The following is a 47192-nucleotide window of genomic DNA, read 5'->3' as shown; positions in this document are numbered from 1 at the left end:
CAAGAAGTTTCTCTCAACAGCACCGCCGATGGATACGCATTATAGATCAATAATCTCCTAACGCAATACCTTTCTTTAATTATCTCATTCAGATGCTCGGTTTTTACTCGATTTAACCTCATATGAATAATTATTAGGCACTAATCAAGTAAATTAAACATTTTATAAAGATTTATGATGTTTTTGCCCCATTTATAGATGCATGCTATAAACTAGAATATATTCTCTGTGTTATTTTGGATTCAATGACATGTACAATCGGTCTAATAAACAAATTAAAATATCTGTACTCACATTATCATTATTTCTATCATGTGCTGTCCATGCAGAAACACCTTCAAATACTCCTGATAATAAACAAAACTTAACTATGGATCAGTTAAGTCTTACTGAATCAGCACAAATGCAAATTAAGCACTTTGGAAAAACCTTGGCAGTAGATGCAAGTGCATCTCAACCAGATCCAGTTAAAGATCCATTTCAGTCTGTAAATAGAAAAGTTTATGCTTTTAATAATACTTTAGATGGTTACATATTACGCCCTATTGCTGTTCAATATAAAGAGAAAGTACCTTCTGAAGTGCGTGGCTCTTATCGTTCTTTTCGGAATAACTTAGGTGAGCCTTGGAATGCAACGAATCAATTGGTGCAATGGAAGCCTCTAAAAGCATTAAAAACGCTTGGTCGTTTTACATTAAATACTTTAACCACTTTAGGACTTGCAGATCCTGCACAGCGCTTGAACCTAAACTATGAAGATGAAAGTTTAGGTACAACTTTAGGGTATTATCATGTGCCATCTGGTCCTTACTTAATGCTACCTTTGTTGGGTCCAAGTACTTTACGTGATGGATTAGGCTGGGCTGTGGACCGTCAAGCACGCCCCCAGAAATATATGTCTAAAGATTATGATGGACTTTACTGGACAGATACTGCTTTAGGTGCAATTGATTTAAGAAGCTCTTTCTTAGATGTCGAAAACGCACTTCAAGGTGACAAGTATGCTGCGTTACGTGATGCTTACTTGCAACGTAATAAGTTTGTGATTGCAGAAAAACAAGGGAATCCTAACGAGGGTGTTTCTTTTGTAGACGACACTAGCTCACCTTAATTTATTTAAATATATACGTTTATTTTTGCTTCTTTATTAGGTATTTTTAATATTTATGTATTTTATTCAGCCTTCTCGCACGGTATCCCACCTTGATTTTGTTTTAAAGGCACTACCTGGTATTACAGTTGTTTTGATCGAAGATCTTGATCAATGTGATCCAAATGTTGTAAGAATCTCTGATGTACATGATTTTTTAAAATACCAATGGCAAAGTCCAACTGTTGTGGTTGCATTCGAGCACGAAGGATCTGCTTTGGCCGAGGCCTGGCAACTGGGTGCTCTAGCAGGTTGGATTTGGCACAAAATTCCTAAACAACCGCTAGAGCAACTCAGCCAAATTAACGCTCAATATAAAAGAAACCAAGATAGTCGAGATTTACCAACGGCAGCAATTTTACAAAAAAAACTACTCCCTGACGCTATAGATATTCCAAGTTATGCCATAAATGCTTTTTTTAAACCTTCAGCTTATTTATCTGGAGATTGGTATGACTACTGGAAAATTAGTGACAAAGAAGTCATTTTTTACTTAGCGGATGTATCAGGTCATGGCGTAGCGAGTAGTTTACTTACTTCATGGATGGCTGCTTTTCATGGTAGCTCCAAGCGCCCACGCGAGTTAATTAAAAAATTAAATGGTATGTTAATTCAAGAGGATATAGAAAAACATATTACAATGATTTCAGGTGTTTTAAACTTTGAAACACATACTTTACGCTGGTCAAGTGCTGGACATTACCCTCCTGCTATTTTATTTAATGGTACAAATCAGCCCACCGTTTTAAATACCAGTAGCTTTGCTTTAGGCTTAACAGAAGATTTAGATATTGAAGAATTTGAGTGTGTTTTATCTAAAAATTCACGTTTTATTGTTTGCTCTGATGGCGTACTAGAAGCGTTTGAAGGTGGAGTCAATGAGCAATTCAAACAATTGGTCAAGCAGCTCGAATATGGTGATTTTATTGCGCCAGATCACGTTGTGGATGATATGGCAATACTCAGCATCATTCGTGAAAAATAGTTATATATCAGTATATTAAACAAATTAATGTGACTTTAACATACCGCCCTCTTGAGTATATTTATAGGCTGTGGGATAATTATACACTCCCTTTCAAGAAATGGCATATATATGTCAACAGGTCATGTTGAATATGCAAGCTTAAATGGTACTCACTTTTTCAAAATTATTGGAGAAGTACGTGCGCAGTCTTGTATAAGCCTAGACAAACTATTGGGTAAGATTGAACAACAATCTACAAATATGGTGAGTGCTGTTGTAGATCTCACACAAACTACCTTTATTGACAGTACTGTGCTCGGTATTTTAGCGAAGCTTGGTATTAAGTTAAAACAAAAGCATGCCATTCAAAGCGTAATGCTTTCGACCAATCCAGATATTACTACATTGGCAAATAGCATGGGACTTGGACAGGTATTTGCAATTTTAACATGCAATGAAGAAACCCGTGTATGTACCAAAGTTTTGCCTGATGACGATTTAACGCAAAAGGCAATGCTTACGACTGTTTTAGATGCACATAAAACATTATGTCAACTGAATCGTAGTAATAAAAATGTGTTTGAACCTCTCGTAAAACAATTAGAAAAAGAACAAGATGCTTTAAAATGTAGCCATTAAAATCTTTATAGGATGTTGAGTATGGCGCTCGTTTCTGTTGCACAAATGACATCTCAAAATGTAATTGAAGATAACTTATCTCACGTTAAAAAGTTAGCGATATCTTGTCATTCAAAAGGCTCGCAGTTATTAGTTTTACCTGAAAACTTTGCTTGTTTTGCACCTGGCCAACAAAGAAAAACTGCCGAGCAGTTTGAATACATTCAATCTTATTTAGAGCATATAGCACATACCTATCAACTTTGGATTGTTGCAGGCACAATCCCCTGTCCTTTTCGACCCAACGGTGATGTTGTTCCAGATGACAAAGTACGTACTACAAGCCTATGTATTTCCCCTGAAGGCACTGTCGCTCGCTATGATAAAATTCATTTATTTGATGTAATGGTCAATGATGCGATTGGTGGCTATAAAGAATCCGCACACTTTGAAGCAGGTAGTGATATTGTTGTTGCCAAGACACCTTTTGGCAATTTAGGATTAATGGTCTGTTATGACTTGCGCTTTCCTGAACTTGCCTTAGCTTTACGCCATAAAAATGCAGACTTTCTGACTGCACCTGCTGCTTTTACTTTTGCAACAGGTCGTGCACATTGGCAAATGTTATTACAAGCACGTGCAATTGATACACAATGTGCGGTACTAGGCGCAGCACAACAAGGTTTACATGGCGAGAAACGTGAAACATGGGGACACGCAAGTATAGTAAATGCTTATGGTGAACTTTTATGTCAGGTAACTGATGCAGGAAACCATGTAGTTCATGCAAATATTGATCTAAAAACACAACAATTAATAAGACATAATATGCCACTCATACAACACCATCGCTTATTAAAAGATCAGTTTTAATTTTAAATACTGTATAGTCCATCACTTTTTAAGATATGCTACAGAATAGATAAAATTTAAATGGGGTAGCTGTGAGCGTTGACTCTATAAACAAAAATCAATCGACTGAAGCCTCTTCTTGGTGGGGTGAATATATTTTCGAAATAGATACTCCTAGAACTTGGCAATTTGGCTCACTCATTTTGCGAATCACTCGCCATGCGCAAGAGTGGCGCATGGAATATCATCGACCTGTTTTACAGCATGATGATGAAATGGGTTGGCATGAAATTTTAGATACTGAATTCATGTTACCAGAGCCAGTACATATTGAACGCTATATGTTTAGAAAAACACAGCCTCAATTACAATTGATGCCCAAGCTTGCGGATCATTCTGTTGTTATTCACCCCGTAGAACCAATCTATGTACCTGCTGGTCAAAAAGGGTTGCTCTATGTCACAACACCGCTATGGCTCGTCGGGTTTGCTGAAGGCCAAGAAGAGCCTCTATTTGACATGCCTATTATTCAACCTAAAGAAACATGGTTTGGACCAGATACTCGCAAAGGTGAATTATGTTACGCCACTGAGGTCAATGGTCGTACAGATCTAGATAAATTAAGACATAATTTATTTAGAGCAGTCACACCAGTCATTTTTCAGAACACGAGCCATGAACAACTACGTTTTGATCGAATGAATGTACCAATTGTAGCATTACCTTTATTTTACAGTGAAAGTACCAATCGGTTGTGGACTTCACACATTAAAGTGATGCACGACTCTTCAGATCGGCTACCTCGTATTAAAATAGAAAACCGTACCCCGCCTCGTGCTGGTGAAGTGATGTATATGCATGCGCCTAGATCACCCGGTGGTGTTTTATTTAACATGTTTGACTCTTTTTTCTAGGCAAAATAATGGATAAAACACAAATTCCACAAGACCTTATTTCAAGTATAAAGGCATTATTTACCTCTTTTAGCTTAGATCGTGTCAGTGAGCTCTTTATTGCTGCATTACTATGCATAATCGGATTTATGAGTGCTCGACTGGTCTCGAACATGTTTATTCGCACCATTGGGTTACGTTTTAACGCACATCAACGGATGGTTTGGCGAAGAGGTATTTTTTATACCATTTTTCTATTTTTTATTATTGCCGCACTCAAAGAAGCTGGTTTCAAGGTTAGTATTTTCTTAGGTGCCGCAGGTATTTTAACGGTTGCACTTGGTTTTGCTTCACAAACTTCCGCAACAAACCTGATTAGTGGTTTATTTTTAATTGGTGAAGGTTCTTTTGAAGTCGGCGATATGATTCAAATGTCGCTCATACGCGGACAAGTGATTGAAGGTGAAGTAATCTCTATTGATTTACTGTCTGTAAAATTACTCACACTGGACAATATTTATATTCGCGTACCGAATGAACAGCTCATTCGAACACCTGTTTATAATATGTCTAAATACCCCATTCGGCGAATTCCACTGTCCGTACCTATTTCGTTCCAAGAAGATTTAAGTAAAGTTCGTAAAGTCCTTATTTCTACAGCATTTCATCACCCTTTGATTTTAGATGACCCTAAACCCCACATGGCTGTTACCGAATTCGCTGAGTCGTTTATACAGCTTAATTTTTTTGTTTGGTGTCATCAAAGCCACTACGGTCAAGTAAAGGATGAAATTTTAGAACGTATTCGTGATAGCTTTATTGCACATGATATTGAAATTCCTGTGCCTAAAATTAGTTTTGCACAAGACCCTTTGGCGGATATAGCGCCAAAACAATAATTGAGTATCCGTTTTATTGTACCAATCTATACATTGAATCTGCCTATAGACCATTTTTTAACGTAAAATACACTCAGATTTTATTGAGGAAGTTTTGTTATGCCACCATTTGTTTTAGTTGATGGGTCTTATTTTTTGTTTCGGGCATATCATGCACTTCCTCCACTGACCACATCTACAGGATTACATACCAACGCTATTCGTGGTGCAATCTCTGCTATACAAAAACTCATGCGTCGTACTCAACCTACGCATATGGCAGTGATTTTTGACACACCTGAACCTACTTTTCGTCATGTTTTATCTCCTATTTATAAAGGCAACCGTCCAAGCATGCCAGATGAATTGGCTGAGCAAATCCCTTATCTACACGCCATTATTCGTGCTTTAGGTATTCCGCTATATAGTCTTGCTGGAGCAGAAGCAGACGATATTATTGGAACACTCACTAAACATGCTGAACGTGAAAATCAACAGGTATTGATTTCTACAGGCGACAAAGATATGGCACAGCTCGTCAATGAAAATGTCAAACTTGAAGACAGTTTCAAAGAGCGTGTACTCGATGTTGACGGCGTTTTTGAGAAATTTGGCGTATGGCCTCACCAAATTATCGACTATTTAACGCTCATGGGAGATGCATCTGACGGCATTATGGGGGTACCTGGCGTTGGACAAAAAACAGCAGCCAAACTACTCACAGAATATGGCTCTATTGGTGGAATCTTAGAAAATGTAGCTAACATTAAAGGACGTGTTGGTAAAAACTTAGCTGAATATGCAGATGGTATTGCACTTGACCATCAACTGGCCAGTATTGTTTGTGACTTAGAGTTGTCTATTGAGTGGGATGATTTAAAACTACAGCCTCAAAACAATAATGAACTACGTAAATTATATACTGAACTTGAGTTTCGTAATCAGCTTCAATCCTTAGATCACCCTAATAATCCGAATACAAAGACTTATCAACAACAGCAAAACATTACGGTAAACCAAGAACAAAATACAGATCAAGACCAAGCAACACTAACTAGCACTGATGATTTATTGGGACAAGCCACGTACCATACAGTACTCACTGCAGAAGACTGGGATAAACTGTTTGCACGAATGCAAAGTGCAGACAAATTTGCGATAGATACTGAAACAACCTCTTTAGATTACCGGTTGGCAGAAATGGTTGGCTTTTCAATTGCATTTGATGCAAAAGATGCCTACTACGTACCATTTACCCATGACTATGAAGGTGCACCACAACAACTCGATCGTGACATGGTCTTAAACCAAATTAAACCGATCATTGAAAATCCAGGCATTAAAAAAATTGGTCACCACCTAAAATATGATGCTCACATTTTTGCCAATCATGGTATGACCCTGCAAGGCTGGTACTTCGATACCATGTTGGCCTCTTATGTACTTAACTCAACTGCAACTCGTCATGGCATGGATGATGTTGCACGTTTATACCTCAGCCATTTAAGTACGACATTTGAGCAAATTGCAGGCAAAGGCGTCAAGCAAAAAACATTTAATCAAATTGAATTAGATACTGCTGCCCACTATGCAGCAGAAGATGCACATGTAACTTATCGTTTACATGAAGTACTCAGTCAAAAGTTACAAGTCATACCCGAGCTAGGCCATATTTTACACCATATCGAAATGCCTGTTGCTGCAGTACTTACCCAAATGGAAGAACGTGGTGTACAACTCGACCCGGTGTTCTTAGAAAAATTAAGTGCAGAATTTTCAGAAACCATTCAGTCACTTGAAGAACGTGCCATAGAAATTGCAGGTGAAACGTTTAATGTAGCATCACCAAAACAAGTCGGTGAAGTCCTTTTTGACAAGTTAGGTATAAAAGGTGGTAAAAAAACGGCCTCTGGACAATACAGTACCAGCGAAAGTGTGATTGAAAAAATTGAGCATCCTTTCGCCGAAATTATTTTAGAATATCGTGGTCTAGCCAAACTCAAGAGTACCTATACGGACCGACTAGTAGAACAAGCACACAACGATACGTTACGTGTGCATACCAGCTACCATCAAGCAGTAACAACTACAGGGCGCTTGTCATCGTCTGACCCTAACTTACAAAATATTCCTATTCGCAGTGATATTGGTCGCCAAATCCGTAAAGCATTTGTTGCCCCCGAAGGCAAAACCATTATTGCTGCCGATTATTCGCAAATTGAATTACGTCTGATGGCACATTTTTCACAAGATGAAGCATTGATCGATGCATTTCGTCAAGGACAAGACATTCACAAGCGAACAGCGGCTGAAGTACTCGGTATTGCTTTAAATGATGTAACTTCGAACCAACGTCGTCAAGCTAAGGCAGTTAACTTTGGTTTACTTTATGGCATGTCTGAGTTTGGACTCACACGACAACTCGGTTTTACACGTGAAGAATCGAGAGATTATATTAAACAGTATTTTAATCGCTACCCTGGCATTTACGAGTACATGCAAAAAACGAGACAATTAGCACTTGAACAAGGGTATGTTGAAACAGTACTTGGCCGACGCTTATACACACCTGACATTAATGCCCGTAATGTCATGATACGAAAAGCTGCTGAACGTGCAGCCATTAATGCACCACTCCAAGGCAGCGCAGCCGACTTAATTAAATTGGCAATGATTGAGGTTGAAAAACAGTTACCAAAAAATCAAATCAAACTACTCTTACAAGTACACGATGAATTAATCTTTGAAGCCAATAGCAATGTAATAGATACTCTTATTCCTGAAATAGCTCGTATTATGTCTTCTGTACACCCTTTACTTGTACCGCTTGATGTTGATGTTGGACACGGACAAAACTGGGATGAAGCCCACTAAATGAGAATTTAGTGCAACAAAATATTGCAAATAGATGCATCGCTGATTTGATCTGCTACTATCTTAACTATGCCATGAAATGATCATGGCTTAGTGCAAAATTTAATCTGTGTTTTGTTTGTTGAATCCCTCCAGTCAACAAACTTATAGATTGCCCTTTTAATCTTTTAAAAGGGCATTTTTTTACAACTAATATATATCTATGATATCAATCATTGGGGGTACACGAAAACGAAAAGGTACGCCGACCATACCTGTACCTACAGTCACATATACATTGGCATATTCGTGCTCATATAACCCACGTTTATGTCCTAAACGAGATTTATTCTGCATCATTTTATTGGTAAACCATGGAATTTCAACTTGACCACCATGCGTATGCCCTGAAAGCATCAGTGGCTTATAGGCCAGTTTTGGTACCATATCTACTGTATCTGGATTATGTGAAACAATAATATAGGGTTTATCTTGTGGTAACTGTGCAATAAATTGCATATCTGCTTTACCTGCCCACAAATCCCCTACGCCGACCAATCTTACCTGATTCAATTCAATCATTTTATTTTCAATGTCGATAATACGATGTGATGAAAGCCCTGATTTTAATAGCTCTGAAATTGGAGGTCCCGGATAGGTTTCATCGTGGTTACCATTGACTGAATACACTGGTATATCTAACTGTTGAAATGCTGCCAAATGATCTGCTAAATGATGTGTCGGCTCATATGTCCAATCACCTGCAACCACAACAATATCTGGTTTCTCTTGTTGAATACGTTGAACAATGGTTTGAACTTGTCGTTTTGAACCCGAAAATAAGCCAATATGTAAATCTGCAATCAATGCAATTTTTAAAGGTGATGTATTTTTCTTCTCTGTTAAATCGTAATCTGTATATTTAACCACCAAAGTATGAGGCTCTATAAAACGAGCATAGCCGAGCCACAATGTAATCGTTAAACCAATACATGCACCCCACCATGACAATACGCCATCAATCCATGCATATAGCAACATGAAAAATATAGGAAATAGCAAATAACACAAATACCAGACCAATAAATGAATAAAAGATTTGACCGGTTGTACTGTGAGTGTTCTAGCTTGGCTGTACCAAGACATAGCCACTGCCCAAACAGTTAACACAGCAAAAATAATATACAATACTTGAAAAAACAAACTAGAATCCAACACACTTTACCTCAGATCAGGGTAAATTAAGTTTAAGCTAGACAGACACACGACTCACCATAGGCTCATTTCAAAGATATGATGTATATACCAACTTTATCAACATTTCAAAAAACTGCTGTGCGGGGAATATACACCTTTGGTATTTTAATGAGTCTAAGTGCATGCAGCACACTACCCCCTATTAAAGCAACGAAAGCGCTGTATAGTACAGACTTTGATACTTCTCAGACACAACTTTCGCAACTGGTTACGCCACTCAAACAGAGCCACGCAGGCCTTACAGGATATCACCTTTTATTTGACCCATTAGAAGCAATTGCTGCTCGCTTAAACTTAATTAATAAAGCACAAAAAACGCTCGACTTACAATATTACATTTGGGATAACGACAAAATTGGTGCACTGGCACTGTATGAAATTATTCAAGCCGCTGACCGTGGTGTTAAAGTACGGCTTTTAATTGACGATAACAATGCCAAAGAAATGGAAGGTATTTTTCTTGCATTAAGTCAACATGCCAACATAGAAGTTAAACTATACAACCCTTATAAATTTAGAAACCTACGTGCGCTTGACATTTTACTCGATTTAAAACGTGTAAACCGCCGTATGCACAATAAAAGCTTTGTTGTTGACCAAAGTATTGCTCTCATTGGTGGTCGTAATATGAGTAATCAATATTATTACACGAGTGACAATTATCAATTTTCAGATTTAGACGTGGTATTGGTCGGTGAAGCAGTCAATGATATTAGCCATTCATTTGATGACTATTGGAATGATTCGTACGCATATCCTGTACAACAGATTGTGAATCCTCGTCAGCACTTATTACGATATGATAGCTTAAAAAAACAACTCACCACACATTATGAGAAAGTCAGCGTACAAAATTACTTAGACCTTGCAAACCACTCTCATGCCTTTAACCAATGGCTATACCATGAGCTTGATTTGGACTGGGTGAAAGCAAAAGTAGTCCATGACAACCCAAGTAAAATACACAATCAAGCCAAACCACAAGACTACTTAGAAACCCAGTTGGCCAGTTACTTAGAACAACCCAAAGAAAATTTAGATATTGTATCTGCTTATTTTGTTCCAGAAAAAGCAGGGGTGGAATTACTCAGCAGTATGGTGCAACAGGGCGTAAAGGTCAGAGTCCTCACCAACTCTTTCAAAGCCAATGACGTCTGGCTCGTACATGCTTTTTATCAGAAATATCGAACAGATTTACTCAAAAATGGCGTACAACTGTATGAGTTTTTACCCACGTTAAGTGACAAAGCGCTCAAGGCCTATACTAAAAATGTTTCTCGTGACACTAAAATTAGCTTAAAAACGCTCAGTAGATCGAGCTTACATGCAAAAATGATGGCAGTAGATCAACAGGTTTTTATTGGTTCATTCAATTTAGACCCAAGGTCAGCAAAACTCAATGCTGAAATTGGTGTCTTACTGTATAGCAAACCCTTAGCGCAAGACATTCACCAAGCTCTATCAAAAGATATTAATAGTTACAGCTACAAATTGACTCTAACACCAGACCAAAAGATCACTTGGATCACAGATACACCTGTAGGCCAAATTAATTATACGAAAGAACCAAGTATGCAATGGTGGCAACAAGGTGGCTTGAAAATGATTTCCTTACTTCCGATAGAAGGTTTAATGTAATACTTTTTGGTGCAAGCTATGCAAACCTTCGTTCATTGTTGTTTGCACGATTGCCGTTAAACTGTCTAAATCATGCCCTTCTACAGAAATAATAGGCATAAACATCACATGTGCCGTTACTTTTGGCATTTCTAATACCTTTTGCACATGCTCAGCCATACTCACATCACCATAATAGGGTGCAATCTGATCTAAGTGCCCGTCTTGATTAACGTAGCAAATTAAAGCCAATTGCACAGGCTTTTCAGCAGCTAAAGCTGCACCCAAAATACGACCATGTATACGCTTAATTTTCGTACCATCTGAAGTCGTGGCTTCAGGAAAAAACAACACTGGAATATCTTGTTTTAAAAATGTACTGATTTGCTCTCGGATTTTATTTGAATCGCCCGAACCGCGCTTGATAAACAATGTGCCAGCACTTTTAGCCAACTGCCCCACAATTGGCCATGTGCCAATTTCAGCTTTTGCCAAAAAAAATACCCGTGCACTTGAACCCAGTACTAAAATATCTAACCAAGACACATGGTTACTCGCCCATAAAGCCGTTGTATTACGATTTACTTGGCCATGTACTTGAATGTCTAAATTAAATACATCACACATTTTTCGACAGAACCATTGAATATATTTCGTATTTTCAGGGTTGTTTGGTGACTTATATAGCTGGTTTTTATAAACCACAAAAAAGCCTTCTCCCATAACGGTTACGCCATGGCTCACTTTTTTACTATAGTGAAAAGCACGTGCAACATTACGCTTTCCTAAATCGAACATATTTTGTATTTTATTTATCATCATTAACGTACAACACAGGCAAAAATTTATTTAATTTATTTTTTTGATCTACCATTCAAACAATCGAATAAAACCATTATATTTTTCAATTTCATTTAATTGTTCGATTCTAATAAAATAAGTTTATTAAAGGTAGGAGCAAAAGTTATGAATACTGTAAATCATGCAACAGAAAAAATGAAGCCACAAAATGCAATGTACCAGCTAAAAATTATTGCTGGTTGCTCTATTTTGTACATTGGTTCATTTTTACTGGTCTGCAAAATATTTTCAACAATTTTATAAGTGTATTCTACAACGCCTAATGCTACACTTTTTAAGCAGTCTAAACTAACCTTAGGTGGTAACTCAATCAGTGGAATACTTTGATCGGCATGAAGGCGGTGAACGTGCCATACTCGTTCACGTAAACGTACAAATATTACAAGACCTAGATGCAGAAGAGTTTCAACTTCTCGCCCAATCTGCAGGTGCAGAAATTTTAGAACAGATCACGGCTCAGCGACAAAAGCCAGACCCGAAGCTGTTTATTGGTTCAGGAAAAGCCGAAGAGATTGCACAACTGGTAGAATCTCTTGAAGCAGAATTAGTTATTTTTGACCATGCACTGTCACCTGCACAAGAAAGAAACCTTGAAAAAGTATTCAAATGCCGTGTTATTGACCGTACAGGTCTTATTCTAGACATTTTTGCCCAACGTGCTAGAACCCACGAGGGTAAACTACAGGTTGAACTTGCACAGCTCGAACACCTATCTACCCGTCTAGTTCGAGGTTGGACACACTTAGAACGACAAAAAGGCGGTATTGGTTTACGTGGCCCCGGTGAGTCGCAGCTCGAAACTGACCGTCGTTTACTTCGTGTACGTATGGGACAGCTCAAAGAAAAGCTAGATAAAGTACGTCAAACACGTGTACAAGGTCGTGCTGCCCGCCAAAAAGCAGCTATACCAACTGTATCTATTGTAGGCTATACCAATGCAGGAAAATCGACCCTGTTTAATATTTTAGCGCAAAGTGATGTCTACGCAGCCGATCAGCTTTTTGCAACTCTCGACCCAACTTTGCGGCGCTTATCATGGGATGGTGTTGGTGCTTTAGTCCTTGCAGATACTGTAGGTTTTGTACGTGATTTACCCCATGCCTTGGTCGAATCTTTTAAAGCCACGCTTGAAGAAACGCTTGAAGCAACTTTACTGCTACATGTCATTGACAGTAGTAGCCCTGAAATGATGGAACAAATTGACGCCGTTGAAAAAGTGCTGAAAGAAATTGGGGCAGATATTCAAATGCTTCGTGTCTACAACAAAATTGACCGAAGTGCAGAAGATGCCAAAATTATTTATGCTAAGCCAGATTTACCTGAACGTGTTTACGTATCTGCCCATAGCGGACAAGGGCTAGACCTGCTCAAACAAGCTGTGCAAGAGTGTTTACTCGGTCACAGACAACCGTTTCAACTAAACATTAAACCGCAATACGGTAAGCTCAAAACACAATTATATAACTTAAATGTGATACAAGACGAGCACTATGATGACTTTGGCAATCTGATTTTAGACATTCTGATTGCCCCACAAAAACTTGAAGAAACCATCAAAAAACTACATGTACCGATGGAAGATATTTTAGGTGAGCAAGCAAAGCAATTTCAAAGACCGCTCGAAGCATTTGAAAAAGAAATGTCTTAGCCTTATTTTTCTAGAGCAAATCATCAATGAAAAAACGAAATACCATTGATTGGCCCGCATGGATTGTCAATATACTACTCATTGTACTGTTTCGGGAAGTTGCGGTTTGGATTATGGCGCAACTTCATCACCCTGAATTAGGTAACCTACTCGGTTTAATCAGCTTACTCATCTGTATGGCACTATGGCGAAAATTCAAACATTCGCCACTTCGTGTGGTCGATACCAATAATAAAATTATGAAAGAAAGTGCTTTTGCTTTTTTACCCATTTGTGCAGGTGCTTTAATTACTCTTATGCACATGGGAAAACAAACACCTGTCTTTTTACTCATCTTATTTGTGAGCACACTTGTACCTCTATGGGTTTATGCACACATTTCAAAACGCTTTTTATAAAAGTTTAAAGGAATATTCGTGATTATTTATAGCTTTGCAATCACTCTAATCGCGTACATTGTCGCAAAAGGCATTAACATCTATCTGCCCCGTATTCCTGTAATTGTGACCAGTATGTGTTTAGTCGTGGCATTTTTATATATTTTACGTGTACCTTACGAAATTTATGCCACGAACACACAAAATATTTTTAACCATCTGCTTGGTTATGCCACAGTAGCTCTTGCAATTCCTTTAGCAACGATGCGTTATGATGACTTAGCACTCAAACCACTCATTGGGATTCTAAGCTTTGCCAGCTTAAGTGCTGTGAGCCTACCCATGATTTTAGCCTATTTATTCCACCTATCTGAACCGACAGTTTTAGCTTTTGCTACACGTGCCGTCACCACACCGATTGCACTCAATATTGCTGCGCTGATTGGCTCACCGGTTTCTATGGTCAGTTTGATTGTCATTTTATCGGGTTTAATTGGCGGTGGTTTTGCGTCAGTCGTACTTAAAAATGTACACGATGAACGTGCCGTTGGTTTGGCTTTAGGTCTAGCTGCACATGCCATTGGCACAGTACAAGCATGGCAACGTAGCCCTGTTGCAGGGCGTTATGCTGCTTTTGGCATGGCAGTAAACGGCGTGTTTACAGCAATTTGGTTACCGCTTGCGTTTTCTCTCATTCATGGCTAAATATGAATGGTTGGATTAGGTACTGAAAAAACCTGCCCATCTTCTAAACGCTGCGCAATCAGCGTATGACCCCATACACAACCACCATCGACATTATGCATTAAGGCTTGATGTGTCTGTCCTTCTAATGCAGCCCAATGCCCAAAAAATATCTGCTGTGAGTATTGATCTGCTCGGTTATGCTCAAACCACGGCGTAAACCCATCTGGCATGGCATCAGATAAACTTTCTTTAAAACTAAACTCAAGCGTACCATCGCGAGCGATTAAACGCATACGTGTTAAATAATTTACAATCACCCGAAAGCGATCTTCATTCATTAAATCATCTGACCAAATATTTGGCTTTTTACCATACATTTGAGTTAAAAAAAGATCAACATTTTGCCAATCTTGATCTTGCAAAACGATTTCAACCTCATGGGCATAAGCCTGAGCTTGTGTGATTGACCAAATATGAGGAATACCTGCATGAGTCATCACTGTATTTTCATTTAAACGTAAAAATAACGGTTGCTGACGTAACCAATCAATTAATTCAAAAACATCATTTGCATTTAAAATATCATCGACATGATCTTTTTTATTGATTTTTTTTACCCCCCGAGCATACGCTAAAAGGGTTAAATCATGGTTGCCCAGTACAGTGGCTGCACAGCCTTGTGTGACTAAATTTTTAACCAAACGCAGTGCAGACAAAGAGTCTTCACCACGTGCGACCAAGTCACCTGTAAACCATAAAAAGTCTTGTGATGGGTCAAATGCAATTTTATCAAGCAGCAATAGCAATGCTTGATAACACCCTTGCACATCACCAATCACATAATTCGACTTTTTCATGATGTTAAGCCTCAAGCATGTGATCTGAGAGTGAAACAAACTCTGCCAGAGTCAGCGTTTCAGGTCGTGCCATAGGGTTAATTGCTGTAACTTCAAATGCATCGTCAGACAGCATACCTTTTAAGCTATTACGCAAGGTTTTACGACGCTGCGTAAATACATGTGCCACCAAACGAGCTAAGGCCTTTTCATTTTTCGCAACAATTGGTTTTGTTTCATACGGTACAAGACGAAATACTGCACTCGTGACTTTAGGTGGTGGATTAAACGATCCCGGTGGGACTTCAAACAAAAAACTAGGTTTACTGTAATATTGAATCATCACCGACAAACGACCATATTCCTTGGTATTTGGCACAGCAGTGATACGATCTACCACTTCTTTTTGCAACATAAAGTGCATGTCTTTAATATTGCCACCAAAGGTTAAAAGATGAAATAACAATGGTGTTGAAATATTATAAGGTAAATTACCCACGATTCTTAACGGCTTTTCAGGTTGAAAAAGTGTCGTAAAATCAAATTTTAATGCATCAGCTTCAATAATCGTTAAACGCTCTGGATGAGGCACACGCTTTGGTAATCCTGCAGCCAAATCTCGATCTAACTCAATGACAGTTAACGCATCACACTCGCCAATGAGCGGTGCTGTTAAAGCGGCTAAACCGGGGCCAATTTCGACAATATTTTCACCATCACGTGGATGTACTGCACGCACAATTTTTGCAATCACACGCTGATCATGTAAAAAGTTTTGCCCAAAACGTTTTCGTGCCTGATGCCCTTCTTCTTTTGGGTTCAAGGCATTAATTTGATACATATATAAATTCCAACAAATTATTTAGCATGTGCCAACTGTAATGCCAACATTACAGCCACATGTAAACTAGAAGCTTTGGCTTGACCTGTACCTGCTAGACCCAGTGCCGTACCATGGTCAACAGAGGTGCGAATAAACGGCAAACCTAATGTAATATTGACCGCTTCACCAAATCCTTGCGATTTTAACACAGGTAATCCTTGATCATGATACATTGCCAACACTGCATCGGCATCTTTTAAATAATCATGCCTAAATAACGTATCTGCAGGCAATGCTAAGCTGATACTTTCGCCACGCTCACGATACCCCATTAATACAGGGTTAATGATATCAATCTCTTCATGGCCTAAATAACCACCCTCACCGGCATGTGGATTTAAACCACAGACTAAAATTCTGGGCTGATTGATTTTAAATTTTTCTTTCAAGTCATGAATTAAAATATCAAGCACTTGGGTTAAACGCTGTGCTGTAATATGTTCTGCCACCGCTTTTAAAGGTAAATGAGTCGTCACTAATGCCACTCTCAGTGTATTTGTGGCCAGCATCATCACGACTTGGGGCACACCTGCTATCTCTTGATAAAATTCGGTATGTCCACTAAACGCAATACCAGCATCATTGATCACTGACTTTTGTACAGGTGCTGTTGCAACGCCTACACTTTTTCCAGATAAAGCATACTCAGCAGAACGTTTGAGTTGTTCTATCACGTAGCCTGCATTATTTACATTCAACTCCCCTGCTTGCACCTTATCATTTAATACAACAGGCTCAATATAAAGTTGATTGAGTTGTGCAGGTACAGACTGCCCTGTATAAATAATACACTCAATGTTTATTCCTAACTGCTTTGCACGGGCTTGCATTAAGTCCAAATCTGCTAAAACCACCACAGGACGGTCATATACTTGGCTTGCCAAAGACAAACAAATATCTGGCCCAATACCCGCAGGTTCGCCACTGGTCACATAAAGCGGTTTCATAGGATCTTCCTATCTATTTTTGCAATGTAAACACTCACTGTCACAATTATACGCCAAGCGAACATCAACACTGTTGTATTTTTCTAAATCCAATCAAAAAATACAACTAAATTACTTTTCATTGTGTACTGATTGAGCTAGAATGTGCCCTCAATTTTATATTGATGTTGTGGTGTCAAATGATCTTTTCATAGATACCCAACTTTTTTATTGTTTGAGCACGCTCATGTTCAAACCAACTATAATAGGTAATGTAGTAGATGAAAACTCTCAGCGCAAAGCCAGCTGAGGTTCAACACGACTGGTTCGTTGTTGATGCTTCTGGCAAAACTCTTGGTCGTTTAGCGACTGAAATCGCTCGCCGTTTACGTGGTAAGCACAAAACATCTTTCACACCTCACGTTGACACTGGTGATTACATCGTTGTAATTAACGCAGAACAAGTTCAAGTGACTGGTAAGAAAGCATTGAACAAAAAATACTATCGCCACACTGAATTCCCAGGCGGTTTAAAAGAAACTAACTTTGAAAAGTTAATTGCACATAAACCAGAAGAAATCTTCCAACGCGCTGTAAAAGGCATGTTACCAAAAGGCCCTCTTGGTTATGCAATGATCAAGAAGATGAAAGTGTACGCTGGCAGCGAGCACCCTCATACTGCTCAACAGCCACAAGTTTTAGACGTCTAAGGGATACTGCACATGGCTACTAATTATGGTACAGGTCGCCGTAAGACCGCAACTGCACGTGTTTTCTTGTCTGCTGGTACAGGAAACATCAAAATTAACAACCGCTCTTTAGAGCAATATTTCGGTCGTGAAACTGCACGTATGGTTGTTCGTCAACCATTAGAGTTACTTGACGTTGTAACTAAATTCGATCTTTACATCACTGTAAAAGGTGGTGGTATTGGTGGTCAAGCTGGTGCTATTCGTCACGGTATTACTCGTGCACTCATCGCATCTGACGAAACGTTGAAATCTTCACTTCGTCAAGCTGGTTTCGTTACTCGTGATGCTCGTGAAGTTGAACGTAAGAAACTTGGTTTACGTAAAGCACGTAAACGTCCTCAGTTCTCTAAACGTTAATTCGTTTACAGATGCTGGAAAAAAACCTCGGATTTTCCGAGGTTTTTTATACACATATTGTTATTTTTTTATACTTGCACGTTGCACCAACCAATCGACATGATCTAAGCCTGTCACCTGTTGCAAATTCACCTGTAATGGCTGTACTGCATTTAAACCATTAAAAACCAGCTGTGATTTACCCAAAATTTGAATATTTTGGTACTGAATATCATGCCAATTCGCCTGTGTATCTCCTGCTTTATTTTCATATACAGTATCTTGTATCAAAGCATGTTTTATATTTTCTAAAGTCATATTTTTATATAACACTTGAGAAACTTCACCTGCTGCCGAACGATCACTTTTAATTCTCAAACCATTTTCTGCACCATGAATATATAATCCATCAATATCTACCGCATAAACACCCGCTTGTGTTTCACTACCAATAGACACACCATGCCCTGCACCAAAATTATTATCGATGATCGAAATATTTCGTGATGGTCCTGTATGTATATTGGCTTTAATCGCAATATGGTCATCGCCTGTAGAAATATGACTGCGTGTAATGGTGACATTTTCTGAGGAGTTAATATCTATACCATCAGTATTTCTGGCATCACTTGGATTATCTAAATGTAAACCCCATACCGTTAAGCCACTGCTTTGTGAAAAAACTAATCCAAAATGTGGCGTATTTTGAACATGTAGCTGATAAAAAGTCAGATTATGGCTATGGTTGATTTGAATTAGGCGGGGCGCACTATATTTTTCATGTAAATGTTGTGCTTGTCTTGCCAACTGCCACCAACTCCATGGCTGATCTTGTAACTGTTTATCACCTTGGCCATCTATTTCACCTTGGCCATAAATTCCACTCTCAGAAACATGGTCAAACGTAATGATGGGTAAACAACCATTTCCATCTCCGCCCAACGTGCCACAACTGTGATTTCCTCGATCGAAAACCACACTTCTGTTGACTGCACGCAATACCACACCTGAATCAATTTCTAGGCTTATTCCCGTTGGTACCTGCAAAGGACCTGTTAAAAAGACGTTTTGATTAGCCATTTTTTTAAGTGCCACAGCTTGACCTTTTACACAACTCACCAATGCAGTCTGAATCTCTTTTGTACTGTCCTCATTATTTGCAAATAATGTTTGGCATATTTTAGGCTGTTTCGGTTCAACCACTGATCGCGTATCTTGTGCAAATCCTAATGAATTGAAAGAGCACAAACAAAAGAGACAAGTATATTGAGCTAAATTTGGCATAGCATTATAACCAGTATGCTGTGATGGATAGATGATATCAACATATCCAAATAATTTTTTGCTTAAAATACCCTTCGAATGAACCAAATCCTACATGATTGTATTAAAGAAAAGAAACCGCTTAACCCGTGCTTTTAAAACGTATTTTTAGTATGCTAAATGATTGAAGTAAACTTGCAGTATTTTCATGACACTCGACATTTCAGACAATCAAAGTATGACTTTACTCAGTCACTCAGATGATTTTAGATCACACTGGGTACGTTTTATGCTTGCTGAAAAAGAGATCAAACATCAACTGATATTAACTGACTATGATGATGAAGACCTTATTTCGCTGAGTCCATATCAAAATTTACCTGTATTGCTAGACCAAGGCGTTAAACTGTTTAATACTGCAATTATTGCCGAATATTTAGATGATCGTTACCGTCAAAATAAACTCTTTACAGACAACCCCATTCAACGTGCTGAACAACGTCAATATATTTGGCGCTTTGAAAAAGATTGGTTTCAATTGGCTGACCATATGCTACGTCATGCCGATAGCTTAGATCCTCAAAAAAAACAACTCGCACAAAAAAAGTTAAGAGATACGCTCATCTCGCTTACTCCGCTGTTTCAACATTTTCCTTTTTTTATGTCAGATCATTTTTCTGTATTAGATTGCATGATTGCCCCAATGTTGCTACGGTTAGAAGACATGGGAGTACATCTCCCACCCACACAATGTCGTGCCATTTTTTTGTACCAACAAAAGCTATTTAATCGTACAGGCTTTGTCAAAGCCATGACAACACAAGAAAAAAATAGGTATAGTAAACATATTGTAAAACGCTAGAGTAAACTCATGTCTGACCAAGAAATACAACTTACGCCTACACGCCCTTATCTTGCACGTGGCATTTATGAGTGGATTTGTGATAACCAACTCACACCTTATTTATTAGTGGATGCAACACAACCTAATACAGATGTACCACTACAATTTGTGAAAGATGGGCAGATTGTGCTAAACACTGCACCTCATGCAGTACACCAGCTCAATATGAGTAATGATGCGATTACTTTCTCTGCACGATTTGGTGGTGTATCTAAGCATATTTATGTGCCATTTGTAGCACTCATTGGCATTTATGCCAAAGAAAATGGACAAGGCTTATTTTTCGACCCAACTGAATATGACGGTGTGCAAACACCTATGCAGGAAGATAAAGTGGCAGAACATGCACCAGAAGTCAAAAAAAGACCAAGTCTAAAAATTGTAGAATAATTATTCTACCAATAAAAAAGCCAGTATAAATACTGGCTTTTTTATTATGCATAAGTCAAATTAGTCGTTGAATTTACGACGTGGGCGATCATCTGAACGACGTTCACCAGCTGGCTTACTTGATTTTCTATAATCTGCACGGTTACCGCGGTTATCATCTGAAGCACCAAAACGAGGCTTATCATTAAAGCGCCCAGCATCACGGTTTGGACGGTCTGAGTTAAACTCACGCTTTGGACGATCCGAGCTAAAATCACGGTTCGGGCGATCTGAATTAAATTCGCGCTTTGGACGTTCTGAACCAAAATCACGGTTCGGACGGTCTGAATTAAATTCACGCTTTGGACGATCTGAACCAAAATCACGGTTCGGACGGTCTGAATTAAATTCACGCTTTGGGCGATCTGAACCAAAATCACGGTTCGGACGGTCTGAATTAAATTCACGCTTTGGGCGATCTGAACTAAATTCGCGCTTTGGACGTTCTGAACCAAAATCACGGTTCGGACGGTCTGAATTAAATTCACGCTTTGGACGATCTGAACCAAAATCACGGTTCGGACGGTCTGAATTAAATTCACGACGCGGACGATCTGAACCAGAATCACGGTTCGGACGGTCTGAACTACCAAACTCACGTTTTGGACGATCTGAGCCACCAAACTCACGTTTTGGGCGATCTGAACCAAAATCACGTGAACGACCACCACCAAAACCACCACCGCCATTGCGACGACCGTTACCGTTACCACGACCACCACCGTTACCACCGCCATCACGACGTGAACGAGCAGGAGGTGGAGATGGTTCTAAACCTTCAATTTCAGAAACTTTTAAGTTTGTTTCCAAATAATCTTCTAGTGCACGAATCTTGCCACGCTCACGGTATGTTGCCAATGTAATTGCTTGACCAGTACGGCCAGCACGACCAGTACGACCTACACGGTGTACGTAGTCTTCGTTTTTCATTGGTAAACCGAAGTTAATCACGTGAGAAATTGTCGGAACGTCTAGACCACGTGCCGCAACATCAGTTGCAACTAAAATGCGTGCACGGCCTTCACGAATACTACGTAAACGACGAGTACGTACTGTTTGTGGCATTGCACCGTGTAATGCAACTACAGAGTGACCTGCTTCAGCAAGCTCTTCAGCCAACATGTCTGTATCTTCTTGCGTACTTGCGAAGACAACAGCTTGATCCATTTTTTCATCACTTAACCAGTGTGAAAGAAGTTTTTTCTTGTGCTCAAAACCATCAGTCCAGTGCAATGTTTGAGTCACATCTGTATTTGTAGAGTGACCTGTTTCAATTGCAATACGCTGTGGATCATTCATCATGCGTTCAGCAAGATTAATAATACGGCCAGCAAATGTTGCTGAGAACATTAGTGTTTGCTTACGGTTGTTTGCAAAGTTACTGATCGCTTCTAGGTCTTCAGAAAAACCTAAGTCAAGCATACGGTCAGCTTCATCAACGATTAGTGCATCTACTTGATCAAGTTTAATTTGACGACGATTAACTAAGTCTAATAAACGACCTGGCGTTGCAACAACAACTTGTGCGCCTTTTAACTGTTGGATTTGCTTACCAAAAGGCATACCACCCATAACAGCAGCAATACGAACACCTTTCATATGGCGAACAAGCGCAATCGCATCTTGACTTACTTGCTGTGCAAGCTCACGTGTTGGACATAGTACTAAAATATTTGGTTGAGTCACTGCACGCATACGATCTTTAAAAGACAAAAGCTCGTCATTTGATGCAAGTTGGTTTAACGTTGGCAATAAAAATGCAGCTGTTTTACCTGAACCAGTTTGGCTAGATACAAGTAAATCTTTACCAGCAAGTGCTGCTGGAATCGCCTGCTCTTGTACAGGCGTTGGGCTCGTAAAATTTAGCGCCTCTAATGCTTGTGTAAGAGATTCGTGTAATAAAAAGTCGGCAAAAGTTTTGCTCATAGAGAGTCTCACCCAAAGCGGGTGCTCCATTTAATAATGAAAAATAAACATCGGCAACAGCGGCCAGTAACATCAGCTGAAATTATAAGATTCAGCGGCGATCCGAGATACGACGATGTGGATAGTACGCACGCTTGATACGATAGCAACCTGAAGAATCGCTTTTAGCGATTGGGCGCGAGAGTTCGTCCTCTATGGACCGACGCGCATACACAATAATAAGAAGAGAAATGTTCAGGTAAAGAACGGAAATGAAGTGCGTGGATAAATTATAGCAATTTTTTTTAAAATGTCACGTTATTTTTTATCTTTTTAAGATAAACATAAAAGGGCAATCAATATTACCCTTTTACTTATTGGATTATTACTTATTTTACAGCGTCTTTCCAAGAAGGTGTCACAGCTTGCATGAACGGTTTGAGCATTTTAAGAGAGGTTGCAATCACTTGACCGTTTTGCATTGAATCTGAGCCACCACGTGCATCTACTACTGTACCGCCGGCTTCTTTTACGATCAACTCGCCTGCAGCAATATCCCATGGCTTTAAACCAAGTTCAAAAAAGCCATCAAAGCGACCTGCTGCAACATACGCTAAATCTAATGCTGCAGAACCAGTACGGCGGAACTGCGCCCCAGCTTCTGTAATTGCCAACATGGCATCAAAATGTTGTTTTGCGTATGATATAACTTCACCACTACGCTTAGCACGATATGCATGTCCAACCGAAATAAATGTATTTTCTAAACTATCTTTAACGTTTACACGAATACGGCGTTGGTTCAACATTGCACCACGACCACGACTTGCAGAAAATAGCTCGTCACGAACAGGGTCATAAATAACACCGTGTTGCGTTACGCCTTTATGTTGCACTGCGATTGAAATACAAAAATGTGGCAACCCTTGAATAAAGTTTAATGTGCCATCTAGTGGATCAATCACCCAACACCAGTCTGCGTCTTGGCCTTGTCCTTCTTGCAAACCGAATTCTTCACCTAAAAAGCTATGGTTCTTGTAGCTTTTACGTAAAGTATCAATAGTCAGTTGTTCAATATAACGATCAACACGTGTAACAGGGCCATCAATGCCTTTTTCTTCAACCTGTAGGTCTAACTTATGACGATTTTGATGTGCCTTTAAAAGCTCTTGACCAACTAATTGAGCTGCTCTTGCAGCCATGACCACCATCGGTTCCATTAAACACCCACACTGAATATTGAAGATTTTGACAAAGAATAATGCATATAAGCGGCACGATTTTAGCAAATTAGCCTTATTTTAGATAGGATTTATTCTAAAATAATTTCAAAATCACAAAATGAGCTGCATTAATTTATGCCACGATCTCTCGACACTGTGAGCAATCCCAATTGCGTCTAAACCTACATCTTGTAACATTTGGCTATGTTCTGCATGCTCTAAAAAGTGATCTGACAAACCTAAGTTAATGATTGGTTTTACAATATTGGCTTGAGCCATATACTCATTGACTGCACTACCTGCTCCACCCATGACTGCATGTTCCTCTACAGTCACAAATAAATGCGTCTGATCGCTGCATGAATCTATCAGCTGATGGTCGAGCGGTTTAATGTAACGCATGTTTACCACACACACACTCACATCTAAATGCTCAAAAATATGCTGAGCAGCTTGCATTGCAGGTGCAACACGACTACCAAACGCTAAAATTGTAATTTGCTCATCGCTTTTTGCTTTAATGTGTAGAACCACTTCAGCACGGCCAATCTCTAAAAGTGTGAGTTCTTCTTCAATCACAACACCTAAACCAGACCCTCGTGGATAACGCACGGCGGCAGGGCCTGCATAATGATATGCCGTATGTAACATTTGACGGCATTCATTTTCATCTTTAGGTGCCATTAGTACTAGATTAGGAATGGTACGCATATAAGCATAATCATATACGCCTGCATGTGTTGGGCCATCTTCCCCCACCAAACCTGCACGATCAATACCAAAAGTCACATCTAAATTTTGTAAAGCAATATCATGAATGAGTTGATCATAACCACGTTGCAAAAAGGTCGAGTAGATTGCGACAACGGGCTTAATGCCTTCACATGCCATGCCTGCAGCTAAAGTCAGTGCATGTTGCTCTGCAATTGCGACATCAAAAAAACGCTCTGGATATGTTTTGGCAAACTGAACCATACCTGAGCCTTCACACATCGCTGGCGTAATTGCCAACAAGCGCGTGTCTCGCTTGGCTTCATCACATAACCACTGCCCAAACACATCAGAATATTTCGGTGCTGTTTTAGGAACAATTAAAGGTTGTGTCGTAACTGTTTGCGATACTTTCGCAATGGCATGGTATTTAATTGGATCTGCTTCTGCAGCAGAAAAGCCTTTACCTTTTTTAGTATAAACATGTATCAGGCGTGGGCCTTTACGTTGTTTAACTGCATTAAATACTCGTACCATTTGTTCTAAGTCATGCCCATCAAATGGCCCATAGTACTCAAAGCCAATGGCTTTAAATAAGTTATCTGTGGCTTGGGTTGCAGGCTGGTGTAGTCTTGAGCGATACTCCCAGTCTGGATACGGCTCAAGTACAGGCTCACCATTTAAGTCAATATTAACAAATTGCCCCTGCTGCCAAATGCCCGCCAAATGTTTTGCAAAACCACCCGTACTACATGAAATCGACATATCATTGTCGTTGAGTATCACCATAATATCGGCTTGATGTGCAACTGCATCATTCATGGCTTCAAATGCCATACCCGCCGTCATCGCACCATCACCGACCACAGCAACCACCTCACATGGTTTTTTTTGATAACGGCGCGCCAAAGCCATACCTACAGCTGCCGAAATTGCTGTTGAAGAATGCCCAACACCAAAAGTATCAAAAACAGACTCATCTCGCGTTGGAAAAGCAGCCAAGCCCCTTTTTGAGCGGATTGTTGTCATCTGTTCACGGCGACCTGTCAAAATTTTATGTGGGTAGGCTTGGTGACCTACATCCCAAATCAAACGGTCTAGAGGTGTATTTAAACAATAGTGTAATGCAATTGTGAGCTCTACCACGCCTAAATTTGCACCAAAATGCCCCCCGCTTTTACCCACCGCATACAAAATATATTGACGTAACTCATTTGCCACCTGTACAAGTTGTGATGAGGCAAATTGACGTAATTGTTCAGGATCATTAATCTGATCTAACAATGGCGTAACAGGACGTTGAGTCGGTATTTCTGTATACAACATATGGAGCAGAGCCTTTAGTAGCCTGGCAAATCCAAAGCTAGGGGGTAAGATTTAAACCGACAATTCTATCTGATCGGCACTTATTTTCAATGTAATATATGCAAAGATGTGCTTTAGTCTGCAAATTTATTGCATATCCATGTAAATTATCTAAAAAAAAGTGTCCTGTATTCAATTACTAATTTTTAACATTTAATGAAATAAAATATTTCAGTGGGTTTTTGTATATTTAATCTACGCAAAGTCGTTGCTTAAGCTATAATTTTTGCATTTACTTATTATAGAAGATCGTATGTTATGCCGATAAAATTTATCGCAACCTCTCGCTTACCTACCGCTTTTGGTCACTTCGATATTAGTGTATTTCAAGATCCTGAAACCAAAGAGGAACACGTTGCTTTATCTAAAGGCCTAGTCAATGCGCAAGCGCCTAGCCAGCCTGTCTTAGTGCGTATTCACTCAGAATGCTTAACGGGTGATGCGTTTGCATCGTTAAAATGTGACTGTGGCCCACAATTACAAGCAACACAAAAAATGATTCAAGAAGCAGAACAAGGCATTATTTTATATTTACGCCAAGAAGGTCGTGGTATTGGATTAACCAATAAAATTCGTGCATATGCTTTACAAGATCAAGGCCATGACACAGTAGATGCAAATTTAATGTTGAACTTACCTGCAGATGCACGTCGCTATGATATGTGTAAAATTATGCTCGATCATTTACAGGTAAAACAAGTCAAACTTATTACTAACAACCCATTAAAAGTACAAGCACTCACTGATTTGGGCATCGATGTAAGTGATCGCGTGGCATTGACCGTTGGCCTAAACCCTTTTAATGAGTCTTACTTAAAAACAAAAGTGAGCCGTATGTCGCATCTGTACAAAGAAGAAGATTTTAATAATCTCTCTTAAATTAGAAAATAAATTAAGTTAAGGGATTTTACCCATATGAAATCCCTTACTTATTTTATGGTTTTGTGTTTTTATAGTGACTCGCCAACGATACCAATCACTATGAGGCTGTTATGCAAAACCCATCTCATGTAGATATTCAACGTGTTAAAGACTTCTTACTCGATTTACAAGCACGTATTTGTGCAGCACTAGAACAACAAGAAGCTTTAGGGCAAGGTACAGCAAAATTTATCATTGATGATTGGACACGTGCAGAAGGTGGTGGTGGTCGCTCACGTGTATTGCAAGAAGGAACCGTGATTGAAAAGGGTGGCGTGATGTTTTCGCACATCGACATTAAAAACTTACCCGCCTCTGCCACGGCTAGACACCCCAGTATTGCAGGCGCTAAAGCACAAGCACTCGGTGTATCCATGGTGATCCATCCTAAAAATCCGCATATTCCAACTTCTCATGCCAATATACGTTTATTTGTTGCACAACCTGAAGGAAAAGATCCTATTTGGTGGTTTGGTGGCGGTTTTGATTTAACACCTTTCTATGCAAATGATGAAGATATTCAACAATGGCATAAAAATGCGTTTGATTTATGCCAACCTTTTGGTGAGCAAGTCTATGCTGAGCATAAACAATGGTGTGATGATTATTTTTATTTAAAACATCGTGATGAACAGCGTGGCGTAGGTGGTTTATTTTTTGACGATCTCAATCGTTGGGACTTTGATACTTGCTTTAAATATATTCAAGCCGTGGGGAATGGATATTTAAATGGCATTCTTCCTCTTTTTGAAAAACACCGCGAACAACCGTACACAGAAGAACAAAGAGCATTTCAATTGTACCGCCGTGGTCGCTATGTCGAATTTAACTTAGTCTACGATCGAGGAACAATTTTTGGACTACAAACAGGTGGGCGCATTGAATCTATTCTGGTCAGCTTACCCAATGCAGTAAGCTGGAGCTACAGACCTTGTTGGCAAGAAGGCTCTCCTGAAGAGCGATTAACCAGTTACTATTTGAAGCCTCGTGACTGGCTTAATCTAGGAACATCTAAAGTATCTCATACCATTTAAACAAATACGATCTTACACACTTACATTATGTTAAGATTTTTAGGGCTGAATTTGAATTTATTCATATCAATTTAATGTATTTACTCTATGATATAGCCTTAAATATTATTAGGCACAGCGTAAGCGTGTAGGATCTATATAAATTATGCTTAAACACCTTCATCAACATAAATGGCTGATTTTAACAATAACCACTGCAGCCCTCATGTTGATCGCAATTTGCACTGTTTTTGCCTATAACAATGTACTCTCCGACAGTCTATCTATTACAGCAAGTATAATTTTTGGTCTCTCTCTATGTCTATTTCTATCATTATTCGTGATTGAAAAGGTACAAGATATCTGCAACCCTTAAAACCACTATATGTTTGAAAATAAAATAAAAAATGCAGGCAATTGCCTGCATTTTTTATTTATGTGTTATATGGCATTATTGCCCTTTTACCACTTCTGTTTGGCCATTTGCGGTATCAACCACTTTAAATTCAATACGGCGGTTTTTAAAACGTCCTTCTTCTGTTTCATTCTCTGCAACAGGATTCTCTGCGCCATAGCCAACTGCTTGCAATCGATCTGTAGATACGCCCTTAGCAACCAAGTAATCAACAACTGACTGAGCACGACGTTGAGATAACTTTTTATTAACTTCAGCATTACCCGTAGAGTCTGTATAGCCTTCGGCAATGAGCTTGACATGAGGTGCTTCTTTGAGCAACGTTGCAGCTTGATCTAAGATTTCTTTATTTCGAGCCGGAAGCTCTCGTGATGCAGTTGGGAAATTAATAATTTGTAGGTTAAGTGCTTTTGCAATATCTTCAGGTTTCGCTTGTTGACCTAAACCTGCCAAAGCATTTTTACTGTCTTCAATACTTTTATTCACAGATTGCTCTTCATCCAGCGCTACAGCAGGTGTTACTTCTAAATCAGGCGCAATACTTTTAATTTCATCAACTAATCCTTTGAGTGCAGCTTTATCTGGTGCATTCACTACCAATTGATTACCTTTCCATTCAAAACTTGCATTCGGCACTTTATGAATTGCTGTTAAAATTGCTTCTAAATGTGTAGTGCCTTGTAAATCATTGGCATAGGCTGTATCTGCCATGACATTACAATTTTCACCTACTTTTCCAAAGACTTTCTGTATTGAAGATTTTATTGTGGTTGCTAATGAATCATCACCCACATGTGCTAAACAGGTCGGTGAGGTATTTGTTTTTCCTGAAGCAAACGTAAAGTGTGCAGGGGTGGTACTTTTTACTTCAGAGGCGCTAGGACTCATTGATGCCGATGGACTTGATGCAACATCACTTGCAGATGGTGCCGTCATAGCAGGTTCATTTGGTTTTTGACATGATTTCAAACCAAAAAATACTAAAATTGCTAAAATAATTAAGGCTAAGATAGGCAGTATTTTTCTAAAAACACTTACAGGTTTATCTTTTTTTTGCACATACACATGTTGTGATTTCGATTCACTACCAAGAACTGCACCTAAACCTAACTCTGATAACAAGCCAGAAGCCCATGCAGGAAATGCGCTCGCAATACCCTTTAAATGTTGTGATAGATAACCTTGAATACCATGGATTCCGACTTCTTCCCTAATCGCTTCAACACTTGGTGCAACTGACTGATCAAGTAAAGAAATGACTGTTTCATCTGGCAAGCTGTGATGACTTGCAAAGCGATGAATTAATTGTTTAGTAATTGGCGCATCATCAGCAAATAAGCTTGCCAATGCTTTGTCTTTATTGGCTAAAATAGAATCAACTCTATCTGGAAATTTATGTAATAAAGATAAAAGAATGGGGTAAAACTGAGCTAATAAAGATGCTTTTTTATCTGCATCAACCTCTAACTGTTGGTCACTCACAATCTGTGGTGTGACCTTTTCTTTAAGTAGTTCGATGGGACTTATTGACATTATAAACTCCAAATTTATTATTTAGGTTGTTGTTTTTGCCTACACAACAGGCTATTTATTGCAACGTGCGCTTACTTCTTATACTAAACACTCATTTTTATCTTAGCCTAAATAATCGACAACTATCGTTTTTATAATTATCTTTTTGTTATGATATGTTTACATACCCGTTATTCAAGACATGAAATCAAGCATATGTATCAAATTAAACAGTTTGCAGTCATTGGTAACCCAATAGAACAATCTCGCTCACCTGAATTACACCATGCATTTGCAAAAAAATTAAATATCGCATTACGTTACGAAAAAATACTTTCAGAAATACCACTATTTAAAGCCACTGTATTCGATTTTTTTAAACATGGCGGTAAAGGTATGAATGTCACTGTACCCTTCAAAGAAGATGCTTTTTTATTATGTGATGTATTAACTCAGCGTGCTAAAGTTGCAAAAGCCGTAAATACGCTGTGGTCAAAAGACGGAAAAATCTACGGCGATAATACCGATGGACAAGGCTTAGTCGATGCGATTCATGCACTCAACTGGTCGTTAAAAGATGTAAAAATTTTGATTTTAGGTGCAGGCGGTGCAACCCGTGGCGTGGTATTACCTCTCGCACATGCTGGTGCCACAGAAATTGTGATTGCGAACCGCACTTATGCAAGAGCAGCTCAGCTCGTTGAAGATTTACAAGATTTCGTTACCCCTACATCAATAAAAGCATGTGACTTAGCGCATTTATCGGGTAAGTTTGATCTAGTCATTAATGCAACTTCTGCCTCACTTTCAGGTGATGCGTTAATACTCCCCGATGCACTGCAATTTAGCCATGCCTATGAAATGGCCTATGGCAAACCATCTACATTTTTAGCACAGGCTGAACAGCGTGGCATTCCCTACAGCGATGGCTTTGGCATGCTTGTGGGTCAAGCAATTGTTTCTTTTGAGATTTGGAATGGTTGTAAACCCAATTTAGCAGACTTTTTAAACTTAAAGTAGCAACACAATATCCTACAAAAACTGCTCTAACACGCTGTTTAAAAACAAATGGCCTTTGCGGGTACAGGCCAACACATCAGCATCATCACAAAGTAGCTCTTGTTGTTGTAGTTGCTTAATTTTTGGCTGTAAATGGGCTAGAGAGAGCCCTGTGCGCTGCGTATAGGCTTGCGCATGAATACCTTCGTTTAAACGCAATACATTCATCATAAATTCAAAAGGCATATCGTTAGCTACAATCTGTTGCCACTGAATATTCGGGGCGGGTATTTGTACTAAATAATCTTTTGGCAAACGGGTCTTTTGAAAACGGTATACACCATCAGGCAACGTCACTTTACCATGCGCTCCTGCACCAATTGCTAAGTAATCACCAAATTGCCAATAATTCATATTATGCCGAGAAGGTGCTTCTTTTCGCCATGCAGACACTTCGTATTGCTTAAAACCTTGAGCAGTTAAGTAAGCCTCACCTTTGACTTGTATGTCTTCTAAAGTGTTTTCATGCGGTAAAATGGGTTGGGTTCGAAAAAAAACAGTATTCGGTTCAATCGTGAGTTGATACCAAGAAATATGTGTTGCTCCATGTTCTACCGCTTGCTTTAAATCAAATAGTGCTTGCTCACAGGTTTGCTCAGGCAAGCCATGCATTAAGTCGACATTTACACGGCGAAAACCTGCTTGCTTGGCTTTTTGTATGGCATCAGTTGCATTGTCTGCCGAGTGAATACGGCCTAATTTATTTAAATGTACAGCATCAAAGGTTTGCACTCCAAGTGACAAACGGTTTATACCTACATTTAAATACTCTTCAAACGGTTGATGCTCAAGTGTACCCGGGTTGGCTTCTAAAGTAATTTCACAGTCTGATGTGAAGTTAATTTTACTTTTAATCTGTTCAAACAACCACGCATAACCACGGGCAGAAATGAGTGACGGTGTACCCCCGCCAATAAAAACACTTTCAATCTCACGCCCTTGCACGTATTCAAATTGCGTAGTTAAGTCTTCAACCAACGCCTTTAAATACTGTTGCTCTAAATCTAAAGACAATGTGCCATCAGGCACAGTATGCGAGTTAAAGTCACAGTATGGGCATTTTTTTACGCACCACGGCATGTGAATATATAAAGATAACGGGATACTTTGGGGGCTTAATACAGTCAAAAATTCAACTCAATTACAGATCAGTTTTTCAAGGTTAATCTTAACATGCTGTTTTATCAATTATGGTAGTCACAACAAAATAATCTTGTGTCGATAAGACCATACCTGAGGTAAAAGCAGTTTTTTTGATGATATTTTGCTATATTGCCTTCTGTTTAAATCAGAACAATTTAAGTACCTATTAGGTGCTTTAGTTATTAAAAAAACCACGACAGCAATATAAGAGTATTTTGTATGACACAGGCTGCGAGTTTTCGCACTGAACTCAAAAAATTATTGGCACTCATGATCCCAATTTTAATGACTCAGTTCTCTCAAGCAGGGCTAGGGCTCATCGACACCATTATGGCAGGGCAAATTTCAGCAGCAGACCTCGCTGCAATCGCCATTGGTGTCGGGATTTGGATTCCGATCATGCTCCTGTCAGCCAGTATTGTCATTGCAACAACACCTTTAATTGCTGAAGCGATTGGTGCAAAACAACGTCAAAATATTGCCTATATTGTCAGACAATCACTATGGCTCTCTGCGGGACTGGGTATTTTTGCATTTTTTGTTTTACAGCTCATGCCATTTATGCTGTCTACATTTAAAGTACCACTAGACCTACAAGCTAAAGTCAGCTTGTTTTTACGTTCTATTGCTTTTGGTATGCCTGCTGTGTGTATGTACACTTCATTGCGCTGTTACTCTGAAGCACTCGGCCACCCTCGTCCAGTCACGGCGATTAGTCTACTTTCGTTGGTTGTGCTTGTTCCGCTTAACTATGTATTTATGTACGGCATGGGCCCATTCCCTGCACTTGGTAGTGCAGGCGGTGGTTTCGCTACTGCCATCTTACAATGGCTGATGCTATTCACATTAGCCATCTACATTGCAAAATCTAAAACCTACCACAGTGATCAACTATTTACACGTTGGGATAAATTTAACCCAGTCATTGCAAAAAAAATTATTGTATTGGGTGTGCCTATTGGCCTTGCTGTTTTCTTTGAAGTCAGTGTATTTTCATCAGGTGCGATTATTTTAAGTACCTTGGGTGATACCGTGGTGGCAGCTCATCAAATTGCCATCTCTGTGACTTCTCAGCTATTTATGATTCCCATGTCTTTATCTATTGCGCTGACCATTCGTGTTGGTACGTACTATGGCGAAAAAAATTGGGCTGCCATGAAAAAAGTACAGCATGTGGGGCTCGTCACAGCAACCTGCTCTGCCTGCATCACTATGCTGATTATTGCAATCTTTAAAGAACATATTACGGCACTGTATACCCATGACTTACGTGTAGCCCACATTACTTTATCTTTACTTTATTTTTGTATTAGCTATCAATTACTCGATGCCTTACAAGTCAGTGCCGCAGGTTGCTTACGAGGCATGCAAGATACACGCTCGTCTATGTGGGTGACGCTCTTTTCTTATTGGGGCATTAGCATGCCGTTAAGCATTTACTGGATTCGCTATTCTACGCATGGCCCTGAAGCCATTTGGTTTAGTTTAAATATCGGGCTACTGATTGCCTGTATTTTACTACTCACTCGCCTGTATCTCACCAATAAAAAAGTCATACAACACATGCCATAGCAGTTTACTATGGCAGTTTATGTTGTTGTAATGCTGTTGACATGGCCTCAACCAATTGTTGTGCAATCTCTAATTTTGGGGCACGCTGTAAGTTTTGAGCAGACATTCCATATTGCTGTGCAAAGAACACCACCATGGCATTATGGTCTGAGGCAAAACCAATATCAGCTCTAGACACATCATTACAGGCAATCATATCTAATTTTTTAGCTACCAATTTTTTATTGGCATAGTCTTCAATATGCTGTGTTTCTGCCGCAAATCCCACCATAAATGGGCGTTTAGCCTGCTTGGCAATCGTCGCTACAATATCGGGGTTTTTAATCAAATCAATCGCTAAAGTATCGCCCGATTTTTTAATTTTTTGGGTCGCAATTTCTGCCACTCTATAATCTGCAACTGCAGCTGTGGCAATAAAAACATCACAACCTGCATTTATATAGACTAAACTCTGTTCAAGCATTTCACTGGCAGAAATGACGTTATCACGTATAACACCGTGTGGCGTTGGTAAACTGACAGGGCCTGCAATTAAAGTCACCTCAGCACCTGCTGCATAACATGCCGTTGCTAAAGCAAAGCCCATTTTTCCTGTGCTATGGTTTGAAATATAACGTACAGGATCAATGGCTTCACGGGTAGGCCCCGCCGTAATCACCACACGCTTACCTGCCAGCAAACCAAATTTTTTGGCTAAATCACGTTGTTTTTGTTGAAAATATAAATAAACCTGCTCTGCTAAAACTTCAGGTTCAGGCATACGCCCCAACCCCACATCGCCACAGGCTTGTACACCTGCATCGGGTACAATCACATGCACGCCATCTGTATTCAAAGTATTTAAATTTCGTTGTGTGGCTTTAGCGGCCCACATTTGCTGATTCATTGCAGGTGCAACCCATATGGGTGCTTTAGTGGCAAGATATATGGTAGAGAGCAAATCATCGGCTAAACCTTGAGCCAATTTTGCAATTACATCACAGCTTGCTGGAGCAACCAAAACCAAATCTGCCCAACGTGCAAGTTCAATATGTCCCATACCGGCTTCAGCTTCGGGGTCAAGTAAAGTCGTATGTACAGGGTTGCCAGAGAGTGCTTGGAAAGTTAACGGCGTAACAAATGCTTGTGCCCCTTTAGTCATCACCACACGCACGTCAAAACCATAGTCTTTTAAACGGCGAACTAAAATCGCACTTTTATAGGCAGCAATACCACCTGTAACGGCCAATACAATGTTTTTACTGAAATTTATTTCTTGATTCAAACCATTCACCCATTGCAACTCATCTTGCACTGTGGCTCACAATAGCATTAAATAACGCATCACCCAAGCACATAAACCGCCAAATCACATGAGCAATTACCACACAACATCTCCAATTCACTCATGGCCCGAGCAAGAACGTCCGAGAGAACGTTTACTCAAACAAGGGCCACAGAGTCTATCTGATGCTGAACTTTTGGCCATTTTTTTACGCTCAGGGTCACAACAACACTCTGCTGTTAGTCTTGCTCGGCAATTAATTCAGCACTTTGGTGGCCTTAATCCTATTTTTGACTGTACTTTGGAACAGCTCACCACATTTCACGGCATTGGTCATACCAAATATGCACAGCTTATGGCAGTGAAAGAACTTGGAAGGCGCTATATTGAGCAAGATTATACCTTGGCAAAAAAACCATTTAATGAGTCTAAAAAAGTCATCGATTTTTTACGTTATCAACTTCAAGGGGAAAAGCGAGAAGTCTTTGCTGTGCTGTGTTTAGACGCTGAACTGTGCCAACTTAATTTTAGTACGTTGTTTTATGGCAGTTTAAACCAATGTCAATTTTCAAGTAACCAATTCACAAGACATGTTATTGCACAGCATGCGTCACAAATTATTATTTGCCATACTCACCCTTTTGGGCATGCCGTTCCTTCTGAAGCAGATCACCATTTGACTGCACAAATTCAGCAAATTTGTAATCTACTAGAAATAAAATTGATTGACCATTGCATTATCTCCCCAACAGGTTCATTCTCATTTGCAGAAAACGAACTCATATAAAACATAACCTTAAGCATTAAAATATGATTATCCGAGATAAAAACAATATTATTCAACTGCTATTTTCATGGCGTGGCACCATCTTACCTAAAGTTATTCCAGAGCTTATTGTTTTGATGCTAATCTCAAGCCTTGCCGTGTATTTATCAGACCACCATCATATTAATGTACCGCAAGTACCTGCGCTTGGCTTTACCGTATTTGGAATTATTTTATCGATTTTTTTAGGCTTTCGTAATAATGCCAGTTATGACCGTTGGTGGGAAGGTCGAAAGTTATGGGGTGCACTGATTGCCACAACACGCCATATCGATCGTGACAGCCAAGTTTTATCTACACCACGGCGTGAACGAATGCTTCATCATTTAATGGTATTTACCAATGTACTTCGTGATCGATTACGTCAACAAACAGCCGATTTAGAGCAATACTTACAACGTATTGCGCTCAGCACAGAAGCTGTCAACGACTTAAAAGACCACATCAATGCACCACAATACATGCTCAGTTTAATGCAAAAAGAACTCTTTGAAGCCTATAAAGCGGGGGAAATTAGCGATATTTTATATACACATTTAAATACACATATCATTGAACTTGGCTCAGTACAAGCAGGTTGTGACCGTATTGCAGGTACGCCCCTTCCTTATGCCTATGCAGTATTACTAAACCGTGCAGTTTATAGTTTTTGTTTTTTACTACCCTTCAGCTTAGGTACAGTACTGGGTATTTGGACCCCTGTTTTAGTCTGTTTATTGGCCTATATGTTTTTAGGTTTAGATAAGCTTGGCGCAGAAATAGAAGAACCCTTTGGCAAACAAGACAATGATTTACCACTCGACGCTATTGTTAGGCTCGTAGAGCGAGAGCTACTCACCTCACTCAAACAATCCCTCCCGCCAAGTATTACTTTGGATAACCACAATTTACACTAATTGAAACTTTCCCAAACACCCACCTGTCCATCTTTAAGTACAGGGGTTTGACCCAACTTTGCCCATGGCATATGGTCACCATGAAAATCACTCCCTATAGACACGTCAAAATCATATTGTGAAATTAGGCGATCAATCATTTGCCGTGTAGAGGCTTTTTCATTACGTGGTGGCAACTCAACGGCATGTCCACCGAGCTGAGAAAATAACTCAAACAAATAACGAATATTGGTTGCAGACAAACCATAACGCGTTGGATGCGCAAGTATTGCAATTCCTTTGGCTTCATCAATCGCTCGAATCGTATCTGCAAGGTCAATCCAATTTAAACCAACATATGCAGGCTTACCTTCTTTTAAAAATCGGTCAAATGCTTGCTGTAAACGACTCACGACTCTATTTTCTAACAATGCCTGTGCAATATGACTACGAGTAATATGATCTGCATGACCATTTACACGCTGTAAAACTTCATCATAAAAATCATGTTTCAATACTTTTTCTAATTTTTCACAGATTTGCTGTGCTCGCTCTGCTCGAACACGCTTTTGCGTACATAATACTACTTCTAAACATTCGACATGCTGCATATTTAACGCCACAATATGCACACCATAGTTTTTATTGGTACTCGGACGTGACCATTGGCTGGAAATTTCTACACCTGTAATGATTCTTATATCATGCTCAGTCGCTGTATCTATTGCACGTTGCACACCATCCATAGAGTCATGGTCTGTGAGTGCCAATGTATGAACGCCCTCATCGGCTGCCTTTTTCACAAGGGCTTCAGGGGTCAAAACACCATCAGATATATTACTATGTGTATGTAAATCTATACCCTGCATATCTTATACTATACCACTCGCGAGATAGGATTAAACACTTTAACATGAAAGCACTTTTGGACTTTATCCCTTTAATTATATTTTTTTATTTTTATAAAACTGTTGATCCTAGCAATACACATCATCCATTACTGGCACTTATTGGTTCAGCAGGTGGTAAAGACAATAATAATATTTTAGTCGCAACTGCAGCACTCATCATTTCAATGCTTGTCGTCTATACTGCTTTGTTTATCTCCCAAAAATTTCGCCTCGAAAAGCAACAATGGTTAATTTTGTTCATGACCGTCGTTTTTGGTGGCGTAACACTTATGCTAAACGATGATTTTTATATCAAGCTCAAAGCTGCGCTACTAAACCTTTTATTTGCAGGGGCATTTTTGCTCTCACCGCTCTTTAACAAAGAACGAACGCCTCTGATCAAACGCATGTTTGGGCCTGTACTCGAACTTTCAGTACAAGGTTGGCGCAAACTCAACTATGCATGGGCAGGTATGTTTTTTGTGATGTGTTCACTACATGTCTTCTTTGCATTTATCTTTATGAATGGCAAATACTGGGGCGAATTTACCTCATTTGGTGATATGCTCGTGATGTTTTCATTTATTATTGGGCAATTTATTTTACTCAGAAAACACTTTAAATCAGATAACTAAAATACTATTTAAAAGGAGATTGAAATGGCTCTATATGTGGTGACTTGTACAGACCATGAAAATGTATTGGAGCAACGTCTTGCTGCCCGACCAGACCATGTGACACGCTTAGAAAAACTAGATGCTGCAGGCCAACTTATACTTGCTGGTCCAATGCCTAAAAACCCAGATCAGCTTCAAGATGGCTTTTATGGCAGTACTTTGGTTGTTGATTTTGCATCAAGAGAAGCACTAGATGCATGGCTCGCAGAAGAACCATACCTAAAAGCAGGCGTTTACCGCCATATTGACGTTAAACCATTCATTCAAGTTTTTCCTAAAGGCTAACATTATGCGCCATGTTGTATGTCGTTTCCTTGCGAGCATGCTACTTATTCCGTCCATGACTTGGGCGGTAGAACCCTCTATACAACCTGCTCAGCCCACTGCAACAGCACCTGCAAATGCAAGTAGTGTGACTGCTGTACCCACAGTCAAAAAAGGGCCTGCACCTTTAGTTGAACCCAACTCCCCAGCTCAGCTGGCGCAAAAAAGAGCTGAAGATGACTTAAAAATAAAGGCCTTGGTCAAAAATCAAGAAGTACGTATGCAACAACTTGAGAAAGCCAATCTTGATGCATTGGCACACAACCAAGAATTACAACTCAAAAATGATAATCTTGGTGTACAAGTTCAAGTATTACAAAGTGAACGTACAGCACAGTTATTTATGTATGGTGCTGCAACACTGGGGGTTGGCGTAATTTTAGGCTTTATTCTAGCAGGCTATATCTATACCAAACGCCGTAGACAGTGGTAAATAAAAGGAATACTTGTGTTTGGAAAGATTGAACATGCCGAACTAGACTGGCAATCCGTTGATGATATAGATATACCTTACTCTCGACAATTTGATGATGTCTACTTTTCAAAAGCTAACGGTTTACTCGAAACACGACATGTCTTTTTAAATGGTAATGACCTCAGCACACGCTTAGCTCACTTAAGTGATTACCAATATTTCTGCGTAGGTGAAACAGGCTTTGGTACAGGGTTAAATATTTTAGCACTATGGCAACTGTGGCGTGAGGTTCGCTGTAACAATCACAGCCATCTCCATGTGGTCAGCGTTGAAAAATACCCACTATCACGCCAAGACCTTGTGCGTGCACTGAAAGTCTGGCCTGAGCTTGAACCATTGGCAGAACAGCTAATCAAACAATACCCTCAAGCGATTGCTGGTTGTCATCGGCTTTATTTTGCCAATGAACGTTTTAGCCTTGACCTTTGGTTTGGCGATGCTGCTGATATTTTCCCAGTGATTACAACGAAAGCACCTATAAACGCTTGGTTTTTAGATGGCTTTGCCCCATCATGTAACCCTGAACTGTGGCAAGAAAACATTCTCAAACATATCATTCGACTGTCAAATGTGGGGACAACATTTGCATCTTTTAGTGTTGCAGGTGTGCTTAAAAGAGGGCTTCTTTCACATGGAATTGAAATTAGTCGGCCTAAAGGTTTTGGTCATAAACGTCAAATGCTCAAAGGTATTTGGCCACCACAATCAACCATGGAACAAACCAAAACTAAACTAAAACAACAGCACATTGCAATTATTGGTGCGGGTATTGCAGGTCTCACCACAGCATGGGCTTTTGCACAGCGTGGACACCGTGTAGACATCTTTGAAAAAACCACACCACTTTGTGGAGGCTCAGGAAATCCTTTAGCGCTCATCAATCCCAAGCTATGTCCAGTAGAACAAGCCCATGAACACCTTATGGTGTGTAGTTGGCAATATGCAAAAAACTATTATCAAAACTTTGCAGCATTTTCGCCAATCGCTGTACAACAAAGCGATCTTAAACATGTAGGCGAGCTACATCAAATTGCCAAGAGCTATCCCAACAATACATTTACAGCACTGAAATTAGCAGATAGTCACTCTAACCACCCAACAGCACTTCTTATGTCTGCGGGAACCATTAAACCGCACATACTCAAAGATGAAATTCTCGCACATGCAAATATTCAGCTTCATATAGCAGATATTGATCAAATGACTGAATACGCAGATGGCATTGTTTTAACCGACACACAAGAAAATAATTTCCAGGCAGACCATGTTGTGTTCTGTGTAGCAACAGCAAGTCATGAACTTATAAAAAACCACCCGAAATTAAAACCGATTCGTGGCCAAGTGAGTTGGTTTAAAACCACTGCTGCATCACTTAAAGCGCATACTGTACTGAGCTATGGTGGCTATATGGCACAACTAGATCCAACACACCTCATTTTAGGTGCATCATTTCAGCCACAGCGTATAGACACAGATGTACTTATTGAAGACCATGAGCATAACTTAACACTGCTCAAGCAAGCCTACCCAAAATATAGTCAAAACTTTCCGCCTACAGATACATGGCAAGGTCGTAGTGCTATTCGAGCACAAAGCCCAGATTACTTTCCCATCGTCGGTTCTGTGTCTAATCATACACGTATTCATACTCATACAGGTCTAGGCTCTAAAGGCTTTTTATTTGCGCCACTCTGTGCAGAAATTTTAGTGGCTCAGATTTTTGGTGAGCTACTCCCTATGCCCCAAACACTATATAACAAACTTATTCCACAACGTTTTGATAAAAAAAAGAAGATAAAGAAGCCTTATTATCAGCATTAAAAAAAGCGCCTTAAGGCGCTTTTTTTAACTTTGTATCGACATACCTGCCGCAAGAACTGCTCGCATACCACCCATTAAAACAACATATTCACGGGTATCATCATAGTCTTCTAATTTCTCTGCTACGCGTGGTGCTTTACTACCACCACCACAAAGTACATAGATCGGCTGACCCACAGCCACACTCGCTAGACTTTGCTCATTAATATCATCAATCGGTAGGTTGATAGTACCTTGCAAATGACCTTCACGGTATGACTGAACATCACGAACATCCCAAATGACCGCATCTTTTGGGAAGTCAAATGTTGTAATTTCTTGTTTACGGATCATGCTATACTCCTTTTTATAAAACAACACTTGGCAAATCAAGAAAACCCTCATAGCATCTCAGATATTTCATCCATTTGTAAAGGTATAGATATGTCATCTTTTGATATCGTTTCTGAACTTGAGCTTTTTGAAGTGAACCATGCGGTACAAAACACTCAAAAAGAGATTTCAACACGCTTTGACTTTCGTGGGCAAGACGTAAACATCGAGCTTAATGAAAAAAACAAAGAAATTAAAATTTCAACTGAAAGTGATTTTCAGTGTGAACAAGTCTATAGCATGTTAGAAAATCACTTTTACAAACGTAAAATTGACGTACAAGCCATGGACCCAGAAAAAGCAACCGCTTCGGGCAAACACATTGTACAGGTGATTAAGCTTAAAGATGGTCTAGACTCAGACACTGCAAAAAAAGTGAACAAAGCCATTAAAGAAAGTGGCATTAAAGTTCAATCGTCTATTCAAGGCGATAAAATTCGTGTTACAGACAAAAAACGCGATACGTTACAAAATGTAATGGCATTTTTGAAAGAACAACAATTTGGTATTCCTTTACAGTTCAACAACTTTAAAGATTAATTACTAAAAACAGCTCCTTAAGGAGCTGTTTTATCACATACTTTCGCTTTTAGTGCTTCAACAATTTGACGTTTACGTCCATTTGCATCTACTGCAACAAACGTAAAAATACCTGCGGTTACTTGTTTAGCAGGCCTAGATTCGTCATGACTATCCCACACCTCAATTTGAATTTGAATAGACGTATTCCCCACTTTCAAAATTTTGGTATAGCAACTAATCACATCACCAATTTTTACAGGTACTAAAAAAGACATTTGATTAATGGCTATGGTTGCGCAGCGACCTTGGCTAAAGCGCTCGGCATGAATTGCACCAGCCAAATCCATTTGTGAAACAATCCATCCACCAAAAATATCACCGCTCCAATTGGTATCTGCAGGCATTGCAATGGTTTGTAGAGATAATGTGCCCTCTGGCTTTTTTGTTTGTGTCATATTCAAAACTCCTCTTCTTTATAATTTTATTAAATTTTGATCAATCCACTGTTTTAATTCAGTCGCTTTCAGTGCACCGCTTACTCGTGTTAACTCTGTCGTTTTATTCATGATAACCAACGTTGGAATACTCCGAATATTAAACGCTTGGCTCAATTTTGGATTTTCCTCAGTATTAATCTTTGCAAAAATTACATTCGTATATTGAGATGCAACATGTTCAAAATGAGGAGCCATCGCTTTACACGGACCACACCAATCAGCCCACAAATCAATTACAACAGGTAAATCACTATGTTGTATAAAAGTACTAAAATTTTGCTCATTCAGCTCAATAGAATTTTTAGGAATCAATACATTTTGACATCGTCCACAGAGAGGCTCTTTGACCAGCTGAGCTGTGTCTACTCTATTTTTAGCCATACATTTTGGGCAAACAATGATCATTTCAAATCCATCACGTCATTTAATAAACATAATCATAATCTTAAAGAGCAAATGATGCTATCAATGCCTACAAATCACAGTAATGACCTGCAAGTAAAAATAAAAAACAAAACAGGGACTATCATCAGCGCTCACATTCTTTATAATTTAGCGTAATATAAATAGATATACTCAATACGGGAGCAACTCATGAGCGAAGATGTTGGTTTTGCAGGGCAAATTGGCCCTCAACAAGTCGACCAAATTGTTGAAAAAGGCTTTAAATCAGTAATTAATAACCGCCCCGACTTTGAAGGCGGTTCAGAACAACCCACTAGTGCACAAATTGAAGAAGCTTCTAGAAATGTAGGCTTAGACTATGTTTATCAACCTGTAGTTTCTGGGCAAATTACTGAGCTCGATGTTCGTACTTTTGCCAATCATTACAATGAATTACCTAAACCAATTTTAATGTTTTGTCGTACAGGTAGTAGAGCCAACAATCTATACCAAATTGCAAAGCAAATGGATTTACTTGACGATTAAAAAATCTTGTTGATCTGTAGGCTATATTGTTCTACAGATCACTCCTTGAACCTATCATAGGCTAATAAATTATAACTGAAGGCTTACTTTGAAATTGAATGAAAAACGAGCTGATAGTCAATCATTCACATGGCTTTCTTTTTTATAGTTAATCATTTTCTTTAAAGTTTGAACCGACGTATTGAAAGTTTCATCAATTAAAACTCGTACCTTGGACACCATACTCATCAAAGGTAAATAAAGTTATTACTTTCATTTTATAAAACTAACGTACCGAATAGTATAAAAGCTCTATTAAATGATTATTTGGCTATAAATTACATGTATCAACAATATGCTTTACAGAATGTTCAGGTGGAAAACTTTCAAGATATCAGTCTAAGTAAATCATGAGTTATTAAAGAGAAACATCGGTTAAGACATTGACGTATCATCAAAAAAATTAACCGTTTATTAAGTAAGATCATATCATTTTGGTCAAAAAATTTATTTAAAGCGAGATACGACTTAGTTACGGGCAAAGCCGAAATTATGCAGAGGTATTCGTTCTGCGTCTACTTATGTTTATTTGCATATCAGCTTTGCCATAAATATGAACTAACTCTTCAAGTCATAAGCACTTCGGCTAAAATCAGATGATATAAGTTAAACTTAAATACTTTTTAAAAGTAAAATATTCTTACGTATCGAAAAAATTAATCTTCATAATGTTAAAGTTCTTATAGCACCAAAACCTGTAAAAATATTTATTCTTAGGAGAATATATATTGAGGCATATCCTCATTTGAGAAGGAGCTCAAAAATGGTTATTTAGTACTAAAATCTAACTTCTAAATAACAAAAATAATCATAGATTAAAAGATTTGACTGTTTCAAAGGTACAGAAACTCATCACAAACTGATTAAATTTTCTTAATTAAATAAAATGAGAACATGCCCTAATATTTATTTAACCTAAAATTATTTATTTTAAATACTGGTGTTTTCTGTACGGATATATTCTTTCCTTCACTATTTATCAATATAATTCATTATTGTTAATACTTAACAGTGCTCGCTTTCCATGGAATTCTTATTGTAAAAACGACAAAAAGTAAAAATAGAAATTGTGAAATAAACATATAATTAAATAAATCACGTCCCTCATCTAATAGGATCCAGCTATTATGTATAACATCAATAAAAATAATCAAAAAAGTAAATATTAAACCTACTTTCGGTTTTAAAAATAATAATATTGCAGCTATAGGATCAAAAAAAGTTAAAGAAGTCCAAAAAAACCGCGTAAACAGTGGCGCGTTATGATAATCCCATAATAAACCATGAGTTAACACTGTCTGTAGATGATTTAATCCTGCACCTACCAAACAAAGTGCATAAATGACTCTAATAATGGTTTCAGACTTCATAAATAACCTTTTAATTTTAACCAGAATTGGGGATAAAAGTAGCTGTTGAAAATGGAAAGCATTAGACCCATAAGTTGAGTGACTACACATGACGAACAGTTCTAATGCTTACGACCGATATTAACGATGTATTTTGTACAATCGATGATTTTTTATAAAATTTGAGTCTAACTATAGAACTTTCTAAAATAAAATATTCAAGCAAATATGCTCCGCAAAATTCAGCTTATCTGAAATCAGATTATCGCAATTTATTATAAAAGCTGACACTTTAATCAGACTACAAATTTTTTCTTTTCATTAAAAAACAATCAAAGACAATCCTTTACTCAGATAATAATTATTTGATCAATAACCATCAACTAGCATTATATACTTTACATACAGCACTGTAACAGACAATCAAAGCCAGTACGTATGGTAGATTTGAGCATACTAGCTGTATGTAAAAACCAACATATTTCTAGGCATACTTTTTTATCTGAAACTGCAACACGAGCTAAAGTATCTATAGTTTAGTTCTTTGGCGGTAAGTTACATGTAGCAATCAATGTATCAAGAGGTATGGTCTGTACAGCATTATCACATAAACATGTTATGATGATATTAAAAATAGTAACCGAGTTAGTTAATGGCTTTAAAACGACGATCTATGCAGATCGTTGCTATGTTAGCCAAAGTATTAAAGATAAGTTTAATTTACAAAAGATTAATTTAGTGACCTACTACCTAAAAAATATGAAATGAATACCGTTATCTAAGACAGACAGATCACACTATTTGAGGCAATAAAATAAAGTCGAAACATTGTTTGTTCAGCTTAGTGAAAGGCCAATACAACTTAATTAGAAATAAAATCAGAAATGTTAAAGGGTACATTGTCTAGAGCCTATGCCTCTTTACGTGCCTATCAACTTTTCCATAGAAAGAAGCTGGCTATTCAAATGGTAAATATTCTAGCTTAAAACAGGATTTCTGTTAATTTTACTAAATCATATAATAAGGAGTGTTAATGTTATTAAATATCATTTTATATATCATACACTAACAACAATCACTGGTTTTAATTTTTTCACTATACATCTCACAATCTGTGATATTTTTTAAATGAAATATGTATTTATTCTGTCAATATCTCTACTAACTGAGTAGCGAATTTTTAGTAATCTCTAACCAATTAAAAATTTCTCATCAACAATAAAAGTTAACATTGGGTATTCATAGACAGCTCAAAATAAAAATGTTAATTCTATTTCACTATTACTTTTTATTTCGAATTTTTATGAATCTTAAAAAATTATCTTTATTTAGCCTTGCAATAGGCTGTGGTATAGCGCTCATTGGCTGTAGTAATACCATCAATAAAAAAACACTCAATTCTACAATACTTCAACACAGCAATTTTTTGAGTGACAGTACCCCCAGAATCGCTATTATTGCAGCTTTTGGTCAAGAAGCTGATTTGCTACTAGCCTCATTAAAAAATAAAAAAGAATATCTTATTCAGGGTAAAAAATTTACAACTGGATTATTAGAAAATAAAACTGTTGTCATTACTTTAAGTGGTATAAGTATGACAAATGCAGCAATGACCACGCAACTCCTAGCAGATCACTTTAATAGCCAGAAAATTATTTTCAGTGGTATTGCAGGAAGCTTAAATCCAGACTATCACGTGGGCGATGTTGTGATTGTAAAAAGTTGGATTGCACCGAATGAAATCTTCTATGCTAATAACACCCAAATTCCATCTGCTTGTGGTTCAGCAGGAGATATTTCTTGTCTTGGCTTAAAACTTGATCAAAATATTCCAGCATACAACACTCATTTTTTTAGACAAACTAATGTCATCAATTCAATAAACTATCAAAATATTGCCTTAACAACACAAATTGGTAGTAAAGCAATTCCTGTTGCATATGGAGAAATGAAAACAGATTTCACAGTAGATCCGATCATGTTAAGTACAGCAACTCTAATTCAAAAGACTACTCAACCATCATTAGAAACCATTTGTACAGATAAAAATAACTGCTATCAACCTAAAATTATTATTGGCGAACGTGGAGTATCTAGCGGATCATTTCTAGCTAACAGTTCATATAGAGATTATTTACATCAGCAATTCAAAGGTGATTGTGTAGATATGGAAACAGCCGCTGTTGCTCAAGTAGCTTATGCAAACAATATTCCATTTATTGCTTTTCGTAGTTTATCGGACTTAGCGGGTGCAGACCATGATCCTAATGTTGGTGCTTTTTTTTCCTCTGGAGTTGCACAACGTAATGCAGCAAAGGTGACAATCGCTTTTATTAAAGCACTCTAGAGCGAAAAGGCTTACATCATGGTGTAGTTTAACTCTCAACACACCATGACTAATTTACATTAGTTATATTTAAATTTGAGGGATAAAAAAAAGCCCCCGATTTTATCGGGGGCTTTTTAGGGAATAGATGCTGGCGATGACTTACTCTCACATGGGTA

Annotated in this window: 47 protein-coding genes; 30 read left to right on the top strand and 17 right to left on the bottom strand. The window is 38.6% G+C overall.

Translation table 11 applies throughout. The annotated features are described in order from the left end of the window. Positions 1-250: 250 nt before the first annotated feature. From BLS38_RS12385 to polA, 7 genes are all read left to right on the top strand, one after another. Positions 251-1111: an MlaA family lipoprotein gene (locus tag BLS38_RS12385; protein ID WP_092750069.1), complete on the top strand. Its 861-nt coding sequence runs from the start codon at positions 251-253 to the stop codon at positions 1109-1111. Between the two features lie 55 nt (positions 1112-1166). Beyond that, the gene (locus BLS38_RS12380; protein WP_092750067.1) at positions 1167-2135 is read left to right on the top strand and encodes a PP2C family protein-serine/threonine phosphatase; all 969 of its coding nucleotides are present in this window, start codon (positions 1167-1169) and stop codon (positions 2133-2135) included. 111 nt (positions 2136-2246) lie between these two features. Beyond that, entirely contained in the window at positions 2247-2756 is a 510-nt protein-coding gene (gene gigB / locus BLS38_RS12375) for an anti-anti-sigma factor GigB (RefSeq protein WP_092750065.1), read from the top strand. A gap of 21 nt (positions 2757-2777) precedes the next feature. Next, positions 2778-3608, top strand: coding sequence for a carbon-nitrogen hydrolase family protein (locus BLS38_RS12370; protein ID WP_092750063.1), 831 nt, complete (start codon positions 2778-2780; stop codon positions 3606-3608). A gap of 71 nt (positions 3609-3679) precedes the next feature. Next, on the top strand, positions 3680-4501 hold the full coding sequence (locus BLS38_RS12365) for a hypothetical protein (RefSeq protein ID WP_092750061.1): 822 nt from the start codon (positions 3680-3682) through the stop codon (positions 4499-4501). A gap of 8 nt (positions 4502-4509) precedes the next feature. Continuing rightward, positions 4510-5379, top strand: a complete 870-nt coding sequence (locus BLS38_RS12360) for a mechanosensitive ion channel family protein (protein ID WP_092750059.1) — start codon at positions 4510-4512, stop codon at positions 5377-5379. Between the two features lie 99 nt (positions 5380-5478). Continuing rightward, entirely contained in the window at positions 5479-8232 is a 2754-nt protein-coding gene (polA, locus tag BLS38_RS12355) for a DNA polymerase I (RefSeq protein WP_092750057.1), read from the top strand. Positions 8233-8421: 189 nt separating this feature from the next. On the opposite strand, the gene BLS38_RS12350 is transcribed toward polA, so the two are convergent. Continuing rightward, complete coding sequence (locus BLS38_RS12350; protein ID WP_244518310.1) at positions 8422-9429, bottom strand: metallophosphoesterase; 1008 nt, start codon at positions 9427-9429, stop codon at positions 8422-8424. A 147-nt stretch (positions 9430-9576) separates the two neighbouring features. On the opposite strand from BLS38_RS12350, the gene BLS38_RS12345 reads away from it, so the two are divergent. Beyond that, on the top strand, positions 9577-11106 hold the full coding sequence (locus BLS38_RS12345) for a phospholipase D-like domain-containing protein (RefSeq protein ID WP_244518308.1): 1530 nt from the start codon (positions 9577-9579) through the stop codon (positions 11104-11106). Here the strand turns inward: BLS38_RS12345 and BLS38_RS12340 are convergent. After that, positions 11098-11883, bottom strand: coding sequence for a lysophospholipid acyltransferase family protein (locus BLS38_RS12340; protein ID WP_092750055.1), 786 nt, complete (start codon positions 11881-11883; stop codon positions 11098-11100). The genes BLS38_RS12345 and BLS38_RS12340 overlap by 9 nt on opposite strands. 168 nt (positions 11884-12051) lie before the next feature. On the opposite strand from BLS38_RS12340, the gene BLS38_RS13035 reads away from it, so the two are divergent. The 4 genes from BLS38_RS13035 to BLS38_RS12325 all read left to right on the top strand — a co-directional run bounded on the left by BLS38_RS13035 (position 12052) and on the right by BLS38_RS12325 (position 14676). Further along, positions 12052-12189 (top strand): hypothetical protein, encoded by a 138-nt coding sequence (locus tag BLS38_RS13035; RefSeq protein WP_171258591.1) that lies wholly within the window; start codon positions 12052-12054, stop codon positions 12187-12189. A gap of 70 nt (positions 12190-12259) precedes the next feature. Further along, entirely contained in the window at positions 12260-13594 is a 1335-nt protein-coding gene (gene hflX / locus BLS38_RS12335) for a ribosome rescue GTPase HflX (protein ID WP_092750053.1), read from the top strand. Between the two features lie 26 nt (positions 13595-13620). Next, positions 13621-13992 carry a hypothetical protein gene (locus BLS38_RS12330; RefSeq protein WP_092750051.1) on the top strand — a complete coding sequence of 124 codons (372 nt, stop codon included), beginning with the start codon at positions 13621-13623 and terminating at the stop codon, positions 13990-13992. Between the two features lie 12 nt (positions 13993-14004). Continuing rightward, positions 14005-14676 carry an LrgB family protein gene (locus BLS38_RS12325; RefSeq protein ID WP_092750049.1) on the top strand — a complete coding sequence of 224 codons (672 nt, stop codon included), beginning with the start codon at positions 14005-14007 and terminating at the stop codon, positions 14674-14676. Here BLS38_RS12325 and BLS38_RS12320 read toward each other — a convergent pair. From BLS38_RS12320 to pdxA, 3 genes are read right to left on the bottom strand one after another with little or no spacing between them, the layout of a single operon-like run. Further along, positions 14673-15518, bottom strand: coding sequence for a symmetrical bis(5'-nucleosyl)-tetraphosphatase (locus BLS38_RS12320; protein ID WP_171258592.1), 846 nt, complete (start codon positions 15516-15518; stop codon positions 14673-14675). The genes BLS38_RS12325 and BLS38_RS12320 overlap by 4 nt on opposite strands. A 1-nt stretch (position 15519) precedes the next feature. Beyond that, positions 15520-16335: a 16S rRNA (adenine(1518)-N(6)/adenine(1519)-N(6))-dimethyltransferase RsmA gene (gene rsmA, locus BLS38_RS12315; protein ID WP_092750045.1), complete on the bottom strand. Its 816-nt coding sequence runs from the start codon at positions 16333-16335 to the stop codon at positions 15520-15522. A 17-nt stretch (positions 16336-16352) separates the two neighbouring features. Next, positions 16353-17324 (bottom strand): 4-hydroxythreonine-4-phosphate dehydrogenase PdxA, encoded by a 972-nt coding sequence (gene pdxA / locus BLS38_RS12310; RefSeq protein ID WP_092750043.1) that lies wholly within the window; start codon positions 17322-17324, stop codon positions 16353-16355. Between the two features lie 260 nt (positions 17325-17584). Here pdxA and rplM point away from each other — a divergent pair, with 260 nt between their 5' ends. Both rplM and rpsI read left to right on the top strand, forming a co-directional pair. Beyond that, positions 17585-18013 (top strand): 50S ribosomal protein L13, encoded by a 429-nt coding sequence (rplM, locus tag BLS38_RS12305; RefSeq protein WP_092750041.1) that lies wholly within the window; start codon positions 17585-17587, stop codon positions 18011-18013. A 12-nt stretch (positions 18014-18025) separates the two neighbouring features. Continuing rightward, positions 18026-18412, top strand: coding sequence for a 30S ribosomal protein S9 (gene rpsI / locus BLS38_RS12300; RefSeq protein ID WP_092750039.1), 387 nt, complete (start codon positions 18026-18028; stop codon positions 18410-18412). A 60-nt stretch (positions 18413-18472) separates the two neighbouring features. Here the strand turns inward: rpsI and BLS38_RS12295 are convergent, their stop codons facing one another. Further along, entirely contained in the window at positions 18473-19675 is a 1203-nt protein-coding gene (locus tag BLS38_RS12295; RefSeq protein ID WP_143230139.1) for a glycoside hydrolase family 28 protein, read from the bottom strand. 187 nt (positions 19676-19862) lie between these two features. Between BLS38_RS12295 and BLS38_RS12290 the strand changes: the two genes are divergently transcribed. Both BLS38_RS12290 and BLS38_RS12285 read left to right on the top strand, forming a co-directional pair. After that, on the top strand, positions 19863-20516 hold the full coding sequence (locus BLS38_RS12290) for a glutathione S-transferase N-terminal domain-containing protein (RefSeq protein WP_092750035.1): 654 nt from the start codon (positions 19863-19865) through the stop codon (positions 20514-20516). A 9-nt stretch (positions 20517-20525) separates the two neighbouring features. Next, on the top strand, positions 20526-20948 hold the full coding sequence (locus BLS38_RS12285; protein ID WP_092750033.1) for a ClpXP protease specificity-enhancing factor: 423 nt from the start codon (positions 20526-20528) through the stop codon (positions 20946-20948). A gap of 60 nt (positions 20949-21008) precedes the next feature. On the opposite strand, the gene BLS38_RS12280 is transcribed toward BLS38_RS12285, so the two are convergent. The 3 genes from BLS38_RS12280 to dxs form a co-directional block, all read right to left on the bottom strand. Beyond that, the gene (locus BLS38_RS12280) at positions 21009-22913 is read right to left on the bottom strand and encodes a DEAD/DEAH box helicase (RefSeq protein ID WP_092750031.1); all 1905 of its coding nucleotides are present in this window, start codon (positions 22911-22913) and stop codon (positions 21009-21011) included. Between the two features lie 368 nt (positions 22914-23281). Then, positions 23282-24112 (bottom strand): inositol monophosphatase family protein, encoded by an 831-nt coding sequence (locus BLS38_RS12275; protein WP_092750029.1) that lies wholly within the window; start codon positions 24110-24112, stop codon positions 23282-23284. Positions 24113-24226: 114 nt separating this feature from the next. Further along, positions 24227-26152, bottom strand: a complete 1926-nt coding sequence (gene dxs, locus BLS38_RS12270) for a 1-deoxy-D-xylulose-5-phosphate synthase (protein WP_092750027.1) — start codon at positions 26150-26152, stop codon at positions 24227-24229. 297 nt (positions 26153-26449) lie between these two features. Between dxs and ribA the strand changes: the two genes are divergently transcribed. Together ribA and hemF are read left to right on the top strand one after the other, a co-directional pair. Then, complete coding sequence (ribA, locus tag BLS38_RS12265; protein WP_092750025.1) at positions 26450-27070, top strand: GTP cyclohydrolase II; 621 nt, start codon at positions 26450-26452, stop codon at positions 27068-27070. A gap of 113 nt (positions 27071-27183) precedes the next feature. Continuing rightward, entirely contained in the window at positions 27184-28146 is a 963-nt protein-coding gene (gene hemF, locus BLS38_RS12260) for an oxygen-dependent coproporphyrinogen oxidase (RefSeq protein WP_092750023.1), read from the top strand. Positions 28147-28576: 430 nt separating this feature from the next. Here the strand turns inward: hemF and BLS38_RS13310 are convergent, their stop codons facing one another. Next, positions 28577-30073, bottom strand: coding sequence for an OmpA family protein (locus tag BLS38_RS13310; RefSeq protein WP_092750021.1), 1497 nt, complete (start codon positions 30071-30073; stop codon positions 28577-28579). Positions 30074-30268: 195 nt separating this feature from the next. On the opposite strand from BLS38_RS13310, the gene aroE reads away from it, so the two are divergent. Continuing rightward, positions 30269-31072 (top strand): shikimate dehydrogenase, encoded by an 804-nt coding sequence (gene aroE / locus BLS38_RS12250; RefSeq protein WP_092750019.1) that lies wholly within the window; start codon positions 30269-30271, stop codon positions 31070-31072. A 12-nt stretch (positions 31073-31084) separates the two neighbouring features. On the opposite strand, the gene hemW is transcribed toward aroE, so the two are convergent. Then, positions 31085-32239 carry a radical SAM family heme chaperone HemW gene (hemW, locus tag BLS38_RS12245; RefSeq protein ID WP_092750017.1) on the bottom strand — a complete coding sequence of 385 codons (1155 nt, stop codon included), beginning with the start codon at positions 32237-32239 and terminating at the stop codon, positions 31085-31087. Between the two features lie 234 nt (positions 32240-32473). On the opposite strand from hemW, the gene BLS38_RS12240 reads away from it, so the two are divergent. Then, a complete protein-coding gene (locus tag BLS38_RS12240) occupies positions 32474-33826 on the top strand; it encodes an MATE family efflux transporter (protein ID WP_092750015.1) in 1353 nt (450 codons plus the stop codon). A gap of 7 nt (positions 33827-33833) precedes the next feature. Here BLS38_RS12240 and coaBC read toward each other — a convergent pair whose 3' ends face one another. Beyond that, positions 33834-35090, bottom strand: coding sequence for a bifunctional phosphopantothenoylcysteine decarboxylase/phosphopantothenate--cysteine ligase CoaBC (gene coaBC, locus BLS38_RS12235; RefSeq protein ID WP_092750073.1), 1257 nt, complete (start codon positions 35088-35090; stop codon positions 33834-33836). 88 nt (positions 35091-35178) lie between these two features. Between coaBC and radC the strand changes: the two genes are divergently transcribed. Together radC and BLS38_RS12225 are read left to right on the top strand one after the other, a co-directional pair. After that, entirely contained in the window at positions 35179-35877 is a 699-nt protein-coding gene (gene radC / locus BLS38_RS12230) for a RadC family protein (RefSeq protein ID WP_092750013.1), read from the top strand. Between the two features lie 23 nt (positions 35878-35900). Then, entirely contained in the window at positions 35901-36812 is a 912-nt protein-coding gene (locus BLS38_RS12225) for a bestrophin family protein (RefSeq protein WP_092750011.1), read from the top strand. Here the strand turns inward: BLS38_RS12225 and BLS38_RS12220 are convergent. Further along, positions 36809-37660 carry a PHP domain-containing protein gene (locus BLS38_RS12220; protein WP_092750009.1) on the bottom strand — a complete coding sequence of 284 codons (852 nt, stop codon included), beginning with the start codon at positions 37658-37660 and terminating at the stop codon, positions 36809-36811. The two genes, BLS38_RS12225 and BLS38_RS12220, sit on opposite strands and share 4 nt — an antisense overlap. A gap of 44 nt (positions 37661-37704) precedes the next feature. Here BLS38_RS12220 and BLS38_RS12215 point away from each other — a divergent pair, with 44 nt between their 5' ends. Genes BLS38_RS12215 through mnmC form a run of 4 tightly spaced genes read left to right on the top strand, consistent with a single transcriptional unit; the run spans position 37705 to position 40978 of the window. Beyond that, positions 37705-38316, top strand: a complete 612-nt coding sequence (locus BLS38_RS12215; RefSeq protein ID WP_092750007.1) for a septation protein IspZ — start codon at positions 37705-37707, stop codon at positions 38314-38316. Between the two features lie 24 nt (positions 38317-38340). Further along, positions 38341-38643 (top strand): YciI family protein, encoded by a 303-nt coding sequence (locus tag BLS38_RS12210; protein ID WP_092750005.1) that lies wholly within the window; start codon positions 38341-38343, stop codon positions 38641-38643. 4 nt (positions 38644-38647) lie between these two features. Continuing rightward, positions 38648-39115, top strand: coding sequence for an SH3 domain-containing protein (locus BLS38_RS12205; protein ID WP_092750003.1), 468 nt, complete (start codon positions 38648-38650; stop codon positions 39113-39115). A gap of 9 nt (positions 39116-39124) precedes the next feature. Further along, a complete protein-coding gene (gene mnmC, locus BLS38_RS12200; RefSeq protein WP_092750001.1) occupies positions 39125-40978 on the top strand; it encodes a bifunctional tRNA (5-methylaminomethyl-2-thiouridine)(34)-methyltransferase MnmC2/FAD-dependent 5-carboxymethylaminomethyl-2-thiouridine(34) oxidoreductase MnmC1 in 1854 nt (617 codons plus the stop codon). 24 nt (positions 40979-41002) lie between these two features. On the opposite strand, the gene BLS38_RS12195 is transcribed toward mnmC, so the two are convergent. Further along, positions 41003-41311, bottom strand: a complete 309-nt coding sequence (locus tag BLS38_RS12195; protein ID WP_092749999.1) for a rhodanese-like domain-containing protein — start codon at positions 41309-41311, stop codon at positions 41003-41005. 90 nt (positions 41312-41401) lie between these two features. On the opposite strand from BLS38_RS12195, the gene BLS38_RS12190 reads away from it, so the two are divergent. Next, complete coding sequence (locus tag BLS38_RS12190) at positions 41402-41890, top strand: YajQ family cyclic di-GMP-binding protein (RefSeq protein WP_092749997.1); 489 nt, start codon at positions 41402-41404, stop codon at positions 41888-41890. Between the two features lie 17 nt (positions 41891-41907). Here BLS38_RS12190 and BLS38_RS12185 read toward each other — a convergent pair whose 3' ends face one another. Together BLS38_RS12185 and trxC are read right to left on the bottom strand one after the other, a co-directional pair. Next, entirely contained in the window at positions 41908-42327 is a 420-nt protein-coding gene (locus BLS38_RS12185; RefSeq protein WP_092749995.1) for an acyl-CoA thioesterase, read from the bottom strand. An 18-nt stretch (positions 42328-42345) separates the two neighbouring features. Continuing rightward, entirely contained in the window at positions 42346-42774 is a 429-nt protein-coding gene (gene trxC / locus BLS38_RS12180; RefSeq protein ID WP_092749993.1) for a thioredoxin TrxC, read from the bottom strand. A gap of 189 nt (positions 42775-42963) precedes the next feature. Here trxC and BLS38_RS12175 point away from each other — a divergent pair, with 189 nt between their 5' ends. Continuing rightward, positions 42964-43299: a protein tyrosine phosphatase family protein gene (locus BLS38_RS12175; RefSeq protein ID WP_092749991.1), complete on the top strand. Its 336-nt coding sequence runs from the start codon at positions 42964-42966 to the stop codon at positions 43297-43299. A 1037-nt stretch (positions 43300-44336) separates the two neighbouring features. Here the strand turns inward: BLS38_RS12175 and BLS38_RS12170 are convergent. After that, the gene (locus BLS38_RS12170) at positions 44337-44708 is read right to left on the bottom strand and encodes a hypothetical protein (protein WP_092749989.1); all 372 of its coding nucleotides are present in this window, start codon (positions 44706-44708) and stop codon (positions 44337-44339) included. A 564-nt stretch (positions 44709-45272) separates the two neighbouring features. Between BLS38_RS12170 and BLS38_RS13370 the strand changes: the two genes are divergently transcribed. Next, positions 45273-45455: a transposase gene (locus BLS38_RS13370; protein WP_143230138.1), complete on the top strand. Its 183-nt coding sequence runs from the start codon at positions 45273-45275 to the stop codon at positions 45453-45455. Positions 45456-45990: 535 nt separating this feature from the next. Next, entirely contained in the window at positions 45991-47034 is a 1044-nt protein-coding gene (locus BLS38_RS12160) for a 5'-methylthioadenosine/S-adenosylhomocysteine nucleosidase (protein ID WP_092750071.1), read from the top strand. The last annotated feature ends 158 nt before the right edge of the window (positions 47035-47192 follow it).

Origin of the sequence: Acinetobacter boissieri, from assembly GCF_900096955.1 — a bacterium.
In the GTDB taxonomy this organism is placed as follows: Bacteria; Pseudomonadota; Gammaproteobacteria; order Pseudomonadales; family Moraxellaceae; genus Acinetobacter; species Acinetobacter boissieri.
The sequence above is the reverse complement of the archived record's forward strand: the minus strand, read 5'-3'. Positions and strand labels throughout refer to the sequence as shown.

Bases quoted from the DNA above. Each gene is read 5' to 3' on its own strand.
- BLS38_RS12385 (WP_092750069.1), top strand. From the start codon at position 251: ATGTACAATCGGTCTAATAAACAAATTAAAATATCTGTACTCACATTA.
- BLS38_RS12380 (WP_092750067.1), top strand. From the start codon at position 1,167: ATGTATTTTATTCAGCCTTCTCGCACGGTATCCCACCTTGATTTTGTT.
- gigB (WP_092750065.1), top strand. From the start codon at position 2,247: ATGTCAACAGGTCATGTTGAATATGCAAGCTTAAATGGTACTCACTTT.
- BLS38_RS12370 (WP_092750063.1), top strand. From the start codon at position 2,778: ATGGCGCTCGTTTCTGTTGCACAAATGACATCTCAAAATGTAATTGAA.
- BLS38_RS12360 (WP_092750059.1), top strand. From the start codon at position 4,510: ATGGATAAAACACAAATTCCACAAGACCTTATTTCAAGTATAAAGGCA.
- polA (WP_092750057.1), top strand. From the start codon at position 5,479: ATGCCACCATTTGTTTTAGTTGATGGGTCTTATTTTTTGTTTCGGGCA.
- BLS38_RS12345 (WP_244518308.1), top strand. From the start codon at position 9,577: ATGAGTCTAAGTGCATGCAGCACACTACCCCCTATTAAAGCAACGAAA.
- BLS38_RS12340 (WP_092750055.1), bottom strand. From the start codon at position 11,883: ATGTTCGATTTAGGAAAGCGTAATGTTGCACGTGCTTTTCACTATAGT.
- BLS38_RS13035 (WP_171258591.1), top strand. From the start codon at position 12,052: ATGAATACTGTAAATCATGCAACAGAAAAAATGAAGCCACAAAATGCA.
- BLS38_RS12330 (WP_092750051.1), top strand. From the start codon at position 13,621: ATGAAAAAACGAAATACCATTGATTGGCCCGCATGGATTGTCAATATA.
- rsmA (WP_092750045.1), bottom strand. From the start codon at position 16,335: ATGTATCAAATTAATGCCTTGAACCCAAAAGAAGAAGGGCATCAGGCA.
- pdxA (WP_092750043.1), bottom strand. From the start codon at position 17,324: ATGAAACCGCTTTATGTGACCAGTGGCGAACCTGCGGGTATTGGGCCA.
- rplM (WP_092750041.1), top strand. From the start codon at position 17,585: ATGAAAACTCTCAGCGCAAAGCCAGCTGAGGTTCAACACGACTGGTTC.
- rpsI (WP_092750039.1), top strand. From the start codon at position 18,026: ATGGCTACTAATTATGGTACAGGTCGCCGTAAGACCGCAACTGCACGT.
- BLS38_RS12295 (WP_143230139.1), bottom strand. From the start codon at position 19,675: ATGCCAAATTTAGCTCAATATACTTGTCTCTTTTGTTTGTGCTCTTTC.
- BLS38_RS12290 (WP_092750035.1), top strand. From the start codon at position 19,863: ATGACACTCGACATTTCAGACAATCAAAGTATGACTTTACTCAGTCAC.
- BLS38_RS12285 (WP_092750033.1), top strand. From the start codon at position 20,526: ATGTCTGACCAAGAAATACAACTTACGCCTACACGCCCTTATCTTGCA.
- BLS38_RS12280 (WP_092750031.1), bottom strand. From the start codon at position 22,913: ATGAGCAAAACTTTTGCCGACTTTTTATTACACGAATCTCTTACACAA.
- BLS38_RS12275 (WP_092750029.1), bottom strand. From the start codon at position 24,112: ATGGAACCGATGGTGGTCATGGCTGCAAGAGCAGCTCAATTAGTTGGT.
- dxs (WP_092750027.1), bottom strand. From the start codon at position 26,152: ATGTTGTATACAGAAATACCGACTCAACGTCCTGTTACGCCATTGTTA.
- ribA (WP_092750025.1), top strand. From the start codon at position 26,450: ATGCCGATAAAATTTATCGCAACCTCTCGCTTACCTACCGCTTTTGGT.
- hemF (WP_092750023.1), top strand. From the start codon at position 27,184: ATGCAAAACCCATCTCATGTAGATATTCAACGTGTTAAAGACTTCTTA.
- BLS38_RS13310 (WP_092750021.1), bottom strand. From the start codon at position 30,073: ATGTCAATAAGTCCCATCGAACTACTTAAAGAAAAGGTCACACCACAG.
- aroE (WP_092750019.1), top strand. From the start codon at position 30,269: ATGTATCAAATTAAACAGTTTGCAGTCATTGGTAACCCAATAGAACAA.
- BLS38_RS12240 (WP_092750015.1), top strand. From the start codon at position 32,474: ATGACACAGGCTGCGAGTTTTCGCACTGAACTCAAAAAATTATTGGCA.
- radC (WP_092750013.1), top strand. From the start codon at position 35,179: ATGAGCAATTACCACACAACATCTCCAATTCACTCATGGCCCGAGCAA.
- BLS38_RS12225 (WP_092750011.1), top strand. From the start codon at position 35,901: ATGATTATCCGAGATAAAAACAATATTATTCAACTGCTATTTTCATGG.
- BLS38_RS12220 (WP_092750009.1), bottom strand. From the start codon at position 37,660: ATGCAGGGTATAGATTTACATACACATAGTAATATATCTGATGGTGTT.
- BLS38_RS12215 (WP_092750007.1), top strand. From the start codon at position 37,705: ATGAAAGCACTTTTGGACTTTATCCCTTTAATTATATTTTTTTATTTT.
- BLS38_RS12210 (WP_092750005.1), top strand. From the start codon at position 38,341: ATGGCTCTATATGTGGTGACTTGTACAGACCATGAAAATGTATTGGAG.
- BLS38_RS12205 (WP_092750003.1), top strand. From the start codon at position 38,648: ATGCGCCATGTTGTATGTCGTTTCCTTGCGAGCATGCTACTTATTCCG.
- BLS38_RS12195 (WP_092749999.1), bottom strand. From the start codon at position 41,311: ATGATCCGTAAACAAGAAATTACAACATTTGACTTCCCAAAAGATGCG.
- BLS38_RS12190 (WP_092749997.1), top strand. From the start codon at position 41,402: ATGTCATCTTTTGATATCGTTTCTGAACTTGAGCTTTTTGAAGTGAAC.
- BLS38_RS12185 (WP_092749995.1), bottom strand. From the start codon at position 42,327: ATGACACAAACAAAAAAGCCAGAGGGCACATTATCTCTACAAACCATT.
- trxC (WP_092749993.1), bottom strand. From the start codon at position 42,774: ATGATCATTGTTTGCCCAAAATGTATGGCTAAAAATAGAGTAGACACA.
- BLS38_RS12175 (WP_092749991.1), top strand. From the start codon at position 42,964: ATGAGCGAAGATGTTGGTTTTGCAGGGCAAATTGGCCCTCAACAAGTC.
- BLS38_RS12170 (WP_092749989.1), bottom strand. From the start codon at position 44,708: ATGAAGTCTGAAACCATTATTAGAGTCATTTATGCACTTTGTTTGGTA.
- BLS38_RS13370 (WP_143230138.1), top strand. From the start codon at position 45,273: ATGGTCTGTACAGCATTATCACATAAACATGTTATGATGATATTAAAA.
- BLS38_RS12160 (WP_092750071.1), top strand. From the start codon at position 45,991: ATGAATCTTAAAAAATTATCTTTATTTAGCCTTGCAATAGGCTGTGGT.